This is a genomic window from Desulfobacula sp. (genome assembly GCF_030145145.1).
Taxonomy (GTDB): Bacteria; Desulfobacterota; Desulfobacteria; order Desulfobacterales; family Desulfobacteraceae; genus Desulfobacula.
The window spans coordinates 1-57,671 of record NZ_JAQYWD010000015.1; the positions used below are offsets into that span (position 1 = coordinate 1).

General features: G+C 46.3%; 51 protein-coding genes (1 of these 51 running past the window's edge). 22 read left to right on the forward strand and 29 right to left on the reverse strand.

Translation table 11 applies throughout. The features are described 5' to 3' along the window. The 5 genes from Q1Q15_RS09975 to Q1Q15_RS09995 all read right to left on the reverse strand — a co-directional run. A partial coding sequence (locus Q1Q15_RS09975; RefSeq protein WP_300459095.1) for a Tm-1-like ATP-binding domain-containing protein occupies positions 1-1,028 on the reverse strand: 1,028 nt, incomplete at its 3' end. 82 nt (positions 1,029-1,110) lie between these two features. After that, complete coding sequence (locus Q1Q15_RS09980; RefSeq protein ID WP_300459097.1) at positions 1,111-2,766, reverse strand: AMP-binding protein; 1,656 nt, start codon at positions 2,764-2,766, stop codon at positions 1,111-1,113. Positions 2,767-2,940: 174 nt separating this feature from the next. After that, positions 2,941-4,347 (reverse strand): phenylphosphate carboxylase subunit beta, encoded by a 1,407-nt coding sequence (ppcB, locus tag Q1Q15_RS09985; protein WP_300459100.1) that lies wholly within the window; start codon positions 4,345-4,347, stop codon positions 2,941-2,943. 133 nt (positions 4,348-4,480) lie between these two features. Then, positions 4,481-5,563, reverse strand: coding sequence for a PEP/pyruvate-binding domain-containing protein (locus Q1Q15_RS09990; protein WP_300459103.1), 1,083 nt, complete (start codon positions 5,561-5,563; stop codon positions 4,481-4,483). Between the two features lie 9 nt (positions 5,564-5,572). Further along, positions 5,573-7,414, reverse strand: a complete 1,842-nt coding sequence (locus Q1Q15_RS09995; protein WP_300459105.1) for a PEP-utilizing enzyme — start codon at positions 7,412-7,414, stop codon at positions 5,573-5,575. Positions 7,415-7,694: 280 nt separating this feature from the next. Between Q1Q15_RS09995 and Q1Q15_RS10000 the strand changes: the two genes are divergently transcribed. Next, complete coding sequence (locus tag Q1Q15_RS10000) at positions 7,695-8,654, forward strand: LysR family transcriptional regulator (protein ID WP_300459107.1); 960 nt, start codon at positions 7,695-7,697, stop codon at positions 8,652-8,654. Between the two features lie 45 nt (positions 8,655-8,699). Here Q1Q15_RS10000 and Q1Q15_RS10005 read toward each other — a convergent pair whose 3' ends face one another. Further along, entirely contained in the window at positions 8,700-9,659 is a 960-nt protein-coding gene (locus tag Q1Q15_RS10005) for a LysR family transcriptional regulator (RefSeq protein WP_300459109.1), read from the reverse strand. Between the two features lie 331 nt (positions 9,660-9,990). Next, positions 9,991-11,133 carry a hypothetical protein gene (locus Q1Q15_RS10010; protein WP_300459110.1) on the reverse strand — a complete coding sequence of 381 codons (1,143 nt, stop codon included), beginning with the start codon at positions 11,131-11,133 and terminating at the stop codon, positions 9,991-9,993. Positions 11,134-11,438: 305 nt separating this feature from the next. On the opposite strand from Q1Q15_RS10010, the gene Q1Q15_RS10015 reads away from it, so the two are divergent. Then, complete coding sequence (locus tag Q1Q15_RS10015; RefSeq protein WP_300459112.1) at positions 11,439-12,098, forward strand: metallophosphoesterase family protein; 660 nt, start codon at positions 11,439-11,441, stop codon at positions 12,096-12,098. Here the strand turns inward: Q1Q15_RS10015 and idi are convergent. Then, positions 12,079-12,630, reverse strand: a complete 552-nt coding sequence (gene idi / locus Q1Q15_RS10020) for an isopentenyl-diphosphate Delta-isomerase (RefSeq protein WP_300459115.1) — start codon at positions 12,628-12,630, stop codon at positions 12,079-12,081. The two genes, Q1Q15_RS10015 and idi, sit on opposite strands and share 20 nt — an antisense overlap. A 711-nt stretch (positions 12,631-13,341) precedes the next feature. On the opposite strand from idi, the gene Q1Q15_RS10025 reads away from it, so the two are divergent. Continuing rightward, positions 13,342-14,976: a bifunctional aminoglycoside phosphotransferase/ATP-binding protein gene (locus Q1Q15_RS10025; protein WP_300459118.1), complete on the forward strand. Its 1,635-nt coding sequence runs from the start codon at positions 13,342-13,344 to the stop codon at positions 14,974-14,976. A gap of 83 nt (positions 14,977-15,059) precedes the next feature. Further along, positions 15,060-16,043, forward strand: a complete 984-nt coding sequence (locus Q1Q15_RS10030) for a universal stress protein (RefSeq protein WP_300459121.1) — start codon at positions 15,060-15,062, stop codon at positions 16,041-16,043. A gap of 87 nt (positions 16,044-16,130) precedes the next feature. On the opposite strand, the gene Q1Q15_RS10035 is transcribed toward Q1Q15_RS10030, so the two are convergent. After that, on the reverse strand, positions 16,131-16,481 hold the full coding sequence (locus Q1Q15_RS10035) for a LysR family transcriptional regulator (protein ID WP_300459124.1): 351 nt from the start codon (positions 16,479-16,481) through the stop codon (positions 16,131-16,133). Positions 16,482-16,623: 142 nt separating this feature from the next. On the opposite strand from Q1Q15_RS10035, the gene Q1Q15_RS10040 reads away from it, so the two are divergent. Genes Q1Q15_RS10040 through cobC form a run of 6 tightly spaced genes read left to right on the forward strand, consistent with a single transcriptional unit; the run spans position 16,624 to position 22,306 of the window. Then, a complete protein-coding gene (locus Q1Q15_RS10040) occupies positions 16,624-17,505 on the forward strand; it encodes a xanthine dehydrogenase family protein subunit M (protein ID WP_300459126.1) in 882 nt (293 codons plus the stop codon). Positions 17,506-17,522: 17 nt separating this feature from the next. Then, positions 17,523-18,005, forward strand: coding sequence for a 2Fe-2S iron-sulfur cluster-binding protein (locus Q1Q15_RS10045; RefSeq protein ID WP_300459127.1), 483 nt, complete (start codon positions 17,523-17,525; stop codon positions 18,003-18,005). Then, entirely contained in the window at positions 17,998-20,358 is a 2,361-nt protein-coding gene (locus tag Q1Q15_RS10050) for a molybdopterin cofactor-binding domain-containing protein (protein WP_300459130.1), read from the forward strand. The genes Q1Q15_RS10045 and Q1Q15_RS10050 overlap by 8 nt, the downstream gene beginning before the upstream one ends. Before the next feature lie 5 nt (positions 20,359-20,363). Beyond that, positions 20,364-20,636: a ThiF family adenylyltransferase gene (locus tag Q1Q15_RS10055; RefSeq protein WP_300459133.1), complete on the forward strand. Its 273-nt coding sequence runs from the start codon at positions 20,364-20,366 to the stop codon at positions 20,634-20,636. Further along, the gene (locus tag Q1Q15_RS10060; RefSeq protein ID WP_300459136.1) at positions 20,617-21,750 is read left to right on the forward strand and encodes a DVU_1551 family NTP transferase; all 1,134 of its coding nucleotides are present in this window, start codon (positions 20,617-20,619) and stop codon (positions 21,748-21,750) included. Before Q1Q15_RS10055 ends, Q1Q15_RS10060 begins: the two co-directional genes overlap by 20 nt. Further along, positions 21,728-22,306 carry an alpha-ribazole phosphatase gene (gene cobC, locus Q1Q15_RS10065; protein WP_300459138.1) on the forward strand — a complete coding sequence of 193 codons (579 nt, stop codon included), beginning with the start codon at positions 21,728-21,730 and terminating at the stop codon, positions 22,304-22,306. Before Q1Q15_RS10060 ends, cobC begins: the two co-directional genes overlap by 23 nt. A 305-nt stretch (positions 22,307-22,611) precedes the next feature. Here the strand turns inward: cobC and Q1Q15_RS10070 are convergent, their stop codons facing one another. Beyond that, entirely contained in the window at positions 22,612-23,253 is a 642-nt protein-coding gene (locus tag Q1Q15_RS10070; RefSeq protein WP_300459140.1) for a YkgJ family cysteine cluster protein, read from the reverse strand. Positions 23,254-23,651: 398 nt separating this feature from the next. On the opposite strand from Q1Q15_RS10070, the gene Q1Q15_RS10075 reads away from it, so the two are divergent. Beyond that, positions 23,652-27,098, forward strand: coding sequence for a DUF748 domain-containing protein (locus Q1Q15_RS10075; RefSeq protein ID WP_300459143.1), 3,447 nt, complete (start codon positions 23,652-23,654; stop codon positions 27,096-27,098). A 50-nt stretch (positions 27,099-27,148) separates the two neighbouring features. Here the strand turns inward: Q1Q15_RS10075 and Q1Q15_RS10080 are convergent, their stop codons facing one another. From Q1Q15_RS10080 to Q1Q15_RS10125, 10 genes are all read right to left on the reverse strand, one after another. After that, positions 27,149-27,940: an SDR family oxidoreductase gene (locus Q1Q15_RS10080; protein ID WP_300459145.1), complete on the reverse strand. Its 792-nt coding sequence runs from the start codon at positions 27,938-27,940 to the stop codon at positions 27,149-27,151. A 108-nt stretch (positions 27,941-28,048) separates the two neighbouring features. After that, positions 28,049-29,164, reverse strand: a complete 1,116-nt coding sequence (locus Q1Q15_RS10085; RefSeq protein WP_300459146.1) for a Coenzyme F420 hydrogenase/dehydrogenase, beta subunit C-terminal domain — start codon at positions 29,162-29,164, stop codon at positions 28,049-28,051. Positions 29,165-29,191: 27 nt separating this feature from the next. Continuing rightward, a complete protein-coding gene (locus Q1Q15_RS10090; RefSeq protein WP_300459149.1) occupies positions 29,192-30,505 on the reverse strand; it encodes a TRAP transporter large permease subunit in 1,314 nt (437 codons plus the stop codon). 65 nt (positions 30,506-30,570) lie between these two features. Further along, positions 30,571-31,080: a TRAP transporter small permease gene (locus tag Q1Q15_RS10095; RefSeq protein ID WP_300459152.1), complete on the reverse strand. Its 510-nt coding sequence runs from the start codon at positions 31,078-31,080 to the stop codon at positions 30,571-30,573. 91 nt (positions 31,081-31,171) lie between these two features. Continuing rightward, positions 31,172-32,176, reverse strand: a complete 1,005-nt coding sequence (gene dctP, locus Q1Q15_RS10100; RefSeq protein WP_300459154.1) for a TRAP transporter substrate-binding protein DctP — start codon at positions 32,174-32,176, stop codon at positions 31,172-31,174. Positions 32,177-32,274: 98 nt separating this feature from the next. After that, a complete protein-coding gene (locus Q1Q15_RS10105; RefSeq protein WP_300459156.1) occupies positions 32,275-32,880 on the reverse strand; it encodes an indolepyruvate oxidoreductase subunit beta in 606 nt (201 codons plus the stop codon). Continuing rightward, positions 32,877-34,817 (reverse strand): thiamine pyrophosphate-dependent enzyme, encoded by a 1,941-nt coding sequence (locus Q1Q15_RS10110; protein WP_300459158.1) that lies wholly within the window; start codon positions 34,815-34,817, stop codon positions 32,877-32,879. The genes Q1Q15_RS10105 and Q1Q15_RS10110 overlap by 4 nt, the downstream gene beginning before the upstream one ends. Beyond that, complete coding sequence (locus tag Q1Q15_RS10115; protein ID WP_300459159.1) at positions 34,810-35,976, reverse strand: pyridoxal phosphate-dependent aminotransferase; 1,167 nt, start codon at positions 35,974-35,976, stop codon at positions 34,810-34,812. The genes Q1Q15_RS10110 and Q1Q15_RS10115 overlap by 8 nt, the downstream gene beginning before the upstream one ends. Continuing rightward, on the reverse strand, positions 35,966-36,967 hold the full coding sequence (locus Q1Q15_RS10120; RefSeq protein ID WP_300459161.1) for a fumarylacetoacetate hydrolase family protein: 1,002 nt from the start codon (positions 36,965-36,967) through the stop codon (positions 35,966-35,968). The genes Q1Q15_RS10115 and Q1Q15_RS10120 overlap by 11 nt, the downstream gene beginning before the upstream one ends. Further along, positions 36,967-37,608, reverse strand: a complete 642-nt coding sequence (locus Q1Q15_RS10125) for a cupin domain-containing protein (protein WP_300459163.1) — start codon at positions 37,606-37,608, stop codon at positions 36,967-36,969. The genes Q1Q15_RS10120 and Q1Q15_RS10125 overlap by 1 nt, the downstream gene beginning before the upstream one ends. A 484-nt stretch (positions 37,609-38,092) precedes the next feature. On the opposite strand from Q1Q15_RS10125, the gene Q1Q15_RS10130 reads away from it, so the two are divergent. The 4 genes from Q1Q15_RS10130 to Q1Q15_RS10145 all read left to right on the forward strand — a co-directional run bounded on the left by Q1Q15_RS10130 (position 38,093) and on the right by Q1Q15_RS10145 (position 43,032). Then, complete coding sequence (locus Q1Q15_RS10130) at positions 38,093-38,737, forward strand: XTP/dITP diphosphatase (RefSeq protein ID WP_300459165.1); 645 nt, start codon at positions 38,093-38,095, stop codon at positions 38,735-38,737. A 103-nt stretch (positions 38,738-38,840) separates the two neighbouring features. Continuing rightward, complete coding sequence (locus Q1Q15_RS10135; RefSeq protein ID WP_300459166.1) at positions 38,841-40,550, forward strand: radical SAM protein; 1,710 nt, start codon at positions 38,841-38,843, stop codon at positions 40,548-40,550. After that, entirely contained in the window at positions 40,547-42,298 is a 1,752-nt protein-coding gene (locus Q1Q15_RS10140) for a DUF6178 family protein (RefSeq protein ID WP_300459169.1), read from the forward strand. Before Q1Q15_RS10135 ends, Q1Q15_RS10140 begins: the two co-directional genes overlap by 4 nt. Further along, on the forward strand, positions 42,298-43,032 hold the full coding sequence (locus tag Q1Q15_RS10145; protein ID WP_300459171.1) for a 4'-phosphopantetheinyl transferase superfamily protein: 735 nt from the start codon (positions 42,298-42,300) through the stop codon (positions 43,030-43,032). The genes Q1Q15_RS10140 and Q1Q15_RS10145 overlap by 1 nt, the downstream gene beginning before the upstream one ends. On the opposite strand, the gene Q1Q15_RS10150 is transcribed toward Q1Q15_RS10145, so the two are convergent. Both Q1Q15_RS10150 and Q1Q15_RS10155 read right to left on the reverse strand, forming a co-directional pair. After that, positions 43,020-43,757, reverse strand: a complete 738-nt coding sequence (locus Q1Q15_RS10150; protein WP_300459174.1) for a response regulator transcription factor — start codon at positions 43,755-43,757, stop codon at positions 43,020-43,022. The genes Q1Q15_RS10145 and Q1Q15_RS10150 overlap by 13 nt on opposite strands. Then, positions 43,721-44,743, reverse strand: coding sequence for a HAMP domain-containing sensor histidine kinase (locus Q1Q15_RS10155; protein ID WP_300459175.1), 1,023 nt, complete (start codon positions 44,741-44,743; stop codon positions 43,721-43,723). The genes Q1Q15_RS10150 and Q1Q15_RS10155 overlap by 37 nt, the downstream gene beginning before the upstream one ends. Before the next feature lie 360 nt (positions 44,744-45,103). Here Q1Q15_RS10155 and Q1Q15_RS10160 point away from each other — a divergent pair, with 360 nt between their 5' ends. Genes Q1Q15_RS10160 through Q1Q15_RS10170 form a run of 3 tightly spaced genes read left to right on the forward strand, consistent with a single transcriptional unit; the run spans position 45,104 to position 47,606 of the window. Continuing rightward, on the forward strand, positions 45,104-46,009 hold the full coding sequence (locus Q1Q15_RS10160) for a zinc ABC transporter substrate-binding protein (RefSeq protein ID WP_300459178.1): 906 nt from the start codon (positions 45,104-45,106) through the stop codon (positions 46,007-46,009). Beyond that, complete coding sequence (locus Q1Q15_RS10165; RefSeq protein WP_300459181.1) at positions 46,010-46,771, forward strand: ABC transporter ATP-binding protein; 762 nt, start codon at positions 46,010-46,012, stop codon at positions 46,769-46,771. Then, positions 46,707-47,606, forward strand: a complete 900-nt coding sequence (locus Q1Q15_RS10170) for a metal ABC transporter permease (protein WP_300459182.1) — start codon at positions 46,707-46,709, stop codon at positions 47,604-47,606. Before Q1Q15_RS10165 ends, Q1Q15_RS10170 begins: the two co-directional genes overlap by 65 nt. A gap of 23 nt (positions 47,607-47,629) precedes the next feature. Here Q1Q15_RS10170 and Q1Q15_RS10175 read toward each other — a convergent pair whose 3' ends face one another. The 7 genes from Q1Q15_RS10175 to Q1Q15_RS10205 all read right to left on the reverse strand — a co-directional run bounded on the left by Q1Q15_RS10175 (position 47,630) and on the right by Q1Q15_RS10205 (position 53,004). After that, positions 47,630-47,995: a CGGC domain-containing protein gene (locus Q1Q15_RS10175; protein ID WP_300459185.1), complete on the reverse strand. Its 366-nt coding sequence runs from the start codon at positions 47,993-47,995 to the stop codon at positions 47,630-47,632. 186 nt (positions 47,996-48,181) lie between these two features. Beyond that, complete coding sequence (locus tag Q1Q15_RS10180) at positions 48,182-48,652, reverse strand: ATPase P (protein WP_300459188.1); 471 nt, start codon at positions 48,650-48,652, stop codon at positions 48,182-48,184. Between the two features lie 34 nt (positions 48,653-48,686). Beyond that, positions 48,687-49,385, reverse strand: a complete 699-nt coding sequence (locus tag Q1Q15_RS10185) for an ATP-binding cassette domain-containing protein (RefSeq protein WP_300459190.1) — start codon at positions 49,383-49,385, stop codon at positions 48,687-48,689. Positions 49,386-49,388: 3 nt separating this feature from the next. Continuing rightward, positions 49,389-50,273 carry an ABC transporter permease subunit gene (locus tag Q1Q15_RS10190; RefSeq protein WP_300459191.1) on the reverse strand — a complete coding sequence of 295 codons (885 nt, stop codon included), beginning with the start codon at positions 50,271-50,273 and terminating at the stop codon, positions 49,389-49,391. Further along, on the reverse strand, positions 50,273-51,121 hold the full coding sequence (locus Q1Q15_RS10195; protein ID WP_300459360.1) for an ABC transporter permease subunit: 849 nt from the start codon (positions 51,119-51,121) through the stop codon (positions 50,273-50,275). The genes Q1Q15_RS10190 and Q1Q15_RS10195 overlap by 1 nt, the downstream gene beginning before the upstream one ends. Then, positions 51,121-51,957, reverse strand: coding sequence for a phosphate ABC transporter substrate-binding protein (locus tag Q1Q15_RS10200; RefSeq protein WP_300459193.1), 837 nt, complete (start codon positions 51,955-51,957; stop codon positions 51,121-51,123). The genes Q1Q15_RS10195 and Q1Q15_RS10200 overlap by 1 nt, the downstream gene beginning before the upstream one ends. Positions 51,958-52,335: 378 nt before the next feature. Further along, positions 52,336-53,004 carry a GntR family transcriptional regulator gene (locus Q1Q15_RS10205; RefSeq protein ID WP_300459195.1) on the reverse strand — a complete coding sequence of 223 codons (669 nt, stop codon included), beginning with the start codon at positions 53,002-53,004 and terminating at the stop codon, positions 52,336-52,338. A gap of 236 nt (positions 53,005-53,240) precedes the next feature. Between Q1Q15_RS10205 and Q1Q15_RS10210 the strand changes: the two genes are divergently transcribed. The 4 genes from Q1Q15_RS10210 to Q1Q15_RS10225 all read left to right on the forward strand — a co-directional run. Continuing rightward, a complete protein-coding gene (locus Q1Q15_RS10210; protein WP_300459197.1) occupies positions 53,241-54,632 on the forward strand; it encodes an MmgE/PrpD family protein in 1,392 nt (463 codons plus the stop codon). 164 nt (positions 54,633-54,796) lie between these two features. Next, positions 54,797-55,801: a TRAP transporter substrate-binding protein gene (locus tag Q1Q15_RS10215; protein WP_300459200.1), complete on the forward strand. Its 1,005-nt coding sequence runs from the start codon at positions 54,797-54,799 to the stop codon at positions 55,799-55,801. A 105-nt stretch (positions 55,802-55,906) separates the two neighbouring features. Further along, positions 55,907-56,407, forward strand: coding sequence for a TRAP transporter small permease (locus tag Q1Q15_RS10220; protein WP_300459202.1), 501 nt, complete (start codon positions 55,907-55,909; stop codon positions 56,405-56,407). Beyond that, positions 56,404-57,671 carry the 5' portion of a TRAP transporter large permease subunit gene (locus Q1Q15_RS10225; protein ID WP_300459205.1) on the forward strand. It continues 10 nt past the right edge of the window, so 1,268 of the gene's 1,278 nt are visible here — the first part of the coding sequence; it begins with the start codon at positions 56,404-56,406; its stop codon lies off the right edge, out of view. Before Q1Q15_RS10220 ends, Q1Q15_RS10225 begins: the two co-directional genes overlap by 4 nt.

The following is a 57,671-nucleotide window of genomic DNA, read 5'->3' on the forward strand; positions in this document are numbered from 1 at the left end:
ATCATAATTTTCACCGGGGCTTTTGCCCCATTGAGCTTTCTGGCAAATTCAGCGGCAACCTGTTTGAGCTCATCAGGATTAAGGCGAATCCAGGTCCTGAATTTATCCAGATCATACTTGGGTCTGTCATAAAATTCTTTTTTATATTTTGACCGGGACGGGGTCATGTGATTGACCGAACAGGTGGAAATAATCTGGGGAATGCCTTTTTTCCCTGCAGACTCCAGCCGGTTGGGGCCCCCATCCCGCATATACCCGAAAAGATGCTCGCCCACACCGCCCGGTGCCAGATCAAGGACCCCCTGGAAAAATCCTTCGGCAATCATCTTTTCCATGGCCTTGTCCCCGACACCCGCCGCAGAAAACCCGGTGACCTGGTATCCTTTTTTTTCAAGGGCTTTCCTCACCGAACTGGCGCATTGTTCACATGGACCCAACATGGTCATGGCAATGGTTTTCTTGCTGTCGGTGCGAAGGGGATTGTCCACATACTTTATCATGCCTTTCATGGCATAACAGGCCCGGTCCATGACATTGGTGAGCATATCTGTGATACCGGATATTTCGACAACTGAATGAAACAACAAAATATCACCCGTGCCAATGTATTTTGTGGAAAGCCCGGGAAGCGCTGCAGTGGAAGAAATCATCAGCTTGGGGATGCCAAAGGGCAACGCGCGCATGACATCCGTGGCCATCAGAGAGCCGGTGGACCCGCCAATGGCCATGATACCATCAATTTTTCCGGCAGCATACAGATCCTTGGCAATTTTTGATGCCCCGTCAATAATCAGGTTGGTAATGGTGGACCGTTCTTTGGACGTGTTGATTTCTTCTATGGTGGTGCCGCCGGCCGATGCCACATCGGACGGGGTCAGTTCTGCCCTTGATTTTTCCTTTCCCCGCATGGAAAGGTCCATTAAAAGCGGTAATACATCGATTTCTTTAAACTTATACTTTAAATACCGTGTTTCTTCTCTTTTGGTATCAAGGGTGGATATGATTAAAACGGTTTTAGATGTCGTCATTTTTTTGGCCTTTTATAGACCTGCAGCTATTGCACTCTCAAATCTTCTAAAACACAATTGTCACAGGTCTATTGTTATAAACCTAATTCAAACCCAGGATCTTTCGGATATCTTTTTTAAGGGTCTCTTTGTTCACCTTCCCGGAATCCCCTACAGCAGGAAATTCATCTACGATTTCAAGGTGTTCGGGAACTTTAAACATGGCAATATCTTTTGATTTAAGGAAATCCACCATGGATTGGAAGTCAAATTCTTTTCCTGCTTTCACCGTTACAAAAGCGGCACAGCGTTCCCCCATTTCCCTGTCAGGATATCCCACGATGGCCACGGATGCCACGGATGGATGGTCATTCAACAACCCTTCCACTTCAGCCGGATAGATATTCTGGCCCCCCCGGATAATCATGTCCTTGGCACGGCCCAGGATCCACAGGCACCCCTGGTCAAACTTGACAATATCTTCTGTTGTGGTCCATCCGTCTTTATCAAAGACTGTGGCCGTGAGTTCTTCATCCCGGTAATACCCTGCCGGAGCATGGGGTCCCCGGAAATACAGGATACCGGGCTCACCTTCCGGAACCGTTTTTTCCTTGTTTTCCTGGTCGGCCAGTCGAACCTTGTTGCCCGGCAGCATTCTGCCCACAGTGCGTCGCCTCAGGTCCTTGGAATCTTCCACCCGGCACCCTGACACCGATCCCATGTCCTGGGTTCCCAGGTCACTGGTAATGGACGCGCCAAACGCCTCTTCAGCCTCTTCTGCGATCTGGGGGGACAAATATCCCCCGGCCGACCGGATAAACCGTAAAGAACTCAAGTCATACTTGGACACATCCGCTTCCAGCATTCTCACCAGATGGGTGGGTACCACGCCAATGGCCGTGGCCTTTTCTTTTTCAATGAGGGCCAAGGCTGCATCCGGGGAAAATTCTTCCAGCATAACGGTCTTGGCCCCGGCAATGGGGGCTGCAAAATAGGTCAGGGTTCCGGCAGCGCCCCCGGCGTGGGGGGCAATGGCCATGGTGATGTCGTCTTTGGTCAAACCCCAGATATCCACCCGACCTTTGGAGGTGCAGATTCGAGGAGCCGGTGGCCATTCTACCAGCTTTGGGATACCCGTGGTACCCGAAGTGGTGGTTAAAATAGCGATGTTTTCAATGGGATCAAACCGCCTTTTTTCAAGGATTGACTTGTCCACCGGCAATTGGGCCCTTTTTTCAACCAGGCTGGTTAATGAAAAAGTGCCGGCCGGTGCATCCTGGGGAACGACGTCATCAAACAGGAAAATATTTTTCAGATGGGGGAAGTCTCGTTGAAGCTCTTCGTACATTTCCAGATAATTGAACTTGTTGTAGGTTGAAAGTATAATCACGGCCGAGGCCTTGGTTCGGTCCACCATATAGGTCAGCTCTTTTTTTCTCAAGTACGGATAAACCGTCAGGGAAATCAAGCCGGCCCGTTCACAGGCAATCCTTGCCAGAAACCCGTAAACACTGTTGGGAGACTGAATAATCACCCGGGAGTGTTTTTCAATACCCATCTCGACCCAGGATATGGCCATGGCATCCACAAGCGCCACGGCCTGTTTCCATGTCAGTCTGTATTTTGAATCCACCAGGGCTTCCTGATCCGGTATTTCCCTGGCATTCTTGGCCCAGAAATCATAAAATGTCTCCCGGGTCCAGTAACCGTCTTTCAGGAATTCATCTGTCATCTTTTTTTTATATCGAATTGGTTTCATGACTCATCCTTTTCTTATGGAGTCCTTCAAAGGGAGATATGTTTAAATTTGAATGCTCTCCCGGTTTCAGAACAACTTGGTTAAACCCTGTGACAGGCCGTTTTTTTTATTTGAGAATCCTTCGACCTGTCACAAACGGTTTGCGTTCATTTTGTTGTCGTAAATGATGTCTACTTAAAACCCAAGCTCTGACCAGCGTTCTTTCACCCGGGCAACCATATCCGGATCAAGCTGGATCTGGACGGGTTTTGGATCCCACTCGTAAGGAATCGTACAATCCATGAGAAGTCTTCCGGTAATCCATCTGGCATTGATGGGCAGAGAAGGATCCAGCGGGGTTGAACGGCCTCGCTTGATGACCTGGCAACGATTGGGCTGGAACCTGAAACTCATGGCATACATCACCCTGGGGATGTCCCATGAATCAATGTCTTCATCCACCACAATGACTGTCTTTAAGCCATAAGCACCCATTTCCGTCGAAATAGCGGCTGTCAATACCTGGTCCACATGTCCCGGATACATCTGTTTCATGGAAATGATAGCAAGGAACCTGCCGGCACCTTCCGGGGGGCAATAGCAATTTTTCAAACCGGGAATATTCATTTCATTCAACTGCTGCCAAAGCGTTGCCCCATAAGACAATGCCATCACCATGTGAGAATCCGTTACCGCTCGCCCGACGGTTGTTCCCCAGTGAATCGGGTTGTTTCTGTAGGTCACACATTTGACATCAATAAAGTTTCTGGGATCGGTTCCCACACCGGAATAATACCCGGTGTATTCTCCAAACGGGCCTTCTTCCATGAATTTATCCGCATCCACGAATCCTTCCACCACAATTTCAGCATGGGCAGGAATCGGCAAATCCACCACTTCCCCTTTAACCACTTCAACCGCTTCACCGCGAAACGCACCAGCCACGTCATATTCACTGGTAAATGCACCCACACGGGCAGCACCAAGGATAAACAATATGGGATCGCAACCGGATATGGAGGCCACCGGCATGGGTTGTCCAAGGGCCTGGTATTTTTTGAGCATGATATCCGCATGTTTTCCTTTGATAAACTGGGTACCGATTTTGTCTTTACCCAGCAACTGACTTCGATAGGTACCCAGGTTTACCCATCCTGAATCCGGGTCTTTTGTAATAATAAAATGGGCAGTTCCATAATATTTCCCCCCATCCAGAGGATAGTAATGAGGAATAGGGAAGATATTCAAGTCCACATCATCCCCCATCATGATGTTCTCTTTACAGGGGGCCTGGCTTTTATCCACATATACTGGCGGGATGGGTTTTTTTGCTTTTTCCGCCCAGGCGCCATACAGATCGGTGAGGCTTGAATTTTCAGATTCGCCCATTATAATGGCCAGTCTTTGAACTGTGGTTGCAGCACTTGTAATGACGGGTGATTTATAGCCTTTGCAATTTTCAAACAGCAATGCGGGGCCCTGGGCTTCTTCATTGAGTTTTGCAATATGCGATAACTCCAAATGGGTGTCAACTTCAGCGGTGATACGTTTCAGAAGACCTTTTTCTTCACAGACGGCAATAAAATCTCTCATGTCTTTCATAAATTTCAACTCCTTTTTCAGTGGTCCCCCTTTTGGTGCAATGGTAGGGTTACCGGCGCGATGCGCACTGATTTATATTTTTGGCCAGGCCTTGGGATTCAAGGCCTGGAAATTCGACAAGATTAGGTTATCATCAAGTGAGTTTTCTACCGGTCACCAATCCGGCACAAATGTGCTCCAGGGCGGAAGACCTGGCTTGAGTGATGGGTTTTCTTTCTTTACTGCTCCACACGGTTTCCGGTCGGCTCTGCAGGATCAATACTTTTGCTTTGCCGGGGGTGTCTTTATCAATGGCCCATTCAATGTCCATGGCCTTGCCATAATGCTTTTCAATCCGTTTTCCAATAATGGCCAGTTCAATGACATCTCTATCCACCACACATTGGGTATCGGCTCTTTCTGATGGAATATCCTCTTTTACCACCCTGTGCGCTTTTGGATCACGGATATAACAAATGGTTTTATGGGAAATTGATTTTTTAATAATTTCGTCCGTGATCTTGTTCACGATAAAATTATCCGGTGTACATTCACCGCTGACAACACTCTCCCCAAACCCATAGTTGGCATCTATGGCGATGGTGGACCGATCTCCGGTGGCAGGATTCAATGTAAACATCACCCCCGCAGTCCAGGAATTGGCCATTTTCTGAACCCCCACGGAAATTTCCACCTGGTCGTGGGGAAATCCCATTTTTGCCCGGTAATAGATGGCTCTTGCGGTAAAAAGACTTGACCAGCATTTTTTCACATGGTTGACAACCCCGTCCGCCCCCCTTACCCAGAGAAACGTATCCTGCTGACCGGCAAAACTGGCGCCCGGAAGATCCTCGGCCGTGGCACTGGATCTGATGGCCACGGGTACCGCAGGGACATTGCTTCGTTTGGACAGCCGTCTGTAAAATTCGCAGATATAATCCTGCAGTTCGTCACTGACCGGTGTGCTTTCAATGAGGGCCCGGATGGCCTTGCTGGCCTCTTCACCCGAATCCATATCATTGACTTTAATGCCATCCAGTATCCTGAAAATCTCCGTTTTGATCTGTCCCTGCTCAAGGAAAAGGGTATAGGCCTTTGTGGTTACGGCAAAGCCCGGTGGTACTGGAATCTTTGCTTTCAGCAATTCACCCAGGCTGGCGTTTTTGCCCCCCACAAGGGGAATGGATGTCAAATCGCATTCTTCAAACCAAAGGACGTAGTCATTTCTTTTTTCCATGATCCTGCCCTACCTTTCGATGTAGATTCTGCCGGTATCGCCATTGAGCTTAATTTTCATACCAGATTTGATAATCGCTGTTGCCTGACCGGTTCCCACAACTGCCGGCATACCATATTCACGACACACAATGGCAGCATGGCTCATGATACCACCCACATCCGTGATAACCCCTTTTATTTTCTGGAATACCGGAGCCCAAGACGGAGAAGTGGTGGGGGCCACAAGGATCTCACCCTCTTTGAGTTGCCCAATATCCTCAACCGACCGGCAGACCCTTGCAATGCCCTCAACCACACCGGGAGACCCTGCAAACCCTTCTATTTCATTGACTTTATCCGGATCACCGATTTCTTTTAATTTCGCCCATGCCGCCATACTATCATTGGTAACCCCCCAGAGAACAATGGTAAACGGCTCTGCAATGACTTCAGGCGGGGTTCCCACCGCAGGGACAGGACGATTTTCTTTAAATAATTTAAAGACTCCTTTTCGCCACTGGATTTCTTCGGGCCAGTGCAGGGGACCATAGCCTTTTGTGCCGGTGGCCCAGGCTGTCACCAGATCCCATAAGGCTTCCTTGATTTCACTGCGGGACATAAACCAGATGTCTTCGGTTGCATCAATGAAGTGATGATCTGCCATGATGACGGCCACCTCTCTCATCTTGTTCCAGAATACGGAATGGAACCAGTGTTCGACATAAAACATATGATTCTCAACATAGGGGAAAACCATTTCAGCGGTACCGTGGAGCTGATCAAAGGTCTGTCTGTCCTGATCCGTTGTTAAAAGCCCCCGATACTCCTTGATCAGCTTTTTACGTTCTGCCTTGATGGCTTCCATGGGCCGGTCAATGTTTTTACCGCCGTTGAGTTTTTGGATGTAGATTCGAACAGAACTCAAGGGGATATTCAGGTTGTCATTCCAGGAAATATCCTGATGATACCATCCGGTTCCCGTTGAAATGTTAAACCAGGGATATTTGGCCTCATCCCAGGCACTGACCCATTTCTTACCCTTTTCAGACCCTTCAAGTTCCGAAATAACCGTTTTAACGTCCTTGGTATCGTCTCCTATTTGCGAATCAATGCCCAGCTCAATGGCCAGTTTGGCCAGTTTTTTCAGTTCATCATCCGGTCTGTATAACATCACATCAATGCCGCCCACCATCTGGGTGATTTTCTGGAGGGGAATATCCGGAAAGGCTTTGGTACAGAAATCAACAAAGGTGACATAGGAGGCATATCCCAGGTTTAAAAATTCAAAATGATATTGCCAGCAGCGAATTCCCAGATCAATTAAGGTGTCATAATTTTTCAGCATCTGATATCCGCTTGAGGTCCCCAGTCCGTTTTTGACCACCGAGATATCTTCCATCTCCGGCAGGGGGCTGATTTCCAGGTTTTCAATCTCTGAAATAATCCCTTTCATTTTCTTTTCCCAGTTGTCATGGAGGGTATCCCAGTTTTCATAATAGTATCCGGCCCTTTCCATGAACATGGGAATTCTTTTTTGAACTTCGTCAGGATCTGTCACCGGAACAGGAGAGATATAGACATTCCCGTTGATAATTCTGTGATCGACCCCATAAACCGGTGGAACACTGAAAACCCGGGTATTAAACTGGGATAATGCCAGAAACCACGCTTCGTCCCAGATAATATCAAAGGGACATAATGGCTCTGGATAATGAAGCGCATCATTGAACCAGAACATATTGTTCTCATACTCTTCCCGCTCTTTGTCTTTTGTTGTAAATTGATAATGGTACGGGTACATTCTTTCCCACCCTTCTGTGCCAGGGATTGTTGCGATTTCGTGGGGATTAGGAAAACTTTTATCAGCCATTTTTGCCTCCATTTAAGAAATTAAGTGTTGAAAAAACCGACCAAACGAAAAACCCGATCCATACTTGCAAAAAACAAAGAGCGTTGAATGAAGCGTGAAACAGGAACCAAAAACGCTCAAAAAACAAAACAGAAATAAAGTTGTTCAGACAACAAGTATGTGATGGATCTGTGATACTGCTTGACAAAAAAAGTGTCAATTCATATAAACTTATTCGATTTATAAGAATTTCTTATGATACGCCTTTTTATATGGCAGGCTAAATTGAGGATTGTGACACATGATCAACTTGAATCAATTGAGAGCATTTTACTATGTTGCAAAGCACTCAAGCCATACCCTTGCCGCGGAGAAACTCTTTATTTCCCAGCCGGCGGTAACGGCCCAGATTAAATTGTTTGAAAATTTTTATGAAATAAAGTTGTTCAAAAAACAGGGCAGAAAACTCATTCTTACCCATATCGGAGAACTATTGTTTCAAAAGGCTGAACGTCTCTTTGAGATTGAGGATGAAGTTGAAAATATTCTGATCCAGATGGCAGAGCTGAATCAGGGACTTTTGGAGTTGGGATGCACCCGGGCCTATGCCAAACATATTATGCCGTCTGTTATTTCGGTTTTTCACAGGGCCTATCCGAACATCAAAATCATTCTCAAGGAAGGCAGCTCCATGGCCATGATCAACAGCCTGATGGAATTTAAAAATGAAGTGGCCGTGGTGGCTCAAATGGAAGTAAAGGACCCAAGGCTTCAATTTGTTCCGTTCAGCCAGGAAGAAATCGTCCTGGTTCTGCCGGTAAATCATCCGCTGATCCGAAAAAAAGAAATTGAATTTCAAGACATTGTAATGGAGCCATTTATCATGAAGGCCAAAGGCTCTGCTACCCGGAAAAAAGTCCAGGACCTTTACAAACGACACAACGCGGCCCCCAATATTTTCATGGAATCGGATAATACCGAATTTATTATTGATCTGGTAGAAAGGGGAGAGGGAATATCCTTTCTGGTCAAGCCCACCATTGATCAGAAAATAAAAGAAAAAAAACTGGTCTCCCGAAGATTAAAAGGCACTGAAATATTTCTTGACGTGAATTTTTGCTACCTGAAAAACACACCGCTGTCACCTGCTGCCAAAGCCTTTTTCAATGTGCTCAAAAATTCATTTATCAAAAGATCTCCCCAGGGAGGTGTTGGCTCCATCATGGCCAGAATTCTTGCCGTGAACCACCAGAACAGATGAGCCCCGCCAAAAGCGCCAGGTCCATCTTAATGTCTTCCAGGACTATCAATGATCCATACCCCTGTAGTGCGGCGGTATGGTGTCCAGTAAATTATCGATACCCTGGAAACACACGTCCCTTGTCCTTAAGGTCTCCAGGTTGTCAATAAAAATCTGTGCCGGAGGTGAAAGGGGCTGATCTTTTAAATAGGCAATGCTCACATCCAAAAACAGTTTCTGTCCTTTTAGAGGGACCGTTGCCAGTTTTTTCTCTTTAAGTTCACCCTCCACAGCCCCGCTTGCCAGAAATGAAATCCCTTCTCCATGCTGAACCAGCAATTTCGTCATTTCCGCATTGCTCATTTGCATTAATATCTTTGGCGCGCACCCGTTTGCCGCAAACAATTCGTTGACCAGCCGACGGGTTCCTGAACCGGGTTCTTTCATGATAATCGGTTCATCCGCCACCTCCTGGAATGTGATCGTTTTTTTGTGTGCCAGGTGATGATCCGGTGGAAGGATAAGGATCATCTCTTCCCGGCTGAAGGGAACAAAGCAAATATCCGTTAATTCTTTTGCCTCGGCCACCACCACCAATTCGTTTTTAAAATCAAAAAGGCTCTGGATCATGTCCTTGGAACTGCCTTCATCCATCTCTATTTTGATATGCGGGTAGGGCTCCCGAAAATGGGCGATCAAAAACGGCATACAATACCGGGCATACGTCCTGGCTGTGCCGATCCGCAAGGTACCCCGCTTTAATTTCTTGATCTCTTCAACCACTGTCTCGATTTCTTTTTCACAGTCAAAGATCTTTTTTGAATAGTCATAGAGGGTCTTGCCTTCATCCGTGAGATAAAGTTTACCCCCTTTTTTCTTGAAAAGCTTCAGCTCCAGGTGATCCTCAAAGAGCTTCAAATGGGCTGTAACTGCCGGCTGTGTAATAAAAAGCTTTTTAGCGGCTGTGCTGAAATTCATATGCTTGGCAGCCTGATAAAAGGCCCTGAGTTGATTTAGGTTGATCATTTTTCCAACTTTCTGTGTTCTTTTCTCAAAAATTTGATGCCTTTTTCGTACCCACCCTTAATCAAATTTACAACAACTTAGGTTGTTATTGTATGTCATTGTTTCGGCAAATCCAAGAACTTTTTCAACGCATTGGAGACGTATATGCTTCCAATGGGTATCCCATAAGCCCAACTGCTTTTCAGGAAATAATAGTGGCCACGATATGATGGGTATGCCGATGAGAAATCGCTAAGACAATAGCTGCTGAAGAACCTTTTTTCGACGAATGTCTGGGGTGTTCCTATAGGCTTCCCCTATGAGGGGAATCCTATAGAATGTAAAATTCCCGTTACTCAGGGTTGGGCGCATCAGGTGGCGCCGGTGTTGGGGGCAGCGGCCAGAAATCCCACAGGTCACCATAACAGGCCCAGGCAGGGAAACTCAGGCCCAGCATCATGGTGGCCAGTACAAATATGTTGTTTGGATATGTCATTACCGAATCACCAAAATGCCAGACAGCGATGGCTATATAAGCATTATAAGCGGCAATACCAATGACAATGGCGATCAACATGTTAACAAATCCCGATAAGGGATTTGAAAGTGCCCGGCCCGGCCACATCTGGAACATCGTCATCATCATCAATAACCCGTATAGAAAACAAATGCCATACAGCATGAAGTTAAGGGGCTCGATTTTTAAGGTATTGACCCCTATCCCATAGGCGATGCCGGAAAGGACTCCGCAAGTTATGACCAGGACGATTCCCAGCACGGGTTGTTTCATGATCCCCGGGAATTTGTTAAGCGGCCACATATCCAGCGCTGCAAAGGAAAAAAGAAAAATGAGCATCCAGAAATAGAAGGTAATCGCACATTCCCAACGAAAGAATCCGCTGGGTGCGATGTCGGCAAAAGGCGCCAAAGGTCCGCCTGGGGCATAGAAGGGGACCGCCTGAACGGAAGATAGATATTCTCCGGTGGGAAAAGACAATAAATCAAAATTAAACAGGAGTTTGTTTAAAAAGAACATGAGCACATATGCCAACAGCAATGTCAGCCATCCACTGGCGCCCAGCGACAATTTGTTGAATGGCCACAACCCGAAGGCAATAACAAGAAAGAACGTTGTAATAACAACCGTGATCGCATAAATGTTCGTGAAGGGTTGCGCAGCACCGCGACTCATGAAATTAAGAATCACATAACTGGCCATGACGCCGATAATCGCCACGAAAATTGTCAGTAATATCCCGCGCCACGGTTGTTTAATCCCCTCTGTTGAGGGATATGTGCCCTGCTGCCAACCCAGGGCGACCATAACCAGGATGGGAATAAAAGACAAGATGAGAAGCGTGAAATGTCCGTTAAACGTTTTCATACTAAAAATGGTCGTAAGTAAAAACGTGTACCCCACTGTGACGACCACACCAAAAAAACCGCGCCAGGGTTGTGGTATGGTCCAGCGTTCTGCTGGTGTTAATTCATTCATTGCTTTTTTTCCTCCCAATGTTAAAATTAAGTTCCACTTTCTCTTGCACATCACCTTTAATTTGCTACTTATTGTGAGGTGCGAATTAACTCAGGTCAATTCAATTAACTTGATAGGGGGCATAAGTTTTCTTTATAGCTTTAGGAACCCGGGAATAGATAATCACACAAAATATGGCGTAGAATTTGACACAATTCCTGCCGGCATGACCACAGCCCGCCATTTCACAAACAAACAACAGGGTTTACTTATCCGGATCAGACCTTATTTTGTGGAGTATTAATTTTGAACAAAAAGGGTAAAATATGAAAATAGCTGTTTTTTCGGATGTACACAGTTGCTATGTGAAAATGGCCGCTGTTTTTGAAGACATGGAAAAATATAACATTGATCACTATATTTGTCTGGGAGACATTATTGGGTATGGAGACCAGCCCGAAGAAACCATTAAATTGTTAAAAGAAAAAAATGTCGTCTCCGTCAAGGGAAACCATGAACTGGCCATGTTTAAAAGAAGTTATCTTGAAGTTTTTCCCAAGGAGATCAAACAGCCACTGCTGGATAATATCGCTGCAATTTCCACTGCATCCGTCCGATACCTGGAAGATACCCCTGACTATTTAAAATTGGGAAACGCGCATTTTGTCCATGGCACGCCACCGGATAAATTAACGACCTATATCTATGATGTGACGGATTACTATTTAAAAACCCTGTTTAACAATTCCGAAGAACGGATTTTCTTTACAGGTCACACCCATAAATTAAAATTAATCACTTACAAAGACCGACTGGTATATCGTCGGAGAATTGTAAAAAATTGCACCATCCCTTTGGAAAAAAACCAGAAATATCTGTTAAATGTGGGAAGTATCGGATTTTCCCGGGATGATTTTGAAGCCTCCAAATATGCCGTGTATGATACGGTAAACAAAGAGATCATGGTCAGGATGGTGACCGCATAAATGTATTAAATTTTTTGTCTGAAGCTAAAATCCGGGTTTCCTCGATACACCAGGGAGAATACCGCTCGGGACAGGTAATCGTTTCTTCCAGCCACGCCGCCCATTTTACCCACTTGACAGCCTGAACTTCCCGTGGATCAGGGGTCACTTTGCCATCATAACATCCGATAAAAATAGGACAAATTTCATTTTCCATGACACCATCCTTTGAAAAACAATACCGGTAGTCTGAAATTTTTTCAACCGTCGTCAGGTCCACCCCAAGCTCATAGCGGGTTCTCCGCATCACAGCGCTCGCATAGGATTCACCGGGGTATGGATGACCGCAGCAGGAATTTGACCATACCAGGGGCCATGTCTTTTTACCTTCCGCCCTTTGCTGCAGCAGCAGTTCTTTAGCGGCGTTAAACAAAAAAAGAGAAAATGCCCTGTGCAAAGGGGTTTCCTGCGTATGGACGGTCCGTTTCTCCTGAATGCCAATTTTTCTATCCCTTTCATCTACCAGGACCACATAGTCTTCAGTATTTTTCATTTTCAACTCCTGCTGAATCTTCACTCATCTGCGGATTGATGGCAAAATTAGTCTCTTGTTTAAACATCATCATATGGATGGGCAGAAGGCACCGGGCCTTTCATATACAATATGAAGTGACAAGAAGAATGTCAATTCCTATAAACTGATGAAACCTATAAGTTTTTCTTATCGTGTTTATATAAAAATGCGACAGCAGAGCCCCCGAAGGGCGATCGGATCGGCCCATTCGGACCCAAAGGCGATCAGCCCATTTGCCCTGCCGGGCGTTAAGAAGCGCAGGCTGTTTGAGGACACACCTGCCCGCAGTTCCTGCGCTTTAGACCGTTAGGGCAAATGGGTCGCCGACGGTCCGGGGCCGATCCGATAGCCCTTCGGGGGCGGCATAATACCATTTTCGTTATTCCTTGCGTCGGCAGGCCGACATGTGGGTTATAGCCATAATGAGACTTGCTGATGGTCCTGCTTCATGGTTGACAGACCCTGTAAATGACCGTATGATGAAGAAGATATGGAGACATGATACGTCATTGGCATCCGGCTGATCTTCACTTTTGACCCGTAATCGCACCGCAGATTTTTAATAAGGGTTACGTTCAGCAGGTTGATGATCAAATGAATTTGATTTTTTGAATGGTTCTCATTGTTTGAGGATGCATGCACTGTTCCGGTGGGTGTTTTTATATGGACAAAAGACACAAAGGAGCCGTTATGAACAATCAAATTCAACAACAAGTCTTCCAGGCCATGGAAAAATCTTCGTTTTACCCGCACTCAGTTTCCAATGTCCGACAACTGGATACGCATATTTCAAAAGTATTTTTAACGGGGCGATATGTTTATAAAATAAAAAAATCCGTTGACCTTGGATTCCTGGATTTTTCCAGCCTGGAAAAACGCCGTTACTATTGTTGCAGGGAAATTATTTTAAACCGCAGACTGACCCATGACACCTATCTGGATGTGGTGGTCATTACCCTGAACAAGGGGGTGATTTCTTTAGGGGGAAAAGGCACGCCCATAGAATATGCCGTCAGGATGCGTCAACTGAATGATTCAAACGCTTTACAACAGATGATCAAGGCCGGTGACATCAACAAAATGACCATGGTATCACTGGGTCGAATGTTGGCCCGATTCTACCTTCAGACCCCTGAGAGTGAATTGCTTCATACAGGGGAAGGGTGGGAAAATATTGATGCGGCCTGCAGGGAAAATTTCAGGCAGGTGGAAGCCTGCAGTCAAACCTTTCTGGATAAATCCATATGGGAAACTGTAAAGGGCGCAACCCTCTCCTTTTTAAAAAATCATCACCCGTATTTTAACCATCGACTAAAAATCGGTAAAATCCGTGACTGCCATGGAGACCTTCGAACCGATCATATCTATTTTACGGATACCGGCATCCAGATTATCGATTGCATTGAATTCAACGATACCTTACGCCACATAGATGTGATCAGCGATCTGGCGTTTCTTTTGATGGACCTGGATTTTAATGAAGCCCCCCATCTTGGAGATTGTGTTTTAAGTGAATTTCTCCGTCATACAAATGATGTGAATGCATTTTTAATGCTTGCCTTTTATAAATGCTACCGGGCTGTGGTTCGCTGCAAGGTCAATTGTATTCTTCTGCAATCACCCGGTCTGTCGAAACAAGAAAAAAAATCCGTTCATCTGGATACCATCAAATACCTGGATCTGGCATCTCAATATGCGCTCCAATTTTTCAGGCCCGGCATATGGGTGGTTTGCGGAAAGCCGGCAACAGGGAAAAGTACCATTGCAAAACGAATGTCAACGGTCCTTGGAATAAAACTGATCCGGTCCGATGCCGTACGAAAACAGATTTTCAGTCTGGGGCCCCATGAAAATGGTGTTGAAATTTTTGGGAAAACGCTCTATTCATCTTTGGCCACCTCGCTGACCTATGGCAAGCTTTTATGCCGGGCAGGAGAGGAGATCGAAAATGGACGGTCCGTCATCCTGGATGCGACCTACAGCGAATCAAAGTACCGCAGGGAAGTACTCCAGCTGGCCAGGGATAAAGGGGCTAATCCCATTTTCATAGAATGCACAGCCCAGGACGAAATCATTAAAGCGCGGTTGCTCAACCGGCAGTTTCATCCTTCAATTTCAGATGCCCGGATTGATGATTTTGAAAAACTCACGGCCCGGTATGAACGGTTCCGGTATACCGGAGAGGCACTTCACATCCGGGTGAACACGGGTTTGCCCCTTGAGGATATCCTAATAAAAATTCTGATTCAGGCGTTTCGCATTGATGCAACCCCCCTGGTTGACATCCCTCAAATCGTACCCAACATGTCTCATGATCGGATATAGGACGGTTAAAGGAGGCGCAACATAACCGTCGCAGGATGCCAAACAGTGTCTATAACCTCAATGATTGATATAAGGAGGGTGTCATGTTTAAGAACATTCTGGTTGCAACAGATATGGTCACTGGTGTGGATGCACCGGTATTGACGGCCTTTGATCTTGCCGGACAATATCAGGCAGGGCTGACCGTCCTTCATGTTCTTGAGTCTGCTGCCAAGGACAACCGTAAACAGGTTAAACATTATAAAACAGGTGATGACATTACCGTTAGTCCCGGCTATCTGGCACGGGTGGAAAATGAACTTCACGACATCTACACGGGTGCGTTAACAAAATCCAGTCGGGTCAAAGTCACCCTCCGAACAGGGTTCCCGTGGAAAGAAATACTGGGTGTGGCCAGGGATGTGGATACGGACCTGATCATTCTGGGGCCGCATTCCGGTCAGGCCGAACAAAAAGGCGTTGTAAGGGTGGCGGGGAAAATAGGGAGTACTGTCCAGGAAGTCATTGCCCGGGAAAACTGTCCGGTGATGATCATTAACAAGACCCTTTCAAAGGAAAAACTCAAATTCCGGAAAATAATTGTGGGCATTGATTTTTCCATGTCCTGCGAATGTGCCCTTTGTTTTTCCGTCAAATTATCCCGGAATTTCAGCGCCATCCTTTATCCATTTTTCATGATTCCAATTCCGCCATATCCAAAGTATACCCGATCCCACTACACGGCAGACAAGGACGCGTTAAAACAAAAACTCCAAGATTTTTGCGATATTTATCTGGATGGAACAGATCATGAATATAAAATCTGGGGGGGAGGACTGCCACACGAAGAAGTGCTCAATTGTGCCCGAAAAACAGATGCCGATCTGATCATCCTTGGATCGCACACAAAAATGAGTACTGGAAAATGGTATGCCGGCAGTGTTGTAGAACATGTCAGCTTTAAAGCAGATTGTCCGGTTCTGACCGTGAATGACCCCAACGCCCTTAAAAAGTGGGACGATATAAAGCTACCGGCTTCGAACGGTGAAACCCCCATGGACCGATCCATTCATCTGTTCCATGCATAACCGGGATACGGTTATTAACCAAGCCCCGGCATGCTAGGCGCCAGCTCAATTCCAGGGACCACCGGAACCTGTTCTACACAGGCGTGCTTATCCCAGATAAATGTCCTTGAAAATTTTTCCAGATACATCATTGAGCCGCACCTGGAGCTGTTTAAATCGGTGTACCATGACTTTCGCTTCAGGTGTCAGAATCGACTGGCCACCTGAAACTCCGCCTTTTTGGCGGATCAAAAGGGGCTTTCCCATTCTTTGCTCAATCTTTTTGAGCCGTCCCCACATGGATCGGTATCCCATGCGCATTGATTTTGCCGCAGCACTGATGGAGCCATAGTTTTCAATGGCTTCCAATATCTTGAGCTGACCTTCTCCAAACAGGGTTTCCCCTGTTTCACATTCAATCCAGACTTTTATACGAACCCTTGTGTTTGAATTCTCCATGGCATTGACAACCTTACCCTGGAATGCTGCCTGTGTCACTCAAAAATTTTTCAAAGCGATATGTTTGTGTTGACATATCGCTTTTTCAATGATATTTCCGTAACGCATTATGCAATTTTTTCATTAACAAAAGGGGGATTTTATGCTGTTACCCAAGTTTGAATTTTATGAACCGACCTCCATTCAGGAGGCCATAGACTTAAAGAAAAAATACCGTGGAAAAGCAAAACTGATGGCCGGGGGGACGGATCTCCTGGTCCATCTTAAGAAAAAGTTAGTGACCGCAGACCACCTCATCAGCCTGGCAAAAATCAAAGAATTATCTCAAGTCCAACAAGCGGGGGATACCCTTAAAATTGGTACCTGTGTTACCATGTCACAACTTTCCAAATCAGCGGTCATTCAGGAAAAATTTGGTGCCATCAAGACTGCCAGCGACAATCTGGGCACACATTTGATCAGAAACAGGGCAACCCTTGGCGGAAATGTCTGTAATGCAAGTCCTGCCGGCGAGGCCCTTCCTTCTCTCATCGTGTATCAGGCACAGGTGCGTTTACAGGGACCCGAAGGAAAACGCAAGATACCTGTTGAATCTTTTTTTAAGGGCCCGGGCAAAACCGATATTCATGAAGGGGAAATATTGGTTGGTTTTCAACTGCCCCTGCCGGAAAAAAACTATGGTGCCCACTATCTCCAACTGGGAAAACGGAAATCCTCGGAAATCAATGTCGTCAACGTGGCCGCCTTCGTTGAAATCAACCCGGCTGATCAGACCGTTAAAACAGCCAGGATTGCCCTGGGATCCGTAGCGGCAACTCCGATCCGGTCTTTCCATGCAGAAGATGTATTAACGAACAAAGCCCCAGGCGAAGCAGTGTTTTATGAAGCCGGAGAAGCAGCTCGACATAAAGACTGCCAACCCATTGATGACTTCCGAGGTACGGCAGCGTACCGGAGGGCCATGATCGGTGTATTGACCAAACGAACCCTTGAAACTGCCTGTAAACTGGCAATGGCCCAATAAACATTCAGGAGAATTCAATGAAAAAAATCGTAACCCTAACCATAAACAAAGAACACTATGAAGTGGCTGTTGAGCCGAATCGAACCCTTGCCGACCTTCTTCGGTATGACCTTGGACTGACCGGCACAAAAAAAGGATGTGACACGGGCGATTGTGGCGCCTGCACGGTTGTGCTGGATGGTGATGTGGTCAATTCCTGCCTTGTCCTTGCACTTCAGGCAGACAACACAACCATTGAAACCATTGAGGGATTGAGCAATGAAGACGGACTGCACCCCCTGCAGGAAGCCTTTGTTGAGAAAGGGGCCATTCAATGCGGATTTTGTACGCCCGGTATGATCATGTCCGCAAAAAACCTTCTGGATAAAAATGGCAACCCAAGTGACACGGAAATCAGGGAAGGCCTTTCAGGAAATCTTTGCCGCTGCACAGGATATACAAAAATCTTTGAAGCCGTTTCATCTCAATGTTCAGACAATCAAGGAGGTTCCAATGAGTAAATTTGATGTCATCAACAGCTATGCGCCTCGAATTGACTGTCCGGATAAGGCAACGGGAAAAGCCATTTTTACCGATGACCTCTCCAAACCTGGAATGCTTTATGGTGCCATGCTGCAAAGTCCCCATGCCCACGCAAAAATTCTTTCCATTGACACCTCAAAAGCAAAAGCGCTTGAAGGGGTTAAAGCCGTCATCACATCCAAAGAAACCGGGAGTGTTAAGTATGGCGTCAGCCCGGCGCGTTACGATGAAACAATGTTTGCCACGGACAAAGTTCGATATGTCGGTGATGAAATTGCAGCGGTTGCCGCCACCAGCCTTGAAATTGCATTAAACGCCGTCGCATTGATCCAGGTGGAATATGAAGTGCTGCCGGCGGTATTAACGGTGGAAGATGCCATGAAAGAAGGGGCTCCCCAACTCCACGAAGCGTTTACCAACAACCTTTGCGCTGAAGTTCACCAGGAATTCGGCAATGTGGAAGAAGGGTTTAAGCAATGTGATATTATTAAAACCACCACCATGAAAAACAAACGCCAGGACGGCGCCTTTATTGAAATGCAGGCCTGTATAGCAGAATACGACAGAAGGGGCACGCTTACCCTGACCACTTCTACCCAGGTACCGCACTATGTTCAGAGAACCGTTGCCATGGTCCTGGGCATGGACGTTGGAAAGGTAAGGGTTATAAAGCCATACGTGGGAGCCGGTTTTGGTATCAAGGCCGCGGCAAATCACCAGGAATTGGCCTGCTGTTTTCTTGCCAGGATGTTAAAAAAACCAGTTAAAATGAATTATACAAGAGAACAGGTTTTCATGTATGGCAGGGCCCGCCACCAGTTCAGCCACACCATTACAACCGGTGCAAAAAAAGACGGCACTCTGGTGGCCCTGAAACATGAATGTTATCTGGACGGGGGTGCCTATACCAGCTTTGGCATTGCCACGGTATACTATACCGGTTCCCTTCTTGCAGGTCCCTATAAGCTGCCGAACATGAGTTATGACGGCTACCGGGTATACAACAACAAACCCGCCTGCGGTGCTCAAAGGGGACATGGTGCCGTGATTGCCCGGGCTGTTTTTGAGCAGCAAATGGACATGATTGCCGAAGAAATCGGCATGGATCCCCTGGAACTGCGCATTAAAAATATGATGAATACCGGTGATACCACCTGTAACGATCTGAACATGAGTTCCTTTGGTATGTCAGAATGCATTGAAGCGGTTCGGGACGGCTCCGGATGGGACAAGAAAAAAGGAAATATGCCCAAAGGCAAAGGCATTGGAATGGCCTGTGGATTTTTTGTGTCCGGTGCCGGATTCCCCATCTACCGATCAGATACCTTTCACGGCACCGTCATTGTCAAATTAACAGAAGACGGTGGCACAGCACTAGTTTACACCGCATCCGCGGAAATTGGCCAGGGATCGGATACGGCGTTTGCCATGATCGTGGGGGAAGCCTTGGGTATCCCCCTGGAAAATGTCAGACTGGCTTCCGGAGATACGGATATGGGCGTTGACCTGGGGGCCTATTCCAGCCGTCAGACCCTCATGACCGGCCATGCAGCCAAAGAGGCCGGCGAACATGCCAAACAACAGGTCTTGGAAGTATTGGCAGAGCAGCTTGACACGCCCCTGGAAGACATGGATATCAAGAACGGATGTATTGAATTCAAAAACCAGACCCCGGATTTTTCCGCTTTAAGAACCCGGTATATCAAAGAACACAGGGGATGGACCGATAATCCGGAATCTGAAAAACTCACGTTTAAAGAAGCATCAAGGATCGCTTTCCTTGAAAAAGGATCCATTGTCGGGACGGGTAAATATCGACCCCACTGGCTTGGCGGCAAATTCAAGGGAGCAGCCGTTGGCACCTCTCCTGCTTATGGATGCAGTGCCCAGGTGGCGGAAGTCACCGTTGATATGGAAACCGGCCAGATAACCATTGATAACATCGTGGATGCCCATGATTGCGGGAAAGCCATCAATCGGAACTCCGTTGAGGGCCAGATGCAGGGATCTATTTCCATGGGAATCGGGGAAACCATGCATGAAGAAGTTATCTTTAATGATAAAGGCCAGGTACTGAACAGTGATCTGGCTGAATATAAAATCGTGACCGCCATGGACATGCCCCCGGTCAAGGCCATCGTGGTTGAAAGTGATGAGCCCAATGGACCCTACGGGGCAAAAGAAGTCGGGGAAGGGGCCATCATGCCCACCATCCCGGCTATCCTGAATGCGGTGTATGATGCCACCGGTGTCAGGATGAATGAACTGCCCCTGACACCGGAACGGGTGTATACAGCCATTCAGGCATACAAGGAACGATCAAACGCCTGAATCCCATGAGATATATCAGACAAACAACCCTTCCCCAGATCGGCACCAACGGTCAGACAACGTTTTTTAGAGCATCTGTTCTGATTGCAGGTGCCCGGGGACTGGGTTCTATATTTTCCTATTATCTGGCAGTTGCAGGTATTGGGAATCTCATCAAGGTAATCCATCTTAAAATCAGACCGTGTAAAAATGGGCCTTGGTGGATGCTGCTCAAACGGCAAAACCTGCCGGTATCCATCCTGCAATTTTGGGAAATAGATGATGAAACAGCAACTTAAAACAACCGCAGACGTTAGTCCCGTGTCAGCAGTTATCCTGGCGGCAGGGTTTTCCTCCCGGATGAAAGATTTCAAGCCCCTGCTGCCCGTCGGCGGCACAACAATGGTGGAAGCGGTCATCCACCTGTTCAAGGCCAATCAAATTACCGATATCATTGTTGTGACGGGCCATAATTCAGGTCTGCTTGAACCCTGTGTAAAAAATGCCGGGGCCCGTCCAGTATTCAATCCAGACTATGCTTCCGGGATGCTGACCTCTATTCAGAAGGGCATCAAAAACATCCGGCCAAACCATTCTGGATTTTTCCTTCTTCCCGTGGATATACCCGCCATCCGTCCTTCCACGATCTACCGAATGATTCAGGCGTTTCAAACAACCGCCGATCATGTGATAATGCCGTATTTCGATGCCACACCGGGGCATCCGCCCCTGATACCCTATCGGTTTAAAAAAGATATCCTGGAATTAAAAAACGGCGCTACCCTAAGGGATGTCCTCCTGTCCCCTGAAACCCCTGTGATGCGGCTGAAAGTTTGTGACCGGGGGGTTGTGATGGATGCTGATGATAAAAAAGGGTATAAACAGGTCTGTCGCAAACTTCGCGCCCAAAAGATTCCTGACAAGGAGGAATGCCTTGCCATCATCAACGAAATGCTGCCCGGGGAGACCCATATCCGAAAGCATCTGGCCGATGTCTCTTTTGCTGCCCTGAAAATCACCCATGCCCTCACAGACAAACTGAACACGGATCTGGTGATCGCCGCAGCAATGCTCCATGATATCAAACGAAAGGAAAAACACCATGCTGCTGCCGGCGCACGATTGATACAGGACATCGGATTCAGCGAAGTGTCAGAAATCATTGCCCAGCATATGGACATCCATGTTGATCCCACGACCCCGGTCAAAGAAAAAGAAATTGTCTATTTTGCCGATAAAATCTGCAATGGACATGGCGTTGACTTAAATTACCACAAACGGTTTGTAGAATGTATAATAAAATCACCCTGGGCCCGGACCAACATTTCAAGACGGTATGAAAATACTCGACTCATACAAGCCAGAATTGAAGCATCCGCCCAAAAACCTATTGAGGAAATCCTCTCCTGCTGAATCGTTAATTTTCCTGTTACGGCATGGTCAAATTCAAGGATCTGAAAAAAAACGATTCCTCGGGAGAACGGATGTTCATCTGGATCAGACCGGCATACACCAGGCGCTTTACTGGAAAAAGGCCTTCTCATCTGTAAGGGTTGAAACCATCTATTCCAGTTCACTGGAAAGGTGCGCGCATACCGCTGGGGTGATTGCCAATGGGAAACATATAACAACGGTCCCGGCATTAAACGAAATCAACATGGGGGAATGGGACGGCAAATCCTTTGATGATATCAAACAATCCCTGCCCCGGGAATTTGAAACCCGCGGCCGGATGATCGATCAGTTCCGCCCCCCCCGGGGAGAAAGCTTTCAGGACCTGCAGGAAAGGGTCTGGCCTTTTTTTGAAACCTTGAAAAAAAAACAGGCCGGGCATATCCTGGTGGTGACCCATGCCGGTGTGATCCGGGTGATGATGTGTGGTATCATGGGCCTGCATCTCAAAGAAATGTTCAAGGTCAAACTGGTTTATGGCCAGTTGTTTATCCTCTCTTTTCCAATTCCAAAATAACACAAAATAATTGTTGCTTTGATCCCGCCCTCCCATCTGTCAAACGATAAGCAGGTTCCTATTTGACCCCCCTTTTGCCCGGGTAACTTCATGCTCAGTTTTGTGTATTCGGGTATCAGGCACAGCTTCTTATTTATTCAGCTTTCGGACTTTAGCTTTAATCGACGAGGTCAGGCGTTTTTTATTGGAGGCTGAATCTTTTATCAGGCTCCATGCTTTTTATCACTATTTCATAACCGGACGGGTAAAAAGTGCCATAAGGAAAGCCTGACCCCAGGTAAAAATGGCCAACTCCGAAAGTTGAATTATTTAAATCGAAGCTTTATACCGGCACCCGCTTCCCTGATGCTAAACCCCAGAGGGATCAGCAGTTCAAAAATCGGGCGGCCAAAATAAAACAGTTCCTGGTCAAGGGAAAGGTGTAATTCACCCACAATCTTGATGCGATGGGCAATGTCTTTATTGCAGATCCGCTCAAGCTTTTTAACCGTCTTTTTGGTGGGGCGGGAGATTGCCTTGAAATCCGGCAGGGGAAACAACCCCTCATGGGCAATCAGTCTTTCTCGCATGGGATTGTTTTCTTTCACGATATCAAGCCTTGACAGAAGATCTTTGCCGGCAAGCTTGAGGCTTGCTTCTGTATCCCAGCACTTTAAAACACTGCAGGAAAAAGGGCGATGGGTGTATATCGTGCATCCATTGCTGTCTGTATCATAAAAGGTGCAGGCCCATGACCCTTTTGAGCCCTTAATTTTTAAAAATTCCGTTTTTACGGGTTCAATCCTGTTTGTCACCGGATGATGGACCAGTTCACCCTTCCGGATGGTGATCAGGTCTTCAATGGAGAGCAGTCCGTTTTCAATTAACGGCAGGTCCTGGCTGTGCAATGCAGGCCCGCCTTTTTCACAGCAGGTACCACAGCGCTTGCATTCCTTTTGATACGTCATTGGAAACATGTCCCGACAAATATTGTTTTTATTATGGCAGGCAATGCCGGCCATAGGCACCATTAAAAAAATATTTATATCGTTATTCGGTTTGTTTGTATAGCATTAACACTGACGGGTTGTGAAAAATTCACATTCTCCCCAAACCGTTACGCTGTAAACAGGCGTAAGGAAAGGGTTCAACGTCGGCTTTTGTGGGACATCTTCCTGCCGGCCACCTGGATCATGACGTGTCCAGGGCGGATTTCAGCGGCTTAACAATTTTCCTGCTTTTGTTGACAAAAAGAAACGGCCTATCCTATAAGATAATTACAAAAACAACCAATACCAAAGATTGAGATAACACGCTATATCTGTCCAGAATTTCCATCCGATGGGCACTATGGGAAAGGTAAACCATGCCGGATAAAAAAAACAATCAAGGTATCCCTGACAAAACATCCAGGACCTGGCGGCGGCTGTTTTTAAACCGCTGGCTGTTGACCGGGGTTACAGCAATTATGCTTTACGCCATGCTCGGTTTTGTTCTGGCTCCCCACCTGGTCACCAGCTACGTGACCCGCTTCAGCAAAGAAACGCTCAATCGCCAGGCCGCCATCGGAGAGGTCCGGGTCAACCCGTTTCTTTTCACACTGGATGCAACAAATTTTTCTCTCACAGAACCGGATGGCCATCCCATTATCGACGTCAAACGCCTTTTCGTCGATTTCGAGCTTTCCAGCCTTTTCAGCCGGGCCTGGACGTTTGCTGACATCCTTATGGAACAGCCGTCTGTGCATATCAGCATTGAACCGGACGGACACCTGAATCTGGCTTCCCTGGCCGACAGCCTGCCCAAATCCGAGGGACCGCCCCCTGAAAAAAGTCCCCCCCCAAGACTTGTGGTTCAACATGCCGAAATCGTTGACGGCAGCATTACCTTCAGCGACCTTGCCGATACAACCCCGGCGACAGAGACGTTCGCCCCCCTCAATATTGAATTCAAAGAAATATCAACGTTGCCTGATCAGCGAGGTCAATGCACCATCCATGCCGCCCTTCCCGGTGGCGGTGCAATAGGCTGGAACGGAAAAATATCCCTGCACCCTCTTTTTTCTGAAGGGCATGTGCGCATCACCGATTTCAAGCTGGCCACTGCGTGGAAATTTGCCCAGGACGAACTCAACTTGTCCAAACCAGAGGGCAATGTCAATTTCAATACCGCCTACCGGTTCGATCACCTGGAACAAACGCCTTGCCTGGTCTTGGAACATGGAAATTTTGAATTAAACGGGCTCAAACTGATCGAGAAACATCAGAAGACACCGCTGGTGTCCCTGGAGACCATCAAACTTTCCGAAATGGGTTTCGACTCAAAAAAACAATTGATTAAAATTCCCAAAACCCATGTGAGCAACGGCAGGGTAGCTGCATTGGTGGATAATAAAGGGGAGCTCAACTGGCAAATCCTGGTCACGGCAAAAAAACCATCAAAAAAAACAGCTCCGGTTGCCATGGCACCAACCAGCAATGCACAGCCATGGAAACTGAATGCCGATGCCCTGACAATTGAAAATATCGCGCTGGATTACAAGGACAATAGCCGTGTCAATCCCCTGGCTCTCAGGGTTGACCAATTTAATCTTTCCCTGAAAGCGGCAGCACAAATCGGCGGTAAAAATGCCAGGACAATCCTGGAAAGCCTCAAGGTGAGACTGACCGCGGTTGCTCTCTTGGCTGAAGGCAACGATTCGCCCCTCATCACGCTCGACCGGTTTGCCCTGGAGGACGGCAGGATCGACATTGGCAATCGTGCCATCACTATCCCGCTGATTGAAATAACCGGTGGCGGCGCCCACCTTGTTCGGGGCAAAAAAGGCCGAATTCATATTATCGAGGCCTTTGCCCCGGCTGACCGCGGCATGCTGAAGCGCAAAATCGCCATAACCGATGAAAACGCCCGGGCCAAAGGAAACCCCTGGTCCTTCCGTCTCGATTCATTTGAATTGAACGGCTTTGAGACGGCCCTGGTGGATCAAACCGTTTCTCCCGATATCCATTACACCCTGCAGGACATCCGCACATCCCTGAAAAACATCAGCAATGATGGAAAAACGCCCATTTATTTTGATGCCGGCCTCAAGGTCTTCCAGGGGGGCCAAGCCCATGTCAAAGGCCAGTTCGGCCAGACCGGTAACGCTGTCGATGCTACGGTCAAAATAACCGAATTAAACCTTACGCCACTTCAGCCGGCCGTGGCTGAATTCACAACGCTTACCCTTGAGTCCGGCAATGTCTCAGCCTCAGCAGACCTGGCATATCAGTCTGCCGAATCCGGTCCAAAGGTTCGTGCTGAAGCCACTGTTATGGTGGATGACCTCAAATTGAACGAGGCAGCCACGGGTGAACGTATCCTTGAATGGAAACGGTTGTCCGCCTCAGGGATGACGTTCGGACTCGCCCCAGATCAATTGAACATCAGGGAGCTCAAACTCATGGAGCCCGGGGCCAAAATGGTGGTTTTCAAAGACCGCAGTTTCAATCTCGCCAAACTGAGCAAATCCCCGTCTACAGCCGGCTCAAAAAAAAATCCCCGGGCCGCATCATCAAATCAAGCCGGCTTCCCGGTGCGCATCGATTCAATGCGATTGGAAAATGGGACGGTTGATTTCAGCGATCTCAGTCTGATGCTTCCCTTTATCACCCAGGTGACGGATTTAAACGGCGGCATTTCCAGTATCTCTTCTGCTCAACAAAATCGATCCGCCGTTCAATTTGAAGGCCGGGTAGACAAATTCGGACGTGCCACGATGAAGGGGAGCCTGCTCCCCTTCGCCCCCAAAACATTTACAGACCTCAACCTAGCATTTCAAAATGTAAAAATGACGTCACTCAGTCCATACACAGCAACCTTTGCCGGACGCAAAATATCGTCCGGTGCACTTAATCTCAACCTGGAATATAAAATTAACAACAGCGAGCTTCGCGGAGAGAACAGCGTGATATTGAACCGATTCTCCCTGGGCGAAAGGGTCGAGGCACCGAATGCTGTCAGCCTGCCCCTGGATCTTGCCATCGCCCTGCTGACCGATACCCAGGGAAAGATCAATATAGCCGTACCGGTGAGCGGCAATCTGGACGACCCGAAATTCAGTTACGGGCATGTGATCTGGCAGGCGGTGGCCAACCTGATCACCAAGGCAGTAACCGCGCCTTTCCGGGCCCTGGGGAATCTCTTTGGTGGGGAAAACAAGACGGTTGACGTCATCAGTTTCAATCCCGGCAGCCATCAACTACTGCCACCAGAACAAGAAAAGCTGCAAAAAGTGGCACAGGCCCTCAAAAATCGTCCCCAGCTCAAGTTGGTGGTGCTGGGCCGATTTGACGTTGAGCTTGACGGCAAAACCCTGCGGACAGAAAGGGTAAAACAAGCGTTTACAGATCAAATGGGCCAGGAAATCCCTGCGGACCAGGCAATAGGACCCCTTGTTTTCGATACGGAAAACGCCCATCTCGCGCTGGAAAAACTTATGGAAAAACGAAGCGGCCCCCAAGCGGTCTCAGAATTTCAGGCCCGCTATAAACAGGCGACAGCCGGGGAAGTTAACCCGGCAAATCCGGATACAGCCTTTTACCAGGCCCTTTTTGACGAGCTGGTCAAGTTGGAGCCCCTGGAGGAAGCATCCCTTCAGCGCCTGGCCCAAAGCCGGGCAAAAGTCATTGAAAAAGAGTTTAACACAACTTCCGGCCTTGATGAAAGCCGGGTAGCGGTCGGTGATGTGGCTCCCGTGGAAAAGCCAGAGAAAAAAAGGGTCAAAACCCGTCTCCAGCTTGACGTGTTAAAAGCCCCAGCACCTCACCAATAGGCAAAAGCAAAGGATATTTATGCGTGTGATCGATCCATACCTTTATTTTTTTACCAAACGGTTTTCATTCGACCACCATCGACAGATAATGATACCCCGGTAATATAAGACGCTGCTTCAGACAATAAAAAAGTAGCTGCTTTTGCAAATTCTTCTGGTTTTCCATAGCGTTTCCAGGGGATCGTAGAGGCGACCTGCTCACGCCGTTGTTCGAGAGTTATGCCGAACTGACTGGCCGCTTGAGCATCAATTGCAGAGAGTCGTTGCGTATCAATAAATCCAGGAATAATATTGTTAACGCGTATTTTGTCTTTTGCCAATTGTTGGGATAAACTTTTCACCAGACTGGTAACGCCCGAACGCATGACATTTGACAAGATTAAAACATCAATGGGTTCTTTTACTGAAGATGACGTAATCGTCAGGATTGAGCCTCCCCCTTGTTGCTTCATAGAGGGAATAACCGACCGCATCATACGCACGGCACTCATTAACGTCAGGTCAAAGGCTGCCTGCCAGTCTTTATCATCAAACTGATCAAACAACCCAGTGGGTGGACCGCCGGCATTCACCAGCAATCCGTTGATTCGCCCATATGTTTTGAGCGTATCTGCTGTCCATCGTTCAATGCTGTCGCCATCGGCAGCATCAAATACAAAAGGCGTTACATGACTGCTGGTTTCTTTACGAATTCTTTCGGCAGCCGCTTCAATTTGCTTTTTTGAGCGGCTGGCCATTGATACCTGGGCCCCTTCCCGCGCACATTGCCGGGCAATCGCATACCCCATGCCTTTGCTTGCGGCAGCAATCATTACAACTTTATTCGTTAAATTTAATTCCATGGTATACCTCCAGTTAAAACCGATATTCGACTCGCATCCCTTATAAATCAGTTCTCAAAAAATATCAAACCTGTACAGGAAATACAGGCATCGGATGTCTGGAAAGAATTATTTCATTAACTGGTCTATCACCGTATCCGGCAGAATGATGCTTGAACGGCCCTTATCCGGTGAAGTATTCAATTCATTTTGTTTTTTGGCTACCCGCAATGCTCTTTGTTTTTTCTTGCGTGCGGCCTGTTTTAAATGGGAAATGGTATCTTCCGGCATATCCTCCACAATAAGATAGCCTGATTCCCGGGCCTTTTCGACCATTTCCAGCCCCTTGTCTGACCGTATCAAGAGGGTATTCCAACCGGGCCGACCTTCAAACATTCCAACTGAAATATCCGCCCATTCAGATGTCAAATCTATACAATTGAAACAGCTCTGGTCTATGTAAGGCCGAATATCCTTTAACGGAATTTCGATCTTTTCGTCCGGGGTTTTTACAACAAACATATCCGCAGGCGGCGGTGGTATATCCATTCCCGTTATATTTTTTCCATTACATTTTTTTTCTAAAAAGGGTACAAACCGGGTGGGTGAAAGCGCCCAGTTACAAAACAATCCCACGGTAAAAATCTGACTGTGTTTGATCGCTTCAATGTCCAACTGGTTATAGTTCATTTGGGCGATGGCAGTCATTTGGCAGGGGGTTCCCACCATGCCTATCTTCCTATACCCCTCGTGAATAGCCTGATTCAATGCCGATACGGTTGGTGCGGCCGTGAATTTTGAACCCGCACAGGACAGGACCTCATCCACACGCGTAACAATTCGGGGCATTGGCCTGCCGTTCAGGCTATCGGTGAGAACGGCTGCATCGAAATAATCGAATGCCAGGCCAAACGCCATAACCGCACTTACGGTGCCCCCCCCCTGATAGGGTTGTTCCGGCAGGGCCCCACCCGCCCTGGCTGCTTTAATCGCCTTAAACTGACCAATCTCAAGGCCCTGATAGGGCTTTCCAAGAAGCTTTTGGGATAATTCTGCGTAGTCAACTTCAATTTTCGGACAATAGGCATGGCACCGACCCGTTTCAAGGTCGCATTCAAACACTTGCACCGTGTTTCCAAGATACTGTTTAAAATAGGGACACAAATTAATACATGCCCCACATCCACAGCATTTATCGGTCATTTGAACCCATTTGGTCAATTCTTTGGGCCCTTCAATTTTCATCTTAATCATTCTCCTGATGCGTTTTTTTTATTTCATTACCTGGGGCAACCACAATGCAAGTTTTGGATACATCATGATGAGGGCAATGGCCACAGCGTCACAAATCAAAAAGGGTACGGCAGCCTTATAAATATCTGTCATCTTGGTATCTGGTGGCGCAGATCCTTTCATCACAAAAAGAATCATACCAAAAGGCGGTGTCGTTAACGCCATTTCAAAATTAATCAACAATAAAATCGCAAACCAGACAGGATCAAAGCCGAGGGTTGTGACGATGGGCATGTATATGGGGAGAATCATCATCATCAAAGCGATTTCATCCATAAAACATCCCAGAAAAAGTACTGTAAAAAGCATGCCGACCAGTATGGCCGTCGGTGGAAGCGGCAGGGTTGTGGTGAATTCAATGAGGCCTTTGACACATCCGGTATAGGCGAGAATCTGACTAAAGGCCATGGCACCGAGAAGTATACTCAAGAGCATAATGGTTATTTTTGTCGCATTGGTGATGGACACCTTTACCACCTCCCAGGTCAGACTCCGATAGCAGGCCGCAAGAATAAACGCCCCCAGCGCCCCTAAAGCCGCTGCCTCGGAAGGGGTGGCGATCCCAATGAGGATCACACCGATGACCAGAAAAATGATGATGGCAATCGGAACAACATTGATCAATGTAATACGGATCTTTTTTGCCAGGGGAATGTGCGGGATGGTATAGGGGGGCGCAATGGATGGTTGCAGGTAACACCGGATAATGATATAGCCCGCATACAACAGTCCCATCAAAATACCGGGAAATACGCCCGCCATGAGCAGTTTGCCCACGGAAAGCGATGCCAGGCTGGCAAGCAGGACGATATCCGCACTGGGCGGAATAATCATGGCAATACCACCGCTACCCAATATAGGCCCCAGACTCATGGGTTTTTTGTAGCCTCTTTTTTCCATATCCGGGGTTAAGGTTGCCGCCAGCATCGCCGTACTGGCCACACCGGAACCACTCAGGGTTGAAGAAACCACGCCTGCCCCAACACCGAGAAGACCCAGCCGTCCCGGAACTCTTCCCAGCCAGGTATCGACCACATCAATTGCGCGTCCAGCCATTCCTGACCGAAACAACACTTCCCCCAGCAATATGAATAAAGGAAAGGGCAGCAGTACAAAACTCTTCACAGAGTTTTTCATGGTCAATATCAATTGTCCCAGGCCCGATTCCCCGCCCCAGAATAGAAAAACCCCGATAACATTGACAGTCATAAACGCCATGAAAACAGGCATGCCCGTTAACATGAAACAAATCAAACTCAGAAAAATCAATAAAAGAACAAAGTACCACTCCAAGATCAAAATCCTCCCTATATATCAAACCGATCCCTGTTAAGAACATGTTACCGGAATCTAAAAATTTATTCGAACGGCTTTATCAATACTTTTATATGGTCACCAATCTGGCGTAACATTTGGATAACGAAAAGGATCAAACCAAAAGCAATGGGAATGAGCAACGTTACCTTTGGCACCCGGAGGATTCCGGTTTCAACCGCATACTTCCGCTGCCAGAGTTCAGCGATTTCAATTAAGCCATAATACAGAATAATTGATACGGTTATTACCGAGACAATAGATGCAAATAATTCAACGGCAGCTCGGGTTTTCAAGTTCAGGCGATCAACTATAAAATCCATTCGAACGTGAAAATTTTCTTTCAGCAACCACCCGATTCCCATGCTGACGATCCCGACAAGCATAAATTCACAGATATCCATGGCCCAAATGATCGGTTGATTAAAAAGATATCGCATAAACACATCCAGACACACTAACAACATTGCAACAGACAGCATCATGCATGCGAGGAACATCAACAGGTCGAGAAAATGATCAAACAGTTTTCCCATTTTTTTTAATCCTTTCAAAATCAACACCTCCCCGTCGATCGGGTATATGGTCTAACAGCAGTGGGCTGGTATTTACCCAGCCCACTGTTTATAGTGGTTCCGAATTAATTTACTTTGAATGCCCTACCAGTTTGGAAAATCGATTGAAATCTTCGGGGTTCATGTTTTTTTGCACATAGCCCCAAAGTGCGTCATCCCAGGTTTTCTTGAACGCTTCATTGTCTTTTTCGCTCCATTCAATTCGTTCAATCCCCGAAGTCAGCATGGCGCCCGTACCATATTTTTGGCCGTTATAGAGCCAGAAGTGATAGGCATAAATCTCTTCAAGATGGTCGATGATGGGCTGTGTTAACCATTTTTGCTCCTGTGGAGACAAGGATTCCCAGACATCTTGATTGATGAGGGGACAAGACGGGGTGGACCCTTCCAACAACTTGGGGCCGACCCAGTATTTAGACACTTCATGCCATCCAAATTGCGTATAGCCAACCGGTACCATTGTGAATCCGTCAATTGTATTGCGCTCCATGGCGGTATAAATTTCCATTAAAGAAACACTGACCGGGATGGCGCCGACAGCTTTAACTGAATCAAAATAGGATGCGCCGGTCCTGATTTTTTTCCCCTTCAGATCCCCAGGGCTCTTGGCCTTGACATTGGTGGTGAGTGTTAAAAATTGTGCCGTATAAAGCGGGCCAACCCAGTATGCATTACAATCCCGCTTGATGATTTCCCGGTAAAAATCCCAAACCCCTTTTTCCTTTTCTTCCCAAGGCGGCATGCCGGTTAAAACCATTGCAGATCCCAGCGGTGTCATTTGAGAGATATCATCTCCCATGGAAAAAATCATATCAATACGGCCCTTACTCAGAGCAAAAATTTGTTCTTCACTGGGTATGACTTCTCCAGCACCCTTGATATCGATGATTAACTGCCCTTTGGATGCATTTTCAACCCATTCCTTATACTGCCAAATGTGTTTCATATTGATGTTGTCAACGGGTATCAGGCCCACAGCACTGAGCACTCTGGGTTTATCAGCAGCATTGGCACACACGACAAACAAAAAAAGTGATGATAACAGTATGATTGTACCGACTAAATGTTTTTTCATTTCGAACGCTCCTTTTTAAATAAAATTAATGGGTTATATTCCAATCAATTGCATCTTTACACACGCACCGTGACACACTCGATCGATAATCCGTTTCGTTACTGCCTGGAACAAAGCGCCTTTCCCCTGGAAAATGCCGCTATATTCGGCAGGGCATATCTTGCAGGAACCGTTTGACGGATAGCATCTTCAAACAATTCAGCACGAATACCCAACTGTCCTGTGGCGAAAAAAGTCCCCAGCATGATGGTGTTCAAAAATTGTATGTTGCCCAGCGATTTTGCCGTGTCTGTACCCGAGACCCACCATACTTTTTTGCTCATTTTTTCCAAAAGACGATACAACGCTTCAACATCCGGGTAAAGAAATCGTCCCGCCTGAACGCCGACCGGATTGACAGGGTGATCGTTGACCACCACCACCGTATGTTTATTCCCATATTGCGTCATGATACGCAACGCTTCCAGGGGCTCAAACGCCAGAAGAAAATCCAGGTCTCCCTCGGGTACAAGGGGTGGCATCATCCGGTCACGGTTCCATCGAATATGGCTTGCAACGGAACCGCCGCGCTGGGACAAACCGTAAACATCGCCGACAGAAACCTCCCACCCATCCGCCAGGGCAGCAGCGGCAAGGAGTTTGGCAGCAAGAACGTTTCCCTGTCCACCAACACCTGTAATGATCGTATTTATTGACTGTTTCATTTTTCAAAATCTCCCGCTTTTTTTAACCGTATGGCACTTTGCGGACAGACCTGGACGCACAAACCACAACCGGTGCATAGCTGCGCTTCAACACATGGTTTCCCTGATGCCGCATCCACAGAAATGGCCGGACAATTCAATATTCGACTACAAAATTGGTTACATCCGCATGTTTTTGCAAGGCATTTTTTAGAATCGATACTGGCCACACTTGGCTCTGGATTCGGCATTTTTTTGATGGCGTATGTGGCGCATGGATGTCGAAACACTATCACATGAACCCCTTTTTCCAAACGCAGGGCTTTCAAAATCGCATCAATGGCCTTTTGTAAATCTGCAACCGGATCTATGACCGATGTGATAGCACCGATGCCCTCGGCTGTTTTTTCTATGGACACGGTTTGTTCAGCACCGGGGAAATTGTCAGGGGTTGACGGATTGATTTGGAACCCGGTCATGGCGGTAACTGAATTGTCCAGGATAATAAAAACAGCATTCATCTTGTGATGAACGGCATTAACAAGTGCAGGAAGTCCGGCATGAAAAAATGTAGAATCGCCTGCGGCTGCCAGCACAGGCTGGTCAAATCCCAGGGCTGCCAACCGGCTGAACCCATTGAGGTTTCCCATTCCCGATCCCATGCAATGCAAGGCTTTGATCTGCTCAAATCCTGTTGCGCCCGCACCTAATCCATAACATCCGATGTCGCCCACCAGGAAGCCCTGGCGGTCATCCAGTTTTAATGCTGTTTTAATGGCAAAAAACGATGCTCTATGGGGACATCCCTGACAAAAGGAAAGCTCACGGGGAATCAACATCGCCTGGGCCTGGGACTTTAATTTTTCTGGAATTCCAGATTCTACAGCCACTTTTTTCCCAAGCAATCGACTGAATGTTTTCACCAGAATCGTCGTGTTCATTTCACCGACACCCGGAACCCATCCGTTTCGCTTTCCAAAGAACCGGGTCGTATTGAGAACGAATTGATTTTCAGCATAAACAACCTTGACAGCTTCTTCCAGAAATGGATCCACTTCTTCGGCAAAAACAACGTCCTTAGCATGTGCAAGATGTTTAATAATCAGCTGGGAAGGAAGGGGAAAGACCGTTCCAATTTTTAACAAACCGACCGTATTCTCTGCATTGAGCACATGGATGGCTTCATCGGCATAAACCGCACTCTGCCCTGACGCAATAACAAGTGTGGTTGCGTCTTCCGGGCCTGAATAGGTGTTAAATTCATCTGTTTCAAAATCGGCACAAACCGCCTGCATGACACCCAGCAATCGGCTGTGATTTTGAGTTACCAGAAAAGGAAGTGCCACCATTGGTTTGTCAATATCAAAATAGACTGGTGTGGCATTTTTTTTAACCGGACCGGTAACCACTGGACCACGGCCATGTGACAAACGGGATACGGCTCTCAAGAGGCATGGCACACCATATTTCTGTGAAAGATTCAATGCAGCGACAGCCATATCCTTGGCCTCCTGAGGCGTGGACGGCTCAAATAGAGGAATTTGTGCTATTTTGGCAAAATGTCGCGAATCCTCTTCATTGCTGCTGGTTAATGGACCAGGATCATCACAAACGACTACCAGTAATGCCCCCGGCAGTTTATTCAAACAGACGGTGGTTAAAAAATCAGCACAGACATTCATGCCATTTTGTTTCATGGTCACAACGGCACGTTGACCGGCAAAGGAAAAGGCTGCTGCTGCTTCCAGGGCCACAATTTCATTTACGGCCCACTCAACGCATACGTTATGGCTGCGTTTATATTTAAAGAGTGTCTCAACAATTTCCGATGAAGGATTGCCAGGGTAACCGGTGGCATAAGCAATCCCTCCTTCCAGCACCCCTTGGGCAATCGCTTCGTTACCCATCATTAAAACCCGGCTTGAGTCTCTCTTTTTCGTTTCCCTTACATCAGGCATTTAATGCGGCCTCCATGCGATCCAAGCCCCGATCAATAATCTCTTCTGAAGCGGCAAACATAATTCGCGCATGGCTTTCTCCCTGAACCCCGAAAAATGGCCCGGGCACCACGGCCACACCACTATCCAGAAGGCATTGAAACAGTTTATCCGCCGAAGGTTCAAACTCACTGAAATCAGGAAACACATAAATTCCCCCCTGGGGTACAGGACACTTGACACCGGGGATGGCATTCAATCGTTCCACCATCTTTTCCATATTCCTGCGGCACAGATTCCTGGCATCATCCAGATAGGGCTGGCATCTCGGCAGGTATTGGGCCATGGCCCACTGCCCGACAGAGTATGAACATAAAGAAATGGTTTCTTTGTAAACACCCATTTGACGGATCACCCAAGGATGGGCGATAACATAACCCAGCCGCCAGCCTGTGACGGCAAATGTCTTGGAAAAACTGTTGACAACGATAACATGATCCAAGGCATCAAAACTCAGGGCACTCACGTGCTCGCCGCTGTATAAATAATTATGGTAAACTTCATCGGAAAGTATAAATGTTCCGTGTCGGCGTGCTTTTTCCAGGATGGCGGCATACGCTTCTCTGGTAATGGTTGCACCTGTGGGATTTGATGGAGAGTTAATGACAATGAGTTTGCACTGGTCATCTATCCGCTCTAATATAGGCTCAGCATTAATGTGCCAGCTTTTTTTCCGACTCAACGGGTAAAAACGGACTTTTGCACCCAGTCGTTGGGTTATCGGTTTCATGATACCCCACCCGGGATCCGGCAGAAGAACGGTATCACCCGGGTTGATAAGCAATCGCGTCGCAAGATAGATCGCTTCCATGCCCCCGACGGTGAGCAGAATATTCTCCGGATTAACCGCTACCCCCATCTGGACGTCAAGGAAAGAGGCAATGGCCGACCTTATCTCCGGGGTTCCATTCGTGGAGGTATATCGATTCCGGCCAGTCTTCATGGCCTCCACGGCGTTTTCGATTAATTCCGGAGATGCGTCAAAATTGGCCTCACCCGATGCAAGGTTGATCAAATCGGGTGTCTCTTCCATCCGTTTCATCATGTCCCGGATGGGGGAACTTTCGGTCTCTTTGATAATGGGATTTATTTTTTGAAGGGTTAAAATATCAGGATTCATTGTTGGCCACCTCATTTTGCAAAAAACCGACACCAGGAATATCTACCGTAATTCGATCTCCGGCCCGTAAGAATATACCGCCACCATTTTGCATATTTTCAATAATTTTGGATAATTCTCCTGGCCCCACAGATATGCCTTGGGTCCAGCCAGTGCCGGCACCCGTTCCCAAAGCGATCACATCGCCTGGCAGCAGCGTAGTACATCCTGAAAGATAAGAAATACATTGTGCCGGCCCCCAGACCATCTGATCTGCACCCGAATCCTGCATGACCTCGCCGTTGAGAAGGCATCTGATCCTGAGGCGGTCAGGATGGGGCACCGCTTCGACGGGCACAATCATCGGTCCCAGGGGCCCAAAGGTGTCTCTTGATTTGCCACTGTAAAAATCCAATCGGCCATCAGGCAGCATCATCAATTGTCGATCCGTTATGTCGTTATGGCACGTAAACCCGGCAACATAGTCCATTGCCTGTTCCACGGGGACGTTTTTGGCCTTTCGACCCATAACCACTGCCAATTCTGCCTCCCAATCTACAAACTCGGAAGATGGGATGATTTTCTGGCTGGCGCCGATGACACAATTTTTATCTCCCTTCCAGAAAAAGGACGGCTGGAATCCATCAGGAATGCTCATTCCCATCTCTTCCGCATGGTCATAAAAATTGAGTCCGACATTTATCATTTTCCCTGGAGCGGGAACGGGTGAAAGGAAATCGACGTCGTTCTCAGCCATGCTGCCCGGCAAACCATTTTCAGATATAAAAGCAGCTGACGTACGAATTTTGGGCAGCAGCTGTCCCCAATTTTCAAGCAGAATCATCATTGTACTGATTTCGGTTATCGGCAATTCGGAATCCTTCATCTTATCATCACTGCATCTGAGAGCATGGTTGATTTCCCAGACGTGATCTTTAACAACCAGTCCGACATAATCCGCTCCTTTAAATCGATAGGTACATAAACCATAGGTTGCATTTGATGGATGCATTATTTCTCCTTTTTAATCGTTTGTGATTTGATCATTTTCACAGCAGATCCATTCTTTGACGTATTTGACTCCCAATGCTGGGGGGTATTAATAATAATAATTTTGTTTTGAAATTGGGTGGGATTGGAGAAACTGTGCAAGACTTCACCCCTGTAATACATGGAATCTCCGACTTTCAGGTGGTACTTTTCATCATTCAGATAAAATAAAATTTCACCTTCCAACACATAAACAAACTCTTCTCCGTTGTGTGAAAATGGATTTTTTCGTCCTTCTCCCGGTGGGCTGATATAGAGGGATGCCTGCAGGTTAACCCCTCCCTTTCGGATAAGGGACTCACAATAGGCAGTCGTGTCGTTGAGGGTCACCTTAATCCCATCCCCCCTGAGGGTAACAGCCCCAAGTTGGGCTGCATCGGCTTCGTCTTCAAAAAAACGAGCCATTTGGACATCTAAAAAATCAGCAATTTTTTTAATGTTATCCAAAGAGATGTTGGCTTTCCCGTTTTCCAGTTGACTTAAAAAACTAATGCTTAACCCAGTCCCATTTCTCATTTCTTCTAATGAAATTCGCTTGTTGTTCCGGATTTTACGGATATGGCCCCCAACAAGACTGGACGGACTGTTCTTTGAAATGCTCATGGTTTGTTTCTCCTTGGCTTTTTATATATATCGAAAAAATATTTTTTTCAATACTAAATTTTATCACAGACATAAAATACTGTTTTCAAATTTAACATACCGTTTTTATATAGAAATTTTATATAATAAAATATTATTTGTCATAAAAACATTAACTAAACACTAAAAATATTTTTAATATATTAAAAAATTTTTAGTTTTTTAATCATAATTTTCTATTTTTAGCTCTGATTCGCTTCATAACAACGAATAAATATATTAAGTAACCATCATAAATAATGGTCTAATCAGGAAATTGAGAACACGATATAACACCGCTTGAGTCAAGGGACAAAAATATAATAATCAAAAAATATACTTATGATATATGTTAAAATTTCTTTAAGCGCTGAGAACACTTTTACGCCCTGACAGGGTTTACAAAACAAAGGCTGAGTCTTATATTATGCATACAATTCAAACCCAATAACTGTGGAGTAAACCATTGAAACAGATCATCGTTCTTGCAACCAGAAACAAGGGAAAAACAAGAGAAATCCAAAGTCTTTTAAAAGGCTTTCCCATTGATATTAAAAACCTGGATGATTTCGGTCCCATTCCAGAAGTCATTGAAGATGGAGATACCTTTGATGATAATGCCTACAAAAAAGCCTCGTTTACGGCAAGGGTCCTCGGATATCCGGCCATGGCCGATGACTCAGGACTTTGTGTTGAGGCCCTTGACGGCGCACCGGGAGTCTATTCAGCCCGATATGCCGGGGAAAATGCCACGGATGCCGACAACGTAAAAAAAATGCTGGATGAGCTGAAGAACAAAGCAAACCGGAATGCCGCATTTAAGTGTGTTATTTCCATTGCCGTTCCCACCGGGGCCGCTTTAACCTATGAAGGAGAATGCCAGGGCGTTCTCACGAAAAAAACTGTCGGTGAAAATGGATTTGGATATGACCCTTTGTTCTTTTATCCTGAACTGAACAAAACCTTTGCCCAGCTGACCATCGAGGAAAAAGGGAAGGTCAGCCACCGGGGCAAGGCATTGAAGGAGATTGCAGATGAAATGGATAAAATTATAGCATGGATTGATATGAACATGCCCATATTCAAGCCGGTTGAATGCCAGGGAAATTAATCATGCCCCCCCATACTTTTGAACATCTTGTTATAAAGGACCGTTTCTGCAAGTGGTTTGGCAACGCCAAGTCCCTGCTGTTGGAAGCCGGGGAAATGTGATCATGGTAAAGCGACAAAAAATCCTCCTGGTCAACCCGGCATGCCTGGACCACAGAATTTTTGGAGAAGATGCGGGTATTGTTCCCCTGGGGCTCTATTATATGGGTGCACTTCTAATTGAAAACGCATTTGAAACAAAAATTTTAAACCTGGCATCGATCAAGGATGATCCGGTTAGCGTGTTCAAAAATCTTGTGGCAACCGAACAACCGGATGTTATCGGATTTTCCGTGACCAACCCGAACCGCTGGAATGCCATGGAATGTGCAGTGGCTGCCCGCCACATCCTTCCGGATGCCACCATTGTTTTTGGTGGCCCCACCCCGACATTTCTTGCCGACCACCTGTTAACTGCCTGTCCTGACATTGATTTTATTGTTACCGGCGAAGGAGAAATCACCTTTCTGGAACTGGTAACAACACTTGAAACCAGTCGCACCGGGCCTTTTGATCAGATAGACGGTCTGGTCTTTAAAAACGGAACCACCCGGTTCAAGACATTGCCCAGAAAGCCGGTGGAGACACTTGACTCACTGGTTCACCCGTCGCTTTATTTCACGTATCAGCATCTTGCCATGTCCCGGGGATGTCCCGGCAAGTGCACCTTTTGCGGATCCCCCAAATTCTGGGGCGACAAAACCGTACGCTTTCATTCCCCCCAATGGTTTGCCGATGAGATTCAACGCCTGGCGGAAAAAGGGGTCACCCATTTCTATATTTCCGATGATACCTTTACAATGGATAAACAGCGGGTGATGGCGTTTTGCAGCCGTATCATCAAAAAAAAGCTGTCCATCACATGGAACGCCATTTCACGGGTGGATTACATTGATGCGGATCTCCTTTTGGCCATGCGAAAGGCGGGCTGCATCCAACTGAGTTTCGGGGTGGAATCCGGATCTGAAAAAATCCGAAAACGCCTTGGCAAACCCCTTGATCCGGACAAAATCATCCAGGCCTTTTCCCTGACCGCATCCCATGGCATCCTGCCCCGGGCCTACTTTATTTATGGATCCCCCGGAGAAACCCATGCCACCATACAGGCCAGCCTTGACCTTATGGCCGACATCAAGCCTTTGAGTGCCATCTTCTATCTGCTGGTGATCTTTCCGGGAACCCACCTGTATCGTTCTGCGGTTCAAAAAGGCCTTGTAAATGACGATTTCTGGCATCAGAAGGTGGAAGACCTGCCATGGTTTGAAGTGGATGAAGACCTTGATTTTTCGCATGTCAAAGCCTTTGGCGACCGGTTAAGATCTGAATTTTACCATACCCTGGATACGGCTGCCCGACAAATATCTCTTGTGGATATAAAAGAATTATACCCATATCATGCGGACTTTCTGTCCCGGCTGGCCCTGACATTTTCCCACGGCGAATATGCGGCTGATCCCCGGGTAAAAAACCAGGACAAGACTGCCAGATGGCTGTTTGACAAGGCTCTGTCCTATGCCCCGGATGCCAGGGCGTTTTTAGGATTGGGCATGCTGCACCAAAAACAACGGCAGTTTGACAAGGCCATCTTAATTCTTGAACAAGGGCTGAGCCATTGGCCTGAAAACAAAGATTTATCCGTCTGCATGGGCGTCAGCCTGATGAATACGGGCCGGTTTAAACCGGCATTGACCTTTTTTGAAAAATTCAGGGACTTTCCTGAAATATCCCATTACATGCATATTTGTCATGAAAACATAGCAAGGACGACACCATGAACGATAAAACAGACTACAGGGTTGCCAATCTTCAACAAAAAGAAATGAAACTTCGGACGGTGCGCCATGAGATCCTTGTCAGTGAATCTGAAAAAGCCCTGGATCTGATCCTTGATGCGCCTTCACCAGCCACCCTGATACAATCTTTCCCTGACCAGGATCTTTACTATCTCATGCACAAAATCGGACCCTATGATTTTATTCCTGTCTTGTCCATGGCCACATCAGAACAATGGGAATATATCCTGGATGTGGAGGTCTGGGAAAAAGACCGGCTGGACCTTGATCGTATGACAAAGACCTTTGATCTGCTGTTCCAGGCTGATCCCCAGAGACTTTTGCGATGGGCCATCACGGAAAAACCTGATTTTTTTGAATTTTACCTGTTAAAAAATATGGAGATCTTTGTCCGGGAACATGATGACCTGCCCCCGGAAGATTTTGATGATTATATCACCCTGGATGACAAATTTTATTTCAGGTTTCCTGACAGACCCGGGACCAGCGGGGAGGAAGACGACCCGCCAGGGCAGGGAAAAACAGGAGATGCGGGAGACTTGATCGAAAAAATGCTCAACGCCGTGGCCCAAATGGATCTGTCGGTTTTTCACGGCCTGCTGCTGGAAACCTGCGCTGTACTGCCGGCTGAAACCGAAGAAGAACAATTCCGCCTGAAAACCCTGCGTCTGGCTGAAAAAGGGTTTTTACCCACCCATGAAGCCATGGGTATTTATCAGCCCACCCCTCTGTCTTCTCTTCGCAAACGACCCCGTGATGATGCATTTAAACACGCACCGTTTGACCCTGACATCCCATTACCCCCCCAATTTTTTTCCCGGTTTATCAAAGGCGATGATCTGTTTGTAAAATCTCTGGAATTCTTTGATTTGGATTTTATCCTTTGTCTTGAATCCGAACTGGCCGCATTAATCAATAAAATCATCTCTGCAGATAACATCAAACTGCAAAGTAAGGAAGATCTTGAACGGGCGATTTTAAAGGCCTGCGATTATCTGAATCTCGGCCTTGAAGTCATCCTGAAACGCGACCTGAAACCGGAGCGAGCCCGGGATATTATTCAGGAATATTTCCTTGAAGATATTTTCAGAACCGGTTCAAGGGCTGGTATCAAGCTGAAGACAAAAGCCCTCAACTGGTTTAAGCACAGCTTCATGAACACCAACAACCTTCCCTTAAGTTTCCTTGGGGAAGATTTCCTGGGCAGTCTTGGCGGCCTGTTTCTTGACCGGCCAATGTATTATGATAATTATGCCTCGGGTGTTGCATACCGAAATTTCAAAGCCCTTTCAGACATTCTATCCACGGACAGGGCCCTGGAACAGGTCATTGCCCTGGATTCGGTTCTGGGAAAACTTTCTGTGGATATCAAGTCTTTTAAAGCGGGTATCTTAACGTATAAAACGCTGATCCTGACCCTCTGGGCAAAAGACCGTCTGCACCAGGCACAAACCCTTGAACCCATTGATACGGAACTGTTCAAACCTTTCTTTGTGGCCCTTTTTTCACCATCAGATGCGGACAAAACACACCACATTCCGTTAAATGACCTGATAATCTGGACCTGTGAAGCAACCGGTATGACAGAAACAGATCTGCCCGCACCGTTCCTTACGGTATTGACAGACTTGATCCATGAACTTGAAACGGAATATGATTCGGTTACCCCTGAAAATATTGATCCCCGGTTTATTCCCCATTTTCTATTGCAGAAGAAAAAAAAAAAATAATGTCATCTTTCAAAAACAAGCTCCCCATAACCGTCCTGTCTCCAACACCCGGGGTGATCATCTGGTATTGCCAGATACCCATGATCCTTCAATGGATTTTAAATGGCAGCAAATACCATCATTTCAGGCCGCCAAAAAATGAGCAGTTTAAACAAAATGAGTTTTTCCAACCGATTTTCAGCCCGGATGAAATCAACACGCTCAATAATTTCAAAGCCCTTAAAAAACAGGTCGAATGGATAAGTGGCCGGTATTTGATCAAACAGATGATACAACACCTTTTTTTGGGGAACGCCGCCCTTGATGGTATCACCCTTTCAACCCTTGATGAAGGGGCGCCTTTTCTGACACATGACCCCGATATCCCGATTTCATTGTCCCATAGCAACGAGTATACAGCGGTGGCATGCAGTCGAAACAAACAACAGACCATTGGCATTGATCTTGAAAAAATTGCAAAAAAACCGGATGTCTTTTTTTTAAAAACAGCCTTTACCCACGAGGAAATATTGAATTTAAAAGATGATGCTGCCCATATTCTCAAAAACTGGACCATCAAAGAAGCCTATTTAAAATATATCAAACGAGGGTTTAATGAGAGCCTGCACAAGGTGGAGGTCATCAACAATGACATCCGGCATAACCATAAAAAAATCGACCTGACAGTATATTCAACCTTTTTTGATGGGTATGTCTTGTCCCTGGTATCAGATCCTCCCCCTCATTCGTCATGATCAAAAATATATCCAACTGACCGCCTGGAGATGAAATACACCGGTTTTTTGGGATTTTTTTCAAAATATTTTCTAAACCTGACAATAAAATTGTCCACTGTTCGTGTGGACGTCCCCCTTGAATATCCCCACCCCGCAGTCAGCAGCATTTCCCGGGTCAAATGCGTTCCCTTGTTTGCAATAAACAGCTTTAACAATACAATTTCCTGCTCTGTTAAAACGATCTCACCGGCAACACACCGGGCCTTGAAAGAGACAAAATCTATATGGTTATCACCAAAATCATAATATTCCCCTTCAAACATTTTATATCCGGGTTTCCTGTCTCTTTTATTGCTTGCATACCATGTCTTTTTTTTGATTAACCGTTCCACTCTCAAGAGAAACTCTTCCAGGTCAAAGGGTTTTGACAAGTAATCATCCACGCCGTATCGAAGTCCTTTGACTTTATCTTTTGTATCCCCCCGGGCAGAAAGGATGAGAACAGGAATTTTTTCATCTTCCTGCCGGATGGTTTTTAAAATGGAGAACCCGTCAATCATGGGCAGCATAATATCCAGAATAATCAAATCCGGTTTCCAGGATCGCCATTGCTCAAGCCCCTCAATACCATCCGGGGCAACCTTTGCATCAAACCCCTGGAGGGAAAGATTCAAGCGGATCCCGTCTGCAATGTGCACTTCATCTTCTATGACCAGGATACGCTTTTTTTCAATCGTTTCCATAACTTCCTCTCCCTGACATTGGCAATGCTTGCTCTTGGAATGGTGATTTTAAACGTTGCCCCCTTCCCTTTTCCCTGACTGGAAACCGATGTTCTCCACCCATGGATGATGGCAATACTGGAGACAAGGTAGAGCCCAAGCCCCGAACCTGAGACATCGTTTTTATGCTCCCGGTCAGATTGGTAAAACTTCCTGAAAATTTTTCTTACCTCTTTTTTATCAACACCGATCCCATTGTCAATAAATTCAATGGTCACTTTTTGGATAAAGCTTTTAAACCGGATGACCAGCGTTGGTGCATCTGATGCATTATACTTTATGGCATTGGAAACAAGGTTCATCAAAAGCATCTCGAATAAAAACAGGTTCACCGGATAATTCATCTGGTTGTCGGATTGATTTTCAATCTTAATGTCCAGATCCCGAAAAAGAGAGGCATTTTTTTCGCAAAACGTTTCCACCAGTTTGACCAGACTGCCCCGGGTCACTTCTGAACCAAAGTTCTGACTTTCAATCCTGGCAAGGTTAAGAATACTATTAATATTTTCCGTTAACCGATTGATATCTTCCAACATGTTTTGACTGTATTTTTTAATGTCAGCAGGCTCCAGCGGATGCCGGATAAAGGTTTCAAGATAAATCCGCAACGAGGTCACCGGGGTTTTCAATTCATGGGTGAAATTATAAATGAAATTATGCTGAAGCCTGAAAAGATTAACTGTCTTCTGATAATAGATAAATGCCAGGAGAATACCGATCAACACCACTGAAATCAGCGCACTTAAAACCAGCATGGTCATCCCGGTCTTTGAAGGAAAAATCGATTGGGGATCAATATGAAACTTTAATATAATCACCTCAAGGGCCGAAGTGATCTCCATATACCAACTGACCGTCAACACAAGGATGGTGGCCAGGGCAAAAATGGAACAGGCAAAAATAAAAACAGGGTGAAGATACCATCGGGAGGGATTTAAAATTTGCATGCACACCTGTCCATCATCTTGTTTTTCCTTACCCAAAGCCGGGAATGTTCATATTCCCGACCATATTAGGTTCAATGTAATAAAAATATTGCCTTTCGTCAAATGTGATCTATCTTGTTTTATGATTAATGCAATCAGGGAGTAGCCTTTAAATCACCTTACCGGCAAAGGGTATGGGGGATTGCTTGCTTTATGCATTGACACCCCCGGCATGGATATAGTATCAAATAGCGGCATTGGGGCATGCCGTTTTTTTAAAACTAACGTCCGCAAGGTGAGTAAATACAAACCAAAAACGGAGATCATACCATGCCGTTTACAATACCGCTGATCTGCAAACAAACCATTTAAAGGAGAACAATGAAATTTTTGATGACATATGGTGTCCTTGTGACAGCTGCCCTGATCTTTCTTCTGCCTTTAAACAGTTCTGCAATGGCCCCTGTAAAAGTTCAGGTCAGTATACTGCCCCAGAAATATTTTGTCGACAGGATCGGCAGGGACCATGTTAAGGTGGATGTCCTGGTAAAACCGGGAAAAAATCCTGCCACCTACGCGCCCTCTCCGGATCAGATAAAAACACTTGCCGCATCTGATGTGTACTTCAGAATCGGTGTCCCCTTTGAAAACGGTATGCTGCACAAAATAGCGTCCATCGCCGGGATAACGGTTGTGGATACCCGCAAGGGCATTGTGTTAAGGACAATGGCCCCCCACGGTCACGGCAAAGAAGACCACGGCCAGGGAACCGGTCTTCATGAGGATAGAGACCTTATGGGGAAAGACCCCCATATCTGGATGAACCCGTTAATGGTAAAACAACAGGCCCATACCATATTTCTGACGCTTTCAACCCTGGATCCGGATCATCAGGATACGTATCAAACAAATTATGACGGGTTTATCCAAGACCTTGATACCCTGGACAGCCGGTTAAAAAAGACACTCAGCCGGTTAAAGGGAAAAAATCTGTTTGTATTCCACCCCACCTTTGGGTATTTTACAGAAGCGTATGGCTTGAAACAGGTGGCCATTGAAACCATGGGAAAAACCCCCAAGGGCAAAACGCTTTCCAACATTATCAAACTGGCGAAACAACAAAACGCCCGGGTAATTTTTGCCCAGCCCCAGTTTGACCGGAATGCCGCCCAAAAAATTGCATCGGCCATAAACGGTAGAGTAGTGACCATTGATCCCCTTGCCTATGATTACCTGGTCAACATGGATAAAATGGCTCAAACCATAATCGGGGCATTGAAAAAATAAATGAAAGCGCACGACGATCCTGAAATCCTCATAGATAACGTCTCTTTTGCTTACAAGCAACGCAAAATTCTTGATGATGTCAATCTTCGAATCAGAAAAAAAGAATTTGCCAGCATTGTAGGGCCCAATGGCGGTGGGAAAACCACCCTTCTCAAACTCATCCTCGGCCTGATCAAACCGGACAAAGGCCAAATCCGCATATTTGGAAAAGCGCCGGACCAGGCAAGGCATCGGATGGGATATATGCCACAGTATGCCCACCTGGACATGGATTTTCCCGCCACTGTCATGGATGTGGTTCTCATGGGACGACTGTCAAAAACAACCCTGTGGTTTTCAAAAAAAGACCGGAAAGAAGCCTTAACTGCCATTGATGAAGTAGGGATGACCGCCTATATTAAGACAGAATTCAATGAACTTTCCGGCGGTCAGAAACAGCGAATCCTTATTGCCAGGGCCCTGTGCAGCTACCCGGACATCCTGTTGCTGGATGAACCCACCGCCAATGTGGATCAACAGACAGAAGAAAACCTGTTTTCCATTTTACAGAAACTGAACTCAAAAATGATCATTCTCCTGGTGTCCCATGATCTCGGGTTTGTTTCAAAATATGTTAAGAATGTCATCTGCGTGAACCGCCGGGTGGTCATTCACCCCACAACCCTGATCAACGGGTCCTTGATAAAAGATATTTACAATGGCGATCAAAAAATGGTCCGTCATGACCAATTGTGCAATGAGCGAGGGCATATTTATGATTGATGTGGCGATGGCCATCATGGATCCGGACAACCTGTTTTTGAGGTATGCCTTTATCATGGGGGGGTTAGCCGCTATCTCTTTTGGCATCATCGGCACCTTTGTCACCATCAAACGGATCGGATACCTGGCCGGAGCCATTTCCCATTCAGTCTTCGGCGGTATCGGACTGGCGCTTTTTCTCCAGGTAAACGCTGGGCTTACCTGGTTTGATCCAATCCTTGGTGCTGTACTGGCTGCGATTACTGCCGCCGTGATTGTCGGACTTGTCAGTCTCCATGCAAAAGAAAGGGAAGACACCATTATCGGTACCCTCTGGGCCGTGGGAATGGCATCGGGAATCCTGCTCATTGATATGACACCCGGGTATTTCAATCTGTCTTCTTATCTGTTTGGCGATATCCTTTTAATTTCAGGTAAGGACCTGTTATTTGTCGGATGTCTGGATGCAATCGTTCTTGGCCTTTCCATCCTTTTTTTCAACCAATTTTTCAGTGTCTGCTTTGACAATGAGTTTACCGCCTTACGGGGCATCAACACCACTTTTTTCTACCTGCTGCTGCTCATCCTCACAGCACTTACCGTGGTCCTCCTGGTCAGGGTGGTGGGGATCGTACTGGTCATTGCATTGTTGACCATCCCCCCTGCCATTGCCTCCTTTTATGCCAAACGGCTGTGGCAGATGATGCTCTTTTCAATTTTATTGTGTGCCGCTTTTACATGGGCAGGCCTTGGGATCAGCTATGCCTTCAGCCTTTCCAGCGGACCTGCCATCATTGTCTTAAGCGGTGCCGTCTATCTGGTGCTCATCGTCATCCATAAGGTCTTAAAATCATAAGGTATGAACCGACCGGGAAGACCCTAAGCGAAAATATTATCCGGCTTGTAGGGATGGGCACCTTCAATCACCTCAATCCCTGATTTTGCTTTAATTTTATTAATGATCACGTCCTTGTACGGGCAATGATCCGTGATACAGGGGCCCACATGGATTTTTGTCACCTTTTCATCCATGGGCTTGTTCCACAAATTGACCTGGGCCAGACGGGTAACAATGGTCGCTCCCGGGCAATCCCCACAATTTAAAAGCCCGATGAGCTCTGCCTGCTGATCTTTATAGGCGGCAAATTCACCTTCTCTCCTGTTAAATCCCACCATACACCTGCTGCATCCGATACAAACATCATCCATTGCCTTTTTACATCCAACAATAAGTATCTTTTCCATTTGAATCCTCCAAAATAATGATAAGGGTGTGAATCAATCGATACGTATTTGCAATGGACGTGCCAATGGGGATGAAGTGCATCCATTAAAAATTACACTTTAATATAAAATACTTATTCCCAGGCCTGTTGGAAAAAAGGGGGGTGAGGCATAATCGAAACGATAAAATAGTCGCATAATCGGAACTTATGTTCTCAAGGTTGCAATCAGTCTCTCCGGGGTCTGGAAAAAATCAAACACATCTAAAATATCCTTGATCACCAGGTCCGAGGCCAGCAAAGAATCGCAGGAAAGACCTTCCTCCTGTAATACAGCAATACCGATGCAGGCCGCCTTGAGCATCAGTCGATCATTGGATCCGTTCCCCGCACAAAGGGTTTTTTCCGGGCCAAGCTGTTGGAGATAATCCAGTTTGCTCCGGGCCTGGTCTTTTTCCGGGATAATGGTCAAGGCACAGTCAATCCCCTCCAGTTCTTTGTTTACAAACCCGAACGTATCCGCTGTAATCACATGGAACCTGACCGTGTCTGAAAACCGGTTCATTGACGCTTTCACCCCCTTGATCAGGACACCGTCCCGGGCAAGGGTGCCGTTATAATCAAAAACCACATGTTCGATGGTCTTATGTCCGAATCCGGGAATCTCTATCTGTATCATATGCGCTCCTCTTCACCCTGCCGGCAAACAAGGGTTAATGTTGTTTTAATTGACGGTCTGTTAAAACAAGCCCATTGTCCGCTATTCGTTTTACCTGATCCATATAGTGGGACACAAGGACGATGGTACACGTTCGTTTTAAGTCCAGGAGCAGGTCTTCGATTACCCTGCCCGATGTTTCATCCAGGGAGGAAGTGGGCTCATCCAGCAACAGGACCTGGGGTTCTAAAATCAGGGCCCTTGCCATGCAAAGCCGCTGCTGCTGACCACCGGAAAGTGTCCGGGCATCTTCTGAAAGTCTGTCTTTCACCTCCCCCCAAAGAAAGGTACGTTCTAAAGCATCTCTCACTTTTTGAGCAATGCGGATCTGATCTTTTTCTCCCATGAGTCTTAACGGGAACGCGACATTTTTAAAAATACTCATGGGCAGGGGATTCGGCACCTGGAATACCATTCCCACCTGCCGCCGCAACCGGGAGACCGGAACCGTATAGATATCTTCGAACCCATTTCCGAAATTAATGTCTACACTGCCTTTTGCCCTTGCACCATCAATGTTTTCCCACAGCCGGTTAAGGGTCATGAGAAACGTTGATTTTCCCTGGCCTGAGGGCCCGATAAGGGAGGTTATCACATTCTTTTCAATCTCAACCTGAATGTTTTCCAGTATGGTCCGTCCATGATAATAAAACCACAGGTGTTTTGTTTGTATTTTTATTTCTTTTTCCATCATGGGTTAAAACCGATACGGTGTTTTCAAGGTCAGCCTGGTTTTAATTGCGTATGCAACCACAAACAGGCCGGCACAGAGAATCAACAGGATTAAAGCAGCACCATACCCCTTTGTCAGTTCCAGCGGATCGGCATATTCCGATGCCATATAATACACATAAAACGGCAGGGCTTCAAAACTTGAAAAAATTGATCTGGGAACCCCTGCCGTTGCCACGGCGCCGGTCAACATGATGACGGCCGTGTCTTCGGCACACCGCCCAATGGCCAGGACAATACCACTGACAATACCGGACAGGGATGACGGTAACAGCACCAGAAAAATATTTTCAAGTTTGGTTGCCCCGAGACAGGGCGCCGTCAACCGTACCTGCAAGGGCAGGCTTTCAAGGGATATCTGGGTTGTCCGGATAATATAGGGCAACACAAGAAACGAAAGGGATAGAGAAGATATCAACAGGCAGGGGAAAATCCGATCACTGAACGAATGATGCAGGAATATAGTGATGGAAAACCCGAAAAGCCCCACCACAATAGATGGTATCCCGGCAAGGACATCAAACAGCAGGCTGAAAATCCATTTTACCCTGGGCGGGGCATACTCTGCCAGGAAGATCCCAGATGCAAGCCCGACCGGCAGTGCGAATCCCATGGAGAGGACCACCAGAAACAGGGTGCCCACCATTGCCGGGAACAGGCCGTCAAACACCTGCTGTTTAAACAGGAGGGCATCCAGGGGCCGGGTAGTGGAAAAAATCAGTTCCAGGTGAATGGTTTGATATCCCTTAACGACTAAAAACCCGATAATCACAGAAACCGCACCCACCAGCAAAAGGGCGCAGGCCCATGAAAACAGCGCCAGCAATTTATCCCAGAAAGCGTTTGTCATCAGCGCGGTTTCCTGTCTAAACCCCTTGCCAGGAGGATACCGCAACTGGTCATCCCGTAGAGGGTAATCCCGCAGATAAAAAGGATTTTAAATTCAATACTGTCAAAATCCGCCGCAATGATCAAGGCAATGTGCGCCGTAAGGGTCCGGGCCGAATCCAGCACAGAAGACGGCAGCGCAATCGAGTTGCCGCTGATCATCAATGCGATGAGCGTATCCCCCATGGCCCGTCCAAAGGACAGAATAATACCTGTCAATATGCCGCGCCAGGCATGGGGCAACATCACATACCATAATTTTTGAACCGTATTCCCCCCCAAGGCATCCACAGCGTTCAAATCGCTTTGGGGGACCCGGGCAAAACTTTGGGAAAAAAACAGGATCATGGTGGGTGAAATCAACAGCCCCAGCATCAGGGACGCTGACAGGATGGACATCCCAGAGCCGTAAACAAAAATTTCCCGGACAATGGGCACCAGCAAAAACACGCCCACAAACCCATAGATGACCGTGGGAATGGCGGTCATGAGCTGGACGATTTTTTTTAACACCTTTCCCGGCCCGCCCGGCCGGGTCACTTCTATAAAAAGGGCGCACCCAAGACTTAACGGAAAACTGATACATAAACTGAAAAGCGCAATACAAAGGGTGCCCACAATCATGGCCAAAATACCGAACTGCCCATGGTCCGGTGACCAGGGGGCCGACAGTATATCCCAGAGGGCGGCTTTCTTTAATACGGGCAGGCTCAACGCGATCATGAAACCCAGCACAGCAAGGGTTACGGCCGCACTGAGGACGGCGGCCAAAAAAAACAGGCTCCGGGCTAATTTTTCCTTAAACGGCATCAATTAACCGGAATAAATCCTTTCTCCACGACAATTTCCTGACCTTCCGGACTCAGAAGATAATCCATAAATTTTCGAGTAAGCCCGGTGGCTTCCCCTTTTGTATTGCTGTAAAGTCCCCTTGCAACCGTGTATTCTCCGGATTTAACCGTCTCCAGGCTGGGGGTCACGCCGTCCAGTGTCACCGGGGCAACCGTTTGATCAATATATCCGACGGAAACATATCCAATGGCATAGGGATCATTTGTCACGGCTGACTTCATGGCGCCGTTTGATGTCACAAAATGGGCCTTGTCAGAAATCTTTCCCTTTTTCAGGGCCCGTTTCCAGAACACTTCCCGGGTGCCGCTGGACTTGTCCCGGGTATAGATATTGATGGGCCTGTCATCACCGCCAAGGGTTTTCCAGGTGGTAATGTTGCCGGCAAAAATATCCTGCAATTGTTGGCCGGTCAGAGACGGCACCGGATTTTTGGGATGGATCACTGCTGCCACCCCGTCAATGGCCCATTTAACCATGGAAAGCCCGTATTTTGCGACTTCTGCCTCCGTGGCCTGCCGGCCGGAATTGCCGATATCCACAAGGCCCTCTCCCACCTGCTTGATCCCGGCCCCGGATCCCCCACCGGCAATGGTGATCTGGATATCCGGATGAACCGTCATGATTCGTTTGGCCGCCTCTTTCATGACCGGAATATGGGCGGTACCACCGGAAATCCGCAACACCCGGTTTTCTCCTTTAAAGACATCAAGACCGGATGCAAAGCAGAAGCCTGCCTGCAAAACCACCATTACAAGGATCAGTGTCAATTTAAGTATGCGGTAACCCGTGTTCATTTTTTTCTCCTTTGTTTAAATCCTCATCATCAAATATTTATTTCAAATTCAATGGGGTATTCATTATCCGCATCTAAAAATTTAATCAAATCGAAATTTCCTTTAAAAAATGAAACCCTCATAGGAATATTCAATAACAAGAGAGCCGCCACTGAAATAAAAAGCAAATTAAAGGGGAAATTCCTTTCAGAAAAGCTACCGTGTTGTGGTATGCAAAAATGGCACTGAACATACCACAGGGGAATCGCCCAGACTGTTCCTGTGTCAATGGATCGGGTGATGGTCAGGGTGATCAGGACGCTTGACTTTCGTTGGGGGCGGACATTATTTTATATGGTGCATCTATTGTCCTGGGAATTATTTCATTTCAGCCGACAGTTAACCCTTCGAAAATGACTCGGACCTCACTTTTTTCAGGAGTTCCAACAGGTGAACTTTGACCTGTTCGGCATGAATTGTAAGTGCTTGTATCGCCTTGTCCTGATCCTTTGCGAGAAGTGCCTGATAAATATTATTGTGATTGTGAATAACCTCATTCCACAAATCTTTCTCAAGGTTCAGGCCGTAACGGTATTTTAATGTAAGGTCACTTAAATTAACGCATATTCTATATAATGCCTTACTTCTTGACGCTTTATAAATAATCGAATGGAATTCAATATCCAAGATTGTCATCTTCTCAAAGTTGTCTAATTTAATGCTGGCCTTTGATTTTTGGATATTCTCCCCCATTATCTGAAGCTCCTCCGTTGAGATATATTGGGTAGCTCTTTCTATTATGAGCCGTTCAATATCAAACCGGGCAGAAAAAAGATCCTGAATATCTTCATCTGACAAACTTTCAACAATATATCCGGCCCTTGGCAGTGATGTGATCAATCGCTCCTGGGTGAGTCTTTGAAAGGCTTCCCGGACGGGTGTCCGGCTGACATTCAGTCGTTTTGCAATACTGGATTCCGTAATATGTGTCCCTCCGGGAATCTTGCCCGTTAAAATATCATACCTCAGGATTTTATAAACTTTATCTTTTAAAGGTTTTTTTTCCATTTTTTCCACTTATAATTAACTAATAAATATTTTGTATACAGTTTGTATTGTATAGATAACATGATTAGTCAAGTATTTTTTATCGGTGAGAGGTATTGAAAATATGGAATTTATTTATAATTGGTTATTATTTTTTAACCCTTGACAAACCAAATTATTTGTACAATACACTATGTATACAAGTTGCTTTATAGATTTGATAGTCATTAATAAAATTATAGAAAAGGAGACATCGCATGGTCGCAAACAAAATATCAGAAAAGACCCTGCCTGTTTCAGATCACTTAATAACTTTTTGTCAATTTATAGTGAAGACAGACCTGAAGGATATACCCCCTCACGTCATTGATCATGCAAGGCTGGTCCTGATCGACACCATTGGAGTGATTATCGCGGGCGCTGGGAATAAGGAAATTAAAAAAATCGCCAAGCGCATGGCAGCATCTGGTCCTTTGGGGCAAGGAGCGACTTGTCCAGGAAGGAGTGAATCCTTTGATCCGTTCCATGCAGCATTGATAAATGGTATGGCTGGCTCAACTTCAGAATATGAGGAAGGACATTCTAAGGCAATGGGTCACCCGGCTATTCAAATTGTTCCGGCTATGCTTGCTGATTGTGAATCCAAGGATTTATCCGGTGATCTTCTTTTGAAAGGATTTATAATTGGCTATGAAGTGGCCTGCCGTATCAGTCGGGCATCTTCAATCAGAAAAGGCTTGCATCCAACAGGAAGTTGGGGTGTCATCGGATCTGCTCTCGGAGTTGGATCGCTTCACCAAAAGGACCCAGAATCGCTTTGCCAAATTGCCAATATTGCTTCTTCCTATGCCATTTCTTCCTATGTAAAGAATTCATTTGTGGGTCAAAATGTATCTTGTACCTTTGCAGGTCTTGCAAACTTGACAGGACTTATTGCAAATCTATTTTTTGAAACAGGTATCAGGGCAGATTCTGACAGTTTGAAAATGACCTTTTCTCGATTTGTTTCCGATGAATTCAAACCGGGAATTCTGGATGAAGCTTTGGGGAAAAAATATGAAATAACTGAAAATTACTTCAAGCCATATCCTACCTGTCGTTTTACTCACCCGGCTCTTGAAGCTTTAAAAACAATCATTCAAAATATTAAAATCGACCCCAAAGAAGTATCTCATATTGAAGTAATCAGCTTCAAGGCTGCTGTCCATGCCGGCTCAGGAGCTCCGGCCAATCTGGAAGCTTTGAGATTTTCGATTCCGTATCTTATTGCTGTCATGCTGATACGTGGTGAAATTAATTCAAACACATTAACCGAAGATCTTGTTCAAATGGCGGAGATCGCTGAATTGGCGGAAAAAGTAAAAATGGTATATTCTTCCGATTACGAGCAATTGCGTCCTGAGAAATATCCGGCCAGAGTAACTCTGACACTCTTTGACGGCAGACAATTGTCTCATGAAATCATGGATTGTCTCGGCGACACTCTAAATCCACTTTCCAGGCAGGAGATCCACAATAAATTTATTTCTTTGGCCTCACCTGTTGTTGGACAGAGTAAGTCTGAATTATTTTTAGAGAAGCTGGTTGACTTGGAAAACCAAAAACATGTTCGACCAATAATCAATATATTAAGAGTCAATAAAATTTGAACATGAATAAAGTCTTAAGGTATGGCTATGGAAACAATGGGATAATGATAAAATCTGGTTATGCATTGCTCTTCCTTCGGGATGAACAGTGATAGATATGGTGGGCTGCTGTGTGATTTAAAACGGAGTCTTTAATTAATTTAATCAAAGAAGGAGAGCGAGTGATGAAAAAAATGACAGGAATTATTGCAGGCATATCTGTTTTGTGTCTGATTTGTTCTCAGGCCTGGGGTGCTGATGTGATCAGAATGAAATTCGGCCATGTTGCCCCCCCAATTCATGCCCAGCACAAAGCCTCTGAGTTTTTTGCCAAGTATGTTGAAAAAGAATCCAATGGACGTATCAAATGTTCCACTCACCCTAGGGGACAATTGGGAAGCCATATCCAGATGCTTGAATCCCTCCAGGTGGGAACTCTGGAGATGGTATCCGTTGCCGGTCCGGCTATGACAGAATTTGTACCTGAGATTGCCTTGACCTCATTGCCCTATTTCTACAATAGTGAAGATGAGATGTATGCGCTTTTGGACAGTCCAATTGGCGAAAAAATTGCTGCTGCATTTTCTCCAAAGGGGTTGTACATGGGGGGCGTAGCGGATCATGGGCTTAAAGCGTTTCTCAATCGTAAAGGTCCGATTACAAAAATTGAAGACATGGCAAAGTATAAATGGCGAAGTATCCCTAATGAACTTTTTCTGGACAACTATAAAGCCATGGGTGTAAAGCCCATTACTCTGCCCTGGCCGGAAGTGTTTAGCGGGCTGCAGCGAGGCGTCATTGACGGTATCGATATCACACCCAATGAATGCTATTATGCGAAAATTTATGAAGCAGTAAAATATGTATCCATTGCCAAGATGGCTGTCAATCCAATGATATATGTGGCAAGTAAAAAATGGCTCGAGAGTCTTCCAGAAGATCTTAGAAAAATTGTTATAGATGGGATGGATAAGGCTGCAAAATGGCACACTGCCACAATTCGAGAGGAAGACAGGACAGGGGTTATACCCAACCTGGAAAAAGAAGGCATTCTAATTAATACAATATCAGATAAAGAATTGTCTCGATTTAAAGACGCCCAGAAAGATCTGTATGCAAAATGGAGAATTAAAATCGGTCCTGAACTTTTTGATGAAGCAGTGGCATTTCTGGAGAAAACAAGACAGTAAAAACAAGACGTCAAGAGGGAGGCATCCTTTTGTGCCCCCTCTTGAAATTTCCGGAGACTTATAAAAAAAACAATCTCGTGCTTAATTATGGAGAGTTAAAAGACAATGCGTAAAGGTATGCAGACGCTTGTTCAGATTGAGGAAACCATCCTTTGTCTGATCATATTGCAAATGGGATTATCTGTATTTTTTCAGGTCATCATGCGTTACGTGTTCCACTCAGCCATTACCTGGTTGGATGAATTGGTTCATTATGAAGTTATTTTAATAACCTTCTTTGGGGCCAGTCTTGGTATTAAATATGGCTCTCATATCTGCGTGGGTGTGGTGAAAGATTTTGTCAAAAAACCGTTGTTCAACCTTTTGGAGGCAGCAAATCACATTATTATTGCTGTTTATTCAGGATTCATAATTTATTTTGGAATGAATCTTGTCATGCTCATGACAAAACATCCGCATTTCACCCCCACACTGAGAATCCCAAAACACTATCTTTACGTAATGGTCTGCCTGGGTATGGGATTGATCTGCATCAGAAGCCTGATCAAAAGTTTTAACCACATGGCAGCCTTTCTAAATGACAAGCACAGGGAGGTTTCATCATGACGGTGGCATTCATTATTACCGGTCTTGTGCTTTTTATGATCATGGGCATCCCCCTTGCGGCAGTCATGGGGATATTCGCCATGGCCTGTGTGGCTGTCTTGACCCAGGTTCCCACCCAGGCAGTTTTTCAACAATTGTTCCAGGGGTCGGAACATGATCTGCTTCAAGCGGTCATCTTTTTCATTGTGGCAGGTGCCATTATGACAAAGGGTACGCTTGCCACCAAGCTGATTAGAATCGGGCAGTCCCTTGTGGGTGGTTTCACAGGGGGATTGGCCATTACATCTGTCTTGATCTGCCTTTTTTTTGCCGCTGTTTCCGGCTCTTCCCCTGCCACGGTGGTTGCAATCGGTTCCATTATGATCCCGGCCCTGATTAAAAGCGGTTATAGCTCTCGCTTTTCAGTGGGACTTCTGACCTCGGCCGGAGCGTTAGGGATTATGATTCCCCCCAGCATTCCCATGATTATCTGGGCAGTGGTTATGGGGGTTTCCATTACGAAACAGTTTATGGCGGGATTTTTACCTGGAATTATTCTGGGCGGCGCTTTGATACTCTATTCATATATAAAGGCCCGAAAACATCAATGGCGCACCAAAAGCCAACTTTCTCTGACCGAAATCAAGGATGCCTTGAAAGATGGTATGTGGGGCCTTTTTATGCCCATACTGGTTCTGGGCGGCATTTACACGGGTATCTTCACGGCTACGGAGGCCGCAGCTGTGGCCTTTGTCTATGTCCTCATTGTGGAGATGTTGATCCATCGCAGTCTGAAACCCATGGATTTGATGCCCCTTATGAAAGAGTCGCTTCTAACAGTATCAATGCTATTGTTTATTATTGCCAATGCCTCTGTTCTTTCATACTACTTCAGTGTCGACCAGATCCCTTTGCGGATCGCCGATTTTTTATTACAATATATTGACAACAAGTATCTTTTTCTTTTTCTTGTTAACATTGGACTGCTCATCATGGGCTGTTTTATGGATATCGTTTCTGCCATGTTAGTGCTAGGACCGGTATTCCAGCCCTTGCTCTTAAGGTTTGGAATCGATCCGATTCACTTCGGCATTATAATGGTAATCAACATTGAAGTGGCTTTTTTGACACCACCCTTTGGCGTTAATCTGTTTGTCGCTTCAGGTATTACAAAAAAAAGCATTCTAGAGGTTGCCTGGTCTGTATTGCCATTTATGTTAATATTTTACAGCGTTTTATTTTTGATCACTTATGTACCATGGATCTCTCTTGTCCTTCCTTCTTT

Excerpts from the sequence above, each read along its gene's own strand:
- Q1Q15_RS09980 (WP_300459097.1), bottom strand. The coding sequence starts at position 2,766 with ATGAAACCAATTCGATATAAAAAAAAGATGACAGATGAATTCCTGAAA.
- ppcB (WP_300459100.1), bottom strand. The coding sequence starts at position 4,347 with ATGAAAGACATGAGAGATTTTATTGCCGTCTGTGAAGAAAAAGGTCTT.
- Q1Q15_RS09990 (WP_300459103.1), bottom strand. The coding sequence starts at position 5,563 with ATGGAAAAAAGAAATGACTACGTCCTTTGGTTTGAAGAATGCGATTTG.
- Q1Q15_RS09995 (WP_300459105.1), bottom strand. The coding sequence starts at position 7,414 with ATGGCTGATAAAAGTTTTCCTAATCCCCACGAAATCGCAACAATCCCT.
- Q1Q15_RS10000 (WP_300459107.1), top strand. The coding sequence starts at position 7,695 with ATGATCAACTTGAATCAATTGAGAGCATTTTACTATGTTGCAAAGCAC.
- Q1Q15_RS10005 (WP_300459109.1), bottom strand. The coding sequence starts at position 9,659 with ATGATCAACCTAAATCAACTCAGGGCCTTTTATCAGGCTGCCAAGCAT.
- Q1Q15_RS10010 (WP_300459110.1), bottom strand. The coding sequence starts at position 11,133 with ATGAATGAATTAACACCAGCAGAACGCTGGACCATACCACAACCCTGG.
- Q1Q15_RS10015 (WP_300459112.1), top strand. The coding sequence starts at position 11,439 with ATGAAAATAGCTGTTTTTTCGGATGTACACAGTTGCTATGTGAAAATG.
- idi (WP_300459115.1), bottom strand. The coding sequence starts at position 12,630 with ATGAAAAATACTGAAGACTATGTGGTCCTGGTAGATGAAAGGGATAGA.
- Q1Q15_RS10025 (WP_300459118.1), top strand. The coding sequence starts at position 13,342 with ATGAACAATCAAATTCAACAACAAGTCTTCCAGGCCATGGAAAAATCT.
- Q1Q15_RS10030 (WP_300459121.1), top strand. The coding sequence starts at position 15,060 with ATGTTTAAGAACATTCTGGTTGCAACAGATATGGTCACTGGTGTGGAT.
- Q1Q15_RS10035 (WP_300459124.1), bottom strand. The coding sequence starts at position 16,481 with ATGGAGAATTCAAACACAAGGGTTCGTATAAAAGTCTGGATTGAATGT.
- Q1Q15_RS10040 (WP_300459126.1), top strand. The coding sequence starts at position 16,624 with ATGCTGTTACCCAAGTTTGAATTTTATGAACCGACCTCCATTCAGGAG.
- Q1Q15_RS10045 (WP_300459127.1), top strand. The coding sequence starts at position 17,523 with ATGAAAAAAATCGTAACCCTAACCATAAACAAAGAACACTATGAAGTG.
- Q1Q15_RS10050 (WP_300459130.1), top strand. The coding sequence starts at position 17,998 with ATGAGTAAATTTGATGTCATCAACAGCTATGCGCCTCGAATTGACTGT.
- Q1Q15_RS10055 (WP_300459133.1), top strand. The coding sequence starts at position 20,364 with ATGAGATATATCAGACAAACAACCCTTCCCCAGATCGGCACCAACGGT.
- Q1Q15_RS10060 (WP_300459136.1), top strand. The coding sequence starts at position 20,617 with ATGATGAAACAGCAACTTAAAACAACCGCAGACGTTAGTCCCGTGTCA.
- Q1Q15_RS10070 (WP_300459140.1), bottom strand. The coding sequence starts at position 23,253 with ATGACGTATCAAAAGGAATGCAAGCGCTGTGGTACCTGCTGTGAAAAA.
- Q1Q15_RS10075 (WP_300459143.1), top strand. The coding sequence starts at position 23,652 with ATGCCGGATAAAAAAAACAATCAAGGTATCCCTGACAAAACATCCAGG.
- Q1Q15_RS10080 (WP_300459145.1), bottom strand. The coding sequence starts at position 27,940 with ATGGAATTAAATTTAACGAATAAAGTTGTAATGATTGCTGCCGCAAGC.
- Q1Q15_RS10085 (WP_300459146.1), bottom strand. The coding sequence starts at position 29,164 with ATGAAAATTGAAGGGCCCAAAGAATTGACCAAATGGGTTCAAATGACC.
- dctP (WP_300459154.1), bottom strand. The coding sequence starts at position 32,176 with ATGAAAAAACATTTAGTCGGTACAATCATACTGTTATCATCACTTTTT.
- Q1Q15_RS10105 (WP_300459156.1), bottom strand. The coding sequence starts at position 32,880 with ATGAAACAGTCAATAAATACGATCATTACAGGTGTTGGTGGACAGGGA.
- Q1Q15_RS10110 (WP_300459158.1), bottom strand. The coding sequence starts at position 34,817 with ATGCCTGATGTAAGGGAAACGAAAAAGAGAGACTCAAGCCGGGTTTTA.
- Q1Q15_RS10115 (WP_300459159.1), bottom strand. The coding sequence starts at position 35,976 with ATGAATCCTGATATTTTAACCCTTCAAAAAATAAATCCCATTATCAAA.
- Q1Q15_RS10120 (WP_300459161.1), bottom strand. The coding sequence starts at position 36,967 with ATGCATCCATCAAATGCAACCTATGGTTTATGTACCTATCGATTTAAA.
- Q1Q15_RS10125 (WP_300459163.1), bottom strand. The coding sequence starts at position 37,608 with ATGAGCATTTCAAAGAACAGTCCGTCCAGTCTTGTTGGGGGCCATATC.
- Q1Q15_RS10135 (WP_300459166.1), top strand. The coding sequence starts at position 38,841 with ATGGTAAAGCGACAAAAAATCCTCCTGGTCAACCCGGCATGCCTGGAC.
- Q1Q15_RS10140 (WP_300459169.1), top strand. The coding sequence starts at position 40,547 with ATGAACGATAAAACAGACTACAGGGTTGCCAATCTTCAACAAAAAGAA.
- Q1Q15_RS10145 (WP_300459171.1), top strand. The coding sequence starts at position 42,298 with ATGTCATCTTTCAAAAACAAGCTCCCCATAACCGTCCTGTCTCCAACA.
- Q1Q15_RS10150 (WP_300459174.1), bottom strand. The coding sequence starts at position 43,757 with ATGGAAACGATTGAAAAAAAGCGTATCCTGGTCATAGAAGATGAAGTG.
- Q1Q15_RS10155 (WP_300459175.1), bottom strand. The coding sequence starts at position 44,743 with ATGCAAATTTTAAATCCCTCCCGATGGTATCTTCACCCTGTTTTTATT.
- Q1Q15_RS10160 (WP_300459178.1), top strand. The coding sequence starts at position 45,104 with ATGAAATTTTTGATGACATATGGTGTCCTTGTGACAGCTGCCCTGATC.
- Q1Q15_RS10165 (WP_300459181.1), top strand. The coding sequence starts at position 46,010 with ATGAAAGCGCACGACGATCCTGAAATCCTCATAGATAACGTCTCTTTT.
- Q1Q15_RS10170 (WP_300459182.1), top strand. The coding sequence starts at position 46,707 with ATGGCGATCAAAAAATGGTCCGTCATGACCAATTGTGCAATGAGCGAG.
- Q1Q15_RS10175 (WP_300459185.1), bottom strand. The coding sequence starts at position 47,995 with ATGGAAAAGATACTTATTGTTGGATGTAAAAAGGCAATGGATGATGTT.
- Q1Q15_RS10180 (WP_300459188.1), bottom strand. The coding sequence starts at position 48,652 with ATGATACAGATAGAGATTCCCGGATTCGGACATAAGACCATCGAACAT.
- Q1Q15_RS10185 (WP_300459190.1), bottom strand. The coding sequence starts at position 49,385 with ATGATGGAAAAAGAAATAAAAATACAAACAAAACACCTGTGGTTTTAT.
- Q1Q15_RS10190 (WP_300459191.1), bottom strand. The coding sequence starts at position 50,273 with ATGACAAACGCTTTCTGGGATAAATTGCTGGCGCTGTTTTCATGGGCC.
- Q1Q15_RS10195 (WP_300459360.1), bottom strand. The coding sequence starts at position 51,121 with ATGCCGTTTAAGGAAAAATTAGCCCGGAGCCTGTTTTTTTTGGCCGCC.
- Q1Q15_RS10200 (WP_300459193.1), bottom strand. The coding sequence starts at position 51,957 with ATGAACACGGGTTACCGCATACTTAAATTGACACTGATCCTTGTAATG.
- Q1Q15_RS10205 (WP_300459195.1), bottom strand. The coding sequence starts at position 53,004 with ATGGAAAAAAAACCTTTAAAAGATAAAGTTTATAAAATCCTGAGGTAT.
- Q1Q15_RS10210 (WP_300459197.1), top strand. The coding sequence starts at position 53,241 with ATGGTCGCAAACAAAATATCAGAAAAGACCCTGCCTGTTTCAGATCAC.
- Q1Q15_RS10215 (WP_300459200.1), top strand. The coding sequence starts at position 54,797 with ATGAAAAAAATGACAGGAATTATTGCAGGCATATCTGTTTTGTGTCTG.
- Q1Q15_RS10220 (WP_300459202.1), top strand. The coding sequence starts at position 55,907 with ATGCGTAAAGGTATGCAGACGCTTGTTCAGATTGAGGAAACCATCCTT.